The following is a 57,671-nucleotide window of genomic DNA, read 5'->3' as shown; positions in this document are numbered from 1 at the left end:
CTGTGGCAACAATGGCAGGTAGACTATGGTCCCAAAATGGTTGAACCCACATCCGTAGCAGCAACTGACACTCAGACGAATGCGGTTCCAAGCGCCATTAATTCTTCAATTAATGATGCAGCTGTGCCCACTGATATTGCGCAAGAAAGTTTAAGTGAGGTTCCTGCTAATACTGCCGCAGCAAATACGAGCAATTCAACTCGCTTTATCGAAGTTTCCACGGACAGTATACATGCAACTATCGATCTAGTCGGAGGTGATGTAGTTATAGCTGACCTGAGAAAATTCCCCATTGCTCAGGATTCGAATCAACCCTATAGCTTGTTGCGTGCCGAAAGTGCTAGTTTATACGTCGCACAAAGTGGTCTTATTGGACCCAATGGCCCCGATGGAAATAGCCAAGGTCGCCCACTGTACACGACCAGCCAATCCTCATATGAATTAACAGAAGACACATTGCAGGTTCCCCTAACTTGGCAAAACCAAGACGGCTTAACTGTTACTAAAATTTTTACTTTTAAGCGTGACTCTCACATTGTTGATGTCACTTACGACATTCAAAACAACACCGCAAATGCTGCTCAAGTACAGCAATATGCTCAATTAAAGCAAACCATGTCGCAACCAGAAGGCAACATGTTTATGCCTACCTACCGCGGCGCGGCCTACTCAACGCAAGACACCCGCTACGAGAAGTTTAAGTTTGGTGATTTTGAAGACGATAACCTGCGTCTTGCGACGATTGGTGGATGGGTTGGTATGTTGGAACATTACTTCGTTTCCGCATGGGTACCGCCGCAAGAGCAAACGAATACTATTTACTCTCGCTTAATCAATAACCAATTTGCCATTATTGGTTACACCACCCCCGCAATATTAATTAATGTAGGCGAAAGTGCATCGCTTACGAGTACGTTATACCTAGGTCCGAAAGATCAGGAAACATTGGCCGGTATTGCGCGTGGACTCGATCTGACCGTCGATTACGGTCCATTATGGTGGATTTCACAGCCATTATTTAGCTTGTTGAAGATGCTATTTGATTGGGTCGGTAATTGGGGTGTTGCGATTATTTTGATCACCATCATTGTAAAAGGTGTGATGTATCCGTTAACGAAGAAGCAGTATGAATCGTTCGCTAAACTGCGTGTTTTAGCACCTAAAATGCAACAATTAAAAGACCGTTACGGCGATGACAGACAAAAGATGTCACAAGCTATGATGGAGCTTTATCGCAAAGAAAAAGTAAACCCAATGGGCGGCTGCTTCCCATTATTATTACAAATGCCAATATTCTTAGCCTTATACTGGGTTCTGTTGGAAAGCGTTGAATTACGCCACGCTGATTTCTTTCTATGGATTACCGACTTATCAGTGATGGACCCCTATTTTGTCTTACCTGTACTAACCGGCGCGAGCATGTACTTGCTGCAAAAGTTGAATCCGACCACAGTACAAGATCCAATGCAGCAAAAAATTATGCAATGGATGCCTGTTGCCATGAGTATTTTCTTTATCTGGTTCCCAGCAGGCTTGGTTTTATATTGGTTGATTTCTAACGTCATCACCATCGTACAAGCGAAGATGATTTATAAATCAATGGAAAAACGTGGCATCAAGACCCACTAGTTACGAGCGAGGAAAACGACAATGCCTTCATTTGATATCGTCTCAGAAATAGACATGGTTGATGTGAAAAACGCGACTGATAATGCGAATCGAGAACTTGCTACTCGTTTTGATTTTAGGGGTGTGGAAGCGTCCTTCGAATCCACTGAAGACGGAGTTTTAATGATTGCTGAAGCGGAATTTCAATTGCAGCAAATGGACTCAATGTTACGTAATGCATGTTCCAAGCGTGGCGTTGATACTGCTTGTATGGAAGCAAAAAATGTTGATCATCGCGGCAAACAATATCGCCAACTGATGAGTTTCAAGCAAGGTATTGACCAAGCCACCGCGAAAAAAATAGTAAAACTAGTTAAAGACGCCAAACTGAAAGTACAAACGGCAATTCAAGGTGACCAATTACGTGTAACAGGAAAGAAACGCGATGATTTACAAGAAGTTATCGCTTTGGTTAAGGGTGCTAACTTAGGTCAACCTTTCCAATACAATAATTTCCGCGACTGATTGTTACGGCAATTGATCAATGAATTTTGGTTCTAGCGATACCATCGTTGCGCAAGCAACCGCAAGTGGCAAAGGCAGCGTTGGTATCGTACGTGTCTCTGGTCCGCAAGCCGCTACCATTGCTGAAGCAATATTGGGCTGTTGTCCCCCGCCAAGAGAAGCTCGATACCTCCCATTCAGAGCCCATAATGGAGACGCCATCGATCAAGGCCTCGGTTTATTTTTTCAATCTCCTAATTCCTTTACTGGCGAAGATGTACTTGAACTACAAGGTCATGGTGGGCAGGTTGTCATGGATATGTTGCTCAGCGAAATACTGCAACATGACAATGTTCGCATGGCGCGCCCAGGAGAATTCAGTGAGCGCGCATTCCTCAATGATAAAATGGACCTTGCCCAAGCAGAAGCTATTGCTGACTTAATCGACGCTAGCTCTCAACAAGCTGCGCGCAGCGCAATGCGCAGTTTGCAGGGAGATTTTTCTAAGCAAATCCACGCACTAGTAGAAGCCGTTATTCAACTTCGTATGTATGTCGAAGCGGCGATTGATTTTCCCGAAGAAGAAATCGATTTTCTAAGTGACGGTAAAGTTGCGAACGACATTGCCGCCATTCGTTCACACTTAGCCGAGATACTCGCCAAAGCTCAGCAAGGCTCTATTTTGAGAGAAGGCATGCATGTCGTGATAGCAGGTAAACCTAATGCAGGTAAATCGAGCTTAATGAATGCATTGGCCGGTCGTGAAGCAGCGATCGTTACCGATATTGCTGGTACCACTCGGGATGTATTGAAAGAACATATTCATCTGGACGGGATGCCGCTACATATTATTGATACCGCTGGGCTGCGCGAAAGTGACGACAAAGTAGAACAAATTGGTATTCAGCGCGCGTGGGAAGAGATCAATAAGGCTGATCGTGTACTTATGGTTGTCGACGCGACAACCACCACAGATATCAACCCGGAAACGCTGTGGCCAGAATTTGTTGCGCAGTTACCCAGTAACGTAGGCATAACACTACTTAGAAATAAAGTTGATTTAACTGGTGAGGACATAAGTCCCACGTCCGTAATCACCGAGCGCGGTACCGTTCCCGTTTTTAAAATCGCTGCGCATACCCAGCTTGGAATGCATGAACTAACAGAACATCTTAAACAATGTATGGGTTACTCTAGTCAAAGCGATGGTCAGTTTATTGCGCGGCGACGTCATTTAAATGCATTGAACCAAGCCGCCGAGCACATTGCTATTGGCGAGCAACAATTACTCCAAAATGCCGCCGGTGAAATACTCGCCGAGGAGCTGCGCATTGCGCAACAACAATTAAATGAAATTACCGGCGAATTTTCTTCCGACGATTTACTCGGTAGAATATTTTCATCATTTTGTATTGGGAAATAATCAGGTGAAGCAAATTCAGATTATCGTTGGGTCTGTGCTTGGCGCTAGCGAATATGTAGCCGAAGCATTGGCAGACAAACTGCAAACCCTCGGCTTTGCAACAGAACTCCATCTGCAGCCAAGATTTGATCAAATCCCTCTGCAAGACATATGGCTAATATGTTCCTCCACGCATGGTGCCGGCGATTTACCTGACAATATCCAAGACTTTGCTGAGTCACTACAAGAACAACAACTAGATGCTCTACCCTATGCTGTTATAAGCCTCGGTGACAGCAGCTATGATACCTTTTGCGCAGGTGGTGCAACCTTGCATCGCTTAATGCATCAGGCCAACGCGAAGCCCTTATGTGAGCCTTTTGAAATTGATGTATTACAGCACCCCATCCCTGAAGATATTGCTATTGAGTGGGTAGAGGATAACAGTGCACTATTTACACAAGCGTAAAAAAGCCGATGAATGATGCCGAACGGGATGCCCTCCTTCAGCCCATAAGTAATCTTGCCCGAGTACTTTATATTCTAGGGTTAAGACCTACTGCAAATATTCATACCGGCGCTACATCACCTTTGGTTTACAAAGCACTGATGCAACTATTAAACAGTACTGAAGAGACTATCACTCGCGGCAGACAAATTAATTCACTCGTCAAAGAACTCATACAGTTTGGCTTAGTTGCGATTAATGATGAACAAGACGTGGAACGTAGTCTTAACTACCAACGTGTGATGTTACCCTTGGTCCCAATGAAAGAATCGGATATTCAACGCCTACATCATATGCGCAATGCAATGATACCCGATTGGCAACCTAACATGACGGTATTTGAACAATTAGCGCAATTGGTCGGATTGATTGATAAACAATGCAGCACTGAGGAAATTGGTGAATTTGTCGCCTATTGGTTAGGCCGACCGACAACCACACTTAGCGAGTTTCAGTGGACGCAAAAGTTTGTCAGCTATTTAAAACAAAAACGTCAGGCACGTTATGCCGGGAATCATAAACAAATCGGGTCGCAAGTTGTGCAATCCAAAGCGGGCTTAGAAGTTGATGAGAATGCACGTAAGTTGGTAGCAAAGTATGCTACAAAGCAGTAATCTACGTACCCTAACAGCGAAAGATTGAAGTAACCGTGAAAACACTGAATGACAAAATCGCTAATTTAGCAAAGTTAATGGGGCGATCGCTCAATCACGTGCCAGAGCAAACAAATGCTGATTTTCACACCATCAAACAAGAGTATGAAGAACTTGCTAACCGCGAGGTCAAACATCTTCAGCAACAAGCACGACAGCAGCGCATAGAACAACTGCATGGGCGTTCAGATCTCAATCCAAAGTGGACGTTTGCCAATTTAGTTCAAGACAGTGACGATGTAATAGAGGCGATTAATATCGCACAATCATTTATCGCTGCCCATGCCGATCCAAATTGGCGCAATAATAGCTCGCACATGATGATCTTTTATGGTGATTATGGTCGCGGTAAATCGCATATTGCCGGTGCTATTGCTCACGAACTCATCGCGCAATATGAAACCACAGTTTTATACCGTCAGCTTTCAAGTCTGCTAGAAATGCGGTTTTTCTCTTATGATTACTCGTCCACCGATAACATTGCTCAGCAATTCAGGGAAATTCAACAAGAATTGCTTAACGTAGACTTATTAATCCTTGATGAGGTTTGCGTAAATGAAACCATGCTGAAAAAAAACACCCAGAGTTGGCTCGGCAATTTGTTACGCCAACGTTTAGCGGATAATAAAAATTGTATTCTGATTACCAACCATAATTTACAAGAGCTAGAGATCGCTTTGGGTCGTTATTGCTTCGAATCAATCAAGGAATACGATACTTATAAAGTAAAATTCAGCGGTCCTAGTCGACGCAAAACCATCACTCCAACCTTGCCTGAAGCAGAAAACACACCAGGCTATCAACCTAATCAATTATAATTTTCTTACATTTAAACCTTTGCAGTTTTACTCACGACTCACTGTAATAAGATCGTAAACTGCTAAGGAAAAAATGATGAAATCACTCGTTAAATCAACCCTGGTGGCATTGCTTGGAGCAACCGTATTCAGTACCTCAGCAAATGCTGAAACCTACTCACAAACGTATACAGTTGATTCTGGCAAGCTGTTATATATCAAAACCGATGTGGGTAGCATTGATATTCGCACACAAACTTCAGATAAGGTAGAAATTGAAGTCGACGTTGATGGTCGCAATGCTGATGAATTTAATGTTCGCTTTGAAGAAACTAATGATGGTATTGCTATTTATGGTGATAAAACCAATGATGGCTGGGGCTGGAATGGTTCACAAATTCGCGCGAAGTTCTACATAACAGTACCTCAAACCTTCAATATTGATGTTAATACAGCCGGTGGATCAATTAAAGTTGAAGATCTCACAGGTAATGTAGATGCACAAACGTCGGGGGGTTCCATATCATTGGGTGATATTGATGGCGATGTCGATGTGCACACGTCAGGCGGTTCGATTCGCGTTGATAGTGTTAATGGTAATATTGATGCAAATACCTCTGGAGGCAGTATTCACGTAGAGTTTAAACAACAGATCACTGAAGATGCCAAACTAACGACATCAGGTGGTTCGATTACGGCGTACCTACCGGCAGACATCCAACTAGATATTGATGCTTCCACCTCTGGTGGATCCGTGCGCAGTGAGTTTGATGTTGATGGAAAAGTGAAAAAACGCTCAATTCGCGGCACTATTAATGGTGGTGGTCCAGAACTGACATTACGCACTAGCGGCGGTAGCGTTAAAATTAATAAAGATTAATCCACAGGAACTGCGGTGATCTGTGTGATCACCGCGATCGCTGATTATTCCTAACATTTAGCAATGTTATCCTTTTTTACACACAACCTACCAACAAGATCTCAATACTTGTGGATAAGATCGATATAAAACTGTGATCTTAATAGCATATACCTGTTAATCAAATTGATTGAAATTTAACCTGTGGATAAAGTAACTGGTTATACACAGATTATAGTATGTAAACGATCGCATAGATCACAACAATCAATAGTGTATAACCCACTGTTATTTATAGATAAAAAAGGGTTTTCAACAGAATTGTCGATGCTTAATAATAATAAAAATAAACTAACTAAGGATCTGATCATATTTATAAAGTCATGATCGCTGCTACATTTAAACTACATTGAAGTACGCTTAATCAAATAAGCGATTACCCATTGATTGTGTATTCTTTGTACAATAAAGATGTTTTTCAACGCATTATTCATATAGAATATGCGCCCGCATTTTTGCGCGTAGTTTTGATGAGGTCGACCCTGTGTTTTATGAGCAAAGCTTTGATGTGATTGTAGTTGGTGGTGGGCATGCTGGTTCTGAGGCAGCTATGGCCTCCGCTCGCATGGGTGCTAATACACTACTTTTGACGCACAATATTGAAACATTAGGGCAAATGTCTTGTAACCCAGCCATCGGAGGGATCGGCAAAGGACATCTTGTTAAAGAAATTGATGCTTTAGGCGGTGCTATGGCGATCGCAGCAGATAAAGCCGGTATTCAATTTCGCACTCTAAACAGCAGTAAAGGACCAGCTGTTCGGGCTACTCGGGCACAAGCCGATCGCTCCTTGTATCGCAGTGCAATGCGATCAATGTTAGAGCATCAAGCAAATTTAACGATTTTTCAGCAATCTTGTGACGACTTAATTGTTGAAAATGATCAGGTTTGCGGCGTAGTCACGCAAATGGGTCTTAAATTTCGCGCGAAAGCTGTTATTTTGACGGTAGGCACATTTTTGGGTGGAACGATCCATATTGGTTTAGAAAATTTTCAAGGCGGTCGAGCGGGTGATCCGCCTGCCAATGCACTCGCTCAGCGTTTACGCGCCTTACCATTTAGAGTTGATCGCTTAAAAACGGGAACACCTGCTCGTCTTGATGCGCGTACACTGGATTTCTCTGTAATGCAGGAACAACCCGGTGATGATCCATTACCGGTGTTCTCATTTATGGGTAGTCAGGCCGATCACCCAAGGCAGATCCCTTGCTACATCACTCATACCAATGAACGTACGCATGACATTATCCGTGGTGGCCTGGATCGGTCTCCAATGTACACGGGTATTATTGAAGGTGTCGGGCCGCGTTATTGCCCTTCAATTGAAGATAAGATCATGCGTTTTGCTGATAAAGCTTCACATCAGATTTTTGTTGAGCCAGAAGGTCTCAATAGTATCGAAGTTTACCCTAACGGGATTTCTACAAGCCTACCATTTGATGTACAAATGGCGTTAGTGCGCTCAATTAGAGGCTTTGAAAATGCGCATATTGTGCGCCCTGGTTATGCCATCGAGTATGATTTTTTCGATCCACGAGACTTAAAACAAACGCTGGAAACTAAATTCATACAACAGCTGTATTTTGCCGGTCAGATCAATGGTACTACGGGTTATGAAGAGGCTGGTGCTCAGGGCTTAGTTGCCGGGGCTAACGCGGCGCTAGCGGTTATGCAAAAAGATCCGCTCATTTTGCGTCGCGACCAAGCTTATATGGGTGTGCTTATTGATGACCTAGCGACAATGGGAACGAAAGAACCTTACCGTATGTTTACTAGTCGTGCAGAATATCGTTTGCTGTTACGCGAAGATAACGCTGATATCCGTTTGACTGAACTTGGGCGTAACATCGGACTGGTTGATGATCTGCGTTGGCGAGCATTCAACCAAAAAATTGAATTGATCGAACAGGAGGTCCAACGCCTGCGTGGACAATGGGTGCACCCTGATCACATTGCCGTACCAGACCTTAACCAATTGGTTAAAAATCCAATCTCGCGTGAACATTCGTTAGAAGAATTGGTACGACGCCCAGAGCTGACGTATCAACAACTGATGCAGATACCGTCCCTGGGTCCAGCGCTTGAACATCAACAAGCAGCAGAGCAAGTTGAGATCCAAATTAAATACGCGGGCTATATTTCGCGTCAGCAAGAAGAAATAGAAAAAACTCGACGTCATGAGAATACCTTGATCCCGCATGATTTTGATTTCTCTTCAGTGTCTGGATTAAGTAATGAAGTTGTGGCGAAGTTGTCTGACGCGCGGCCAGAGACGATCGGTAAAGCCTCACGAATTTCAGGTATTACGCCTGCAGCAATTAGCCTACTCTTAGTTTATCTGAAAAAACAAGGTTCATTGCGCAAACAACAGCGTGAGTCAGCCTAATGCTGGAGGCTTTATTAGCCCGATTAATATCTGGCGCACAGGAGCTTGGGTTAGCGTTAAGTGATACACAACTTAACGCATTGGTTCGTTACGTTGAACTGATGGATAAATGGAATAAAGCCTATAACCTGACGTCAGTGCGTGATCCTAGTGAAATGCTCACAAAACACATTTTGGATTCCCTTGCGGTGGTGCCGTATATCCATGAAAAACGCTACATTGATGTTGGGACGGGGCCAGGATTACCGGGTATTCCACTGGCCATCGCATGCCCGCACTCTCATTTTACTTGCTTGGATAGTTTGGGAAAACGCGTGCGTTTTATGAAACAAGTGGTTCACGAACTCAAGTTACACAATGTTGAACCTGTGCAAAGTCGTGTTGAAGATCATCAACCTGAGAAGTTATACGATGGCGTTCTAAGCCGGGCATTCGCATCGCTGCATGATATGTTGCATTGGTGCCAACATTTGGTAGATTCTTCGGGTGAATTTCTTGCATTAAAAGGGCAATACCCTCAAGATGAGTTAGCTGATATCCCTGAAAATATATCAGTTGTAAGTACTCACAAACTACAAGTTCCCTACTTGATAGGTGAGAGAAACATTATCTTGCTTAAAAAACAGTAATAGGATCGTCAGTGGCTAAGGTCATCGCAATTGCTAATCAAAAAGGTGGTGTTGGAAAAACAACCACCGCTGTCAATGTTGCAGCTTCAATGGCTGCGACCAAGCGTAAAGTGTTACTGATTGATTTGGATCCCCAAGGCAATGCGACCATGGGGAGTGGAGTCGACAAGTATGATGTTGACGCAACCTGCTATGAATTGTTGATTGAAGAAAAACCCATTGATGAAGTTGTGATCAAGAATACCTCTGGTAAATATGATTTGATCGCCGGTAATGGTGACGTCACTGCAGCAGAAATCAAATTGATGGAAGTGTTTGCTCGAGAAGTGCGCTTGCGCAACGCACTCAAGCCAGTGCAAGGGTATTATGATTTTATCTTTATTGATTGCCCGCCATCACTGAACCAATTAACCGTTAACGCACTGGCAGCAGCAGACTCAGTGTTGGTTCCGATGCAATGCGAATACTACGCCTTAGAAGGTTTAACGGCACTGATGGATACAATCCAAAAGTTGGCATCGGTAGTCAACCCTAACTTAAAAATCGAAGGTGTACTGCGGACGATGTATGATCCGCGTAATCGCCTTGCTAACGATGTATCAGAACAATTGAAACGCCACTTTGGTGAACAAGTTTACCGTACGGTGATCCCGCGCAATGTGCGCTTGGCAGAGGCGCCGAGTTTTGGAGCTCCTGCAATGTATTATGATAAATCATCCACTGGAGCAAAGGCTTACCTAGCTCTTGCGGGAGAGATATTGCGTCGTCGTGACAAAGTACCAGCTTCATCGACCGCGCAAGCAAGTTAACGAGTATTGAGGAACGCATGTCAGCAAAGAAGCGAGGATTAGGCAGGGGTTTAGATGCGCTACTAGCAACCAGCCATTCGAATAAATCGGATACATCTATCGATAGCCAATCCAGTGAATTAACTAAGTTACCGATTGAATGGTTGCAACCTGGTAAATATCAGCCGCGCAAAGACATGTCACCTGAAGCGTTGGAGGACTTAGCGTCTTCCATTCGTTCACAGGGTGTTATTCAACCGGTTGTGGTGCGTCAAATTGATACCGAAAAATACGAAATTATTGCTGGAGAGCGACGCTGGCGTGCTTCGCAACTAGCTGGATTAGATGTAATTCCCTGTTTAGTCAAAGATGTCCCAGATGAATCAGCGGTCGCGATAGCACTCATCGAAAACATTCAGCGCGAAGACTTAAATGCCATGGAAGAGGCACAAGCATTAGACCGTTTGATGGTTGAGTTTGCGTTAACCCACCAAGAAGTTGCCGATGCTGTTGGTAAATCGCGCACCACCGTTACCAATCTTCTGCGTTTGAATAATCTAAACGAAGACGTTAAAAAAATGGTTGAGTATGGTGATATTGAAATGGGCCATGCACGCGCACTGTTAGCGCTAGAAGGTAATACTCAATCAGAAGCTGCGCAACATGTATCAGGTAAAGGGCTAACCGTCCGAGACACAGAAAAACTTGTGCGTAAATATCTTGAACCAGCCCCAGAAAAAGCCCCCAAGCGTATTGATCCTGACGTAGCGCGGCTAGCAACGCGATTATCTGAAAGTGTTGGAGCGCCGGTTTCAATTGATCATAATGCCAAGGGGAAAGGCAAAATGGTGATCAATTTTTCTAGCTTAGATGAGCTCGATGGGATTTTGGCAAAATTACAACTTTCAGACGAATAATTTAAAATTTTACATCGAAAAATACGATGTAAAGAATCGCGAAAATTTGGCCTAATCCAAACCTAACTGATATTCGTTTGGTAAATTTTCACAATCGCTTTCAAAAAGGCGGTAACGGTTGAAATTACTGCTGATCCAAGTATACTTCAGTCGCTTTTATTTTGGGCGTTGATAACTGTAAAAATTATGCCATCAAATGACTTAGTCGAGAGCGGCAAAAAACTAGCCAAATTAGCTTTTTGTACACAACTCGCAATTGCATTTAGTATGGTTTGTGTTGCGGTCTTGATTTGGTCAACACACGCAGCAGTATCCGTAGCGTTAGGTAGCGCTGCAAGTATCATCCCCAATGGAATATTTGCGTTTTTTGCATTTCGATTTTCCGGCGCACAACAATCACGCGCCGTGGCTCAGAGCCTAATGCAAGGCGCAAGATACAAATTAGGGTTAGCCGCAATCATTTTTGGTATCGCGTTTATCGCCTTCAAAGCACAACCTGTTCTTCTTTTTTGTGCCTTTGCGATTACCACATTGATTTATTGGTTAACCATATTGCGCTTCAGCAAACCTGCTTAAGAACGCGTAATGAACAGTTTTACAATTACACTACTTGGGTTTAACAATGGCTTCTGAATACACAACATCAGAATATATTAAGCACCATTTAACCAACGCCAGAATGTGCTCTACCGATGACGGTATCGTGTTCAATAAGGCGTGTGAAGATGCCGGCTTTTGGGTTTGGCATGTTGACACTTTAGGTTGGTCGATTGGTCTTGGTATTCTTTTCCTTTGGCTTTTCCGTAGCGTTGCTAAAAAAGCAACCACTGGCGTACCATCAAAAACACAAGCGTTTGTAGAAATGGTTGTGGATTTTGTCAACGATAATGTAACCAGTACATTCCATGGCAAGAGTGCGCTAATTGCACCGTTATCATTAACAATATTTGTTTGGGTATTGTTGATGAACTTAATGGATCTGGTACCCGTTGACGTATTACCTATGATTGCAGGTGCGATTGGTGAGTATGGCTTTGGTATGGATCCTCATGATGTTTACATGAAGGCCGTGCCAACCACAGATTTGAACTTAACCTTTGCATTAGCTATCGGTGTGTTCTTTTTAATTATTTATTACTCACTAAAAATGAAGGGTATTGGTGGTTTTGCAAAAGAACTAACCATGCAACCGTTTGGCCATTGGGCATTCATTCCAGTGAACTTTATTCTTGAAACCGTAACCTTACTCGCTCGTCCATTATCACTGGCATTGCGTTTGTTTGGTAACTTGTACGCCAGTGAGCTTATCTTTATTTTGATAGCGACAATCGGTTTCTTCCAGCTTCCACTGCACTTCATGTGGGCTGTGTTCCATATTTTGGTACTCCCTTTACAAGCATTTATTTTCATGATGTTAACCATCGTGTATTTGAGCTTGGCGAGTGAAGACCACTAATAACGTTTTACTTTTAACTTTAAATTTAACTACACATCGGAGATTTACATGTTATACATCGCAGTTGCTCTACTAATCGGTATGGGTGCCCTAGGTACTGCTATTGGTTTTGGTCTTCTAGGCGGTAAGTTCCTAGAATCTGCTGCTCGTCAACCTGAGCTTGCTCCTCAATTACAGGTGAAAATGTTCATCGTAGCCGGTCTTATCGACGCGATCGCAATGATCGGTGTTGGTATCGCGCTATACCTATTGTTCGCGGTTGGTGCTTAATTTTACTTAAACCTACGACTAGCGAATTTACAGAGGAGGAGCGGACGTGAACATTAACGCCACTCTTATTGGTCAACTTATAGCGTTTGCTGTGTTTGTGGTTTTCTGCATGAAGTATGTGTGGCCACCACTATTAGCAGCAATTGAAGCGCGTCAAAAGACTATCGCTGATGGTCTTGCTGATGCTGAGCGTGCCGGTAAAGACCTTGAACTTGCGCAAGAAAAAGCCACTGAGCAACTTCGTGAAGCGAAGCAGCAAGCAGCGGAAATTATTGAGCAAGCGAAAAAGCGCGCTAACCAATTAGTTGACGAAGAAACGCAGCGCGGCCACGCCGAGCGCGAAAAAATCATTAATCAAGGTTATGCAGAAATTGAAGCTGAACGTAACCGTGCTAAAGAAGACTTACGTAAGCAAGTTGCTGCCCTGGCGGTAGTAGGTGCTGAACGTATTCTTCAACGCGAGATTGATGCTGCGGCACAAGACGACATTGTTGAAAAACTTGTCGCTGAACTATAAGGGTATTGAGCTATGGCTGAATTAACAACCGTTGCTCGCCCTTATGCTACTGCTGCATTTAATTTTGCCGTTGAGCAAAAAGCCGTTGCCGAATGGCAAGAAATGTTGGTATTTGCTAGCGAAGTGTCACGCAATGAAACCATGAAAGAGTTACTTTCTGGTGCCACTGCTGCTGAACAACTCGCTGAGGTTTTTATCAGTGTTTGCGGCGAACAGCTCAACTCAAATGGTCAGAATTTTATTAAAGTTTTGGCTGAGAATAAGCGCCTAACCGCGTTGCCTGAAATTGCCGCTTTGTACGCTGAATTAAAGTCAGAATATGAGAAGGAAGTAGATGTTGATGTAACCTCTGCAACCGAACTGACTGCAGCACAACAAGCCAAAATTAGTGCATCGTTGGAACAGCGTTTGGCACGTAAAGTGAAGCTTAATTGTAACGTGGATCCTGCACTGGTTGCTGGCGTAGTCATAAAGGCTGGCGACACTGTCATTGATGGTTCCGTAAAATCTAAATTGAACCGTCTCGCAGACGCGTTGCAAGCATAACGGGGATAAAGAGCATGCAACTTAACTCCACAGAAATTGCAGAACTGATCAAGAAAAGAATTGAACAGTTCGATATCGCGAGTGAAGCGCGAAATGAAGGTACGATCGTTGGTGTAACTGACGGTATTATTCGTATCCATGGCCTTGCTGATGTAATGCAAGGTGAAATGATTGAACTACCGGGTGGTCGTTATGCGATTGCACTAAACCTTGAGCGCGACTCTGTTGGTGCGGTAGTTATGGGTCCTTACGCAGACTTGCAAGAAGGCGTAAAAGTTAAATCAACAGGTCGTATCTTAGAAGTACCGGTAGGTCGTAAACTATTGGGCCGTGTTGTTAACACGCTAGGTGAGCCAATTGACGGTAAAGGCGCAATCGAAGCTGACGGTTTTGAGCCGGTAGAAAAAATTGCACCAGGCGTTATCGAGCGTCAATCAGTTGATCAACCAGTACAAACTGGTTACAAGTCTGTTGACTCAATGATCCCAATCGGTCGTGGTCAGCGTGAGTTGATTATCGGTGACCGTCAAACGGGTAAAACTGCTTTAGCAATCGATGCAATCATTAACCAACGTGACACAGGCGTTCCTTGTGTATACGTAGCGATTGGTCAGAAAGCCTCTACTATTGCTAATGTTGTACGTAAGCTAGAAGAACACGGTGCGTTGCAAAACACTATCGTTGTTGCTGCTTCTGCATCTGAGTCTGCTGCTTTGCAATACTTAGCGCCTTACTCAGGTTGTACAATGGGTGAATACTTCCGTGACCGCGGTGAAGATGCACTGATCGTATATGATGATTTGTCTAAGCAAGCTGTTGCTTACCGTCAAATTTCATTGCTGTTAAAGCGTCCTCCAGGTCGTGAAGCATACCCAGGTGATGTTTTTTATCTTCACTCACGTTTGCTAGAGCGCGCGGCACGCGTTAACGAAATGTATGTTGAGCGTTACACCAATGGTGAAGTGAAGGGCAAAACGGGTTCATTGACCGCACTGCCAATCATTGAAACACAAGCCGGTGACGTATCTGCATTCGTACCAACCAACGTAATTTCGATTACTGACGGTCAGATCTTCTTAGAAACTGATTTGTTTAACTCAGGTATCCGTCCTGCTGTTAACGCTGGTATCTCAGTATCGCGTGTAGGTGGTGCTGCACAGACTAAGATCGTTAAGAAATTAGGTGGTGGTATCCGTCTTGCACTTGCTCAGTATCGTGAATTGGCGGCGTTCTCGCAGTTTGCATCTGACCTTGATGATGCAACCCGTGCGCAACTTGAGCATGGTGAGCGCGTAATGGAGCTAATGAAGCAGAAACAATACGCTCCTTTGAGTGTTGCGGATACTGCAGTTTCATTGTTTGCAGTTGAGAAAGGCTACTTGAAAGACATTGAATTAAACAAAATTCTAGACTTTGAAGCGGCACTTCACTCATACATGAACAGTGAAAAAGCTGAGCTAATGAAAACGATTAATGAAACAGGTAACTACAACGACGACATCGAGTCACAGTTAGCTGACGCTTTAACTAATTTTAAAGCGACACAAACGTGGTAATCGACCGGTGCTTATTCGTAAGCACCTCGTCTGTTAAGTAACTGGAGAATAATCATGGCCAGCGGTAAAGAAATTAAAGGTAAAATTGGGAGTATTAAAAACACCCAAAAAATTACCAGTGCGATGGAAATGGTTGCAGCGTCAAAAATGAAAAAGGCGCAAGACCGAATGGCTTCTGGCCGCCCATACGCACAAAACATGCTAAAAGTGATTGGTCATATCGCAAACGGCGCGCTTGAGTATCGCCATCCTTATTTAGAGGAGCGTGAGGTTAAACGCGTTGGTTACATCGTAATATCTACTGACCGTGGATTGTGCGGTGGCTTAAACACCAACGAGTTTAAAAAAGTCACGCAAGATGCTAAAGCCTGGCAGGAAAAAGGGGCTGAAATTGCCTTTGCTGCACTAGGTTCAAAAGCGTGTGCGTTTTTCAATCGATTTGGTGGCGATGTTATGGCTGCTGAATCGGGTATTGGTGATGCACCTAAAGTAAGCGATGTTGTGGGTATCGTGCGCGTAATGATTAATGCGTTCGATAAAGGTGAATTGGATAAAGTTTATCTGGTTTTCAACAACTTCGTAAATACTATGGCGCAGGAGCCAGTGATCAATCAATTATTGCCTTTGCCGAAATCGGAAGATGAAGCATTGCAGCATCGTTGGGACTACATATACGAACCAGATCCTAAACCGATCTTGGAAGCGTTAATGACACGCTACATTGAGTCTCAGGTTTACCAAGGCGTTGTTGAAAACGCAGCGTCAGAACAAGCTGCACGTATGGTTGCAATGAAAGCTGCAACCGATAATGCGGGTAACTTAATCGATGAATTGCAATTGGTATATAACAAAGCCCGTCAGGCAGCGATTACACAAGAAATCAGTGAGATCGTTGGCGGCGCAGCTGCGGTGTAGGCAACAGGTTTAAAGATAACGAGGACTAATTATGAGTCAAGGTAAGGTCGTCCAAATCATTGGTGCCGTTGTGGATATCGAGTTTCCACAATCAGCAGTACCAAGAGTGTATGACGCACTGAAAGTGACCGAAGGTGACTTAGAGGGTTTGACCCTTGAAGTGCAACAGCAATTAGGTGGCGGTGTTGTCCGTGGTATCGCACTAGGTACTACTGACGGTTTACGTCGTGGTTTGAAAGTTGAAAATACGGGTGCGCCAATCATGGTTCCTGTCGGTACCAAAACATTGGGCCGTATCATGGACGTATTGGGTAACCCAATCGACGAAGCTGGCCCTATCGGTGAAGAAGAGCGTATGTCTATTCACCGCGAAGCGCCTACTTATGAAGAGCAATCAAGCTCAGTTGAACTACTCGAGACTGGAATCAAAGTAATTGACTTGGTTTGCCCATTCGCTAAGGGTGGTAAAGTTGGTTTGTTCGGTGGTGCGGGTGTTGGTAAAACCGTAAACATGATGGAGCTTATCCGTAACATCGCTATCGAGCACAGTGGTTACTCAGTATTCGCTGGTGTTGGTGAGCGTACGCGTGAAGGTAACGATTTCTATCATGAAATGAACGAATCTAACGTACTTGATAAAGTATCGTTGGTTTACGGTCAGATGAATGAACCACCAGGTAACCGTCTACGGGTTGCTCTTACTGGTTTGACAATGGCTGAGAAGTTCCGTGACGAAGGTCGTGACGTACTTTTCTTCGTAGATAATATCTACCGTTATACATTGGCCGGTACAGAGGTATCAGCACTTCTTGGTCGTATGCCTTCAGCGGTAGGTTATCAGCCTACACTAGCTGAAGAAATGGGTGTTCTACAGGAGCGTATCGCGTCGACTAAGACGGGTTCAATTACCTCAATCCAAGCGGTATACGTACCTGCGGATGACTTGACTGACCCATCACCGGCAACCACCTTTGCTCACTTGGATGCAACAGTTGTATTGTCTCGTGATATCGCATCTTTGGGCATTTACCCAGCGGTTGACCCATTAGATTCAACCTCGCGTCAGCTAGATCCATTAGTTGTTGGTCAAGAGCACTATGACACTGCACAAGGCGTTCAAACAACGTTGCAGCGTTATAAAGAGCTTAAAGATATTATCGCAATCTTGGGTATGGATGAATTGTCTGATGAAGACAAGCAGGTTGTAACACGTGCTCGTAAGATCCAACGTTTCTTGTCACAGCCGTTCTTCGTAGCTGAAGTATTTACTGGGTCGCCTGGTAAGTATGTATCGCTTAAAGATACGATCGCTGGCTTCAAGGGTATCTTGGCAGGTGATTACGATAACCTTCCAGAGCAAGCCTTCTACATGGTTGGCTCAATTGACGAAGCGATTGAGAAAGCCAACAAGAAATAAGTCCGAGCGCGCAAGCGCTCAACTTTAGGAGGTGCCCATGGCAGCAATGACAGTACATCTTGATGTGGTAAGCGCTGAAGAACAAGTTTTTTCAGGCCGCGTTGAGACGATACAGGTAACCGGTAGCGAAGGTGAATTGGGTATCCACCCAGGGCACGCGCCACTGATCACCGCATTAAAGCCTGGCATGGTGCGATTGGTTAAGCAGCATGGCGAAGAAGAGATGATTTACATTGCAGGCGGTATTCTTGAAGTACAGCCAGGTAATGTAACGGTTTTGGCAGATACTGCGGTACGCGCCGAAGATCTCGATGAACAAGCCGCTGAAGAAGCTAAGCGTCGCGCTGAAGAGCATATTGCTAATCCAGGCACAGACTTTAACTATGCAGAAGCTGCTGTTGAGCTAGCTGAAGCGATTGCGCAATTACGATTGATACAGAAGTTGCGTAAATAAGTAGTTATAGAATGATAAAAAAGAGCCGGCACTTGCCGGCTTTTTTGTTAGTGGATTTTAGTCTTTGTCTATTTTATTTACTGGTTGCACTACGGGTAATCTAGGAATTGATTGTTCTAACCGAGAAGGATTTCAGAAGTTGAATAAAATCATACTACTACTCATTGTCAGTGTTCTCGCCCTACCAGCAGTTGCTATACCCAACGCTCCAGAGTGTGCTCAGGAAGATTGTTCATTAGCAAAATTAAATACGTTACGTGCAGTTGCATCCAGAGGGAATATGGAAGCGAGCTTTTCTCTTGGTCATATCTTTATGAACAATGACTCGGGCATTAAGACGGATTTTGAAAATGCATTTTATTATTTTTCAAAAGCAATGCGTCAAGGCTATTGGCCTGCTTATCGTCAAGTAGCAGGTATGCTTTCAAAGGGTTTGGGTACGGAAAAAAATATTGCTGAAGCGAAATCGGTGATGCGTAAAGCGGCCGAACGAGGAGTCCACAAGACAGCGGAAGAGTACGCTTTGTTAGTCTATCTAGATCCCAAGTCTACTCAGCAAGAGCTCCAGCACGCATTAGACTTGTTGAACGTAAAAGTAGCCGAAGGTAATAGTTATTTGGCTAATTATTTACTCGCAGTGATTTACCTAGACGGTGTCCATGTTAGACAAGATATTGAAAAGGCAAAGCAATTGTTAGCATTTCCAGCGCAGGGGAATTATGCAAATTCAGAAAAGTTGTTGCATAAACTGTCAACAGAAAATGCAAAACACAATCGCTCAGGCAATGCCCAGATACCGCAGAACTCGAATTTTGATCCTGATATTGAAATCATTCAGGTGAGAGGTTTGAGCATGCAACTTAACGCTGTAAAGGATTTAGTAATCGATCCGTTTTGGAACACGGGGCGACAAACTGGCAGCAGAATTATAGGCAATGGATGCACTGCAGAAATGCCGGGGTGTGAAATATATGGTGGTCGAGACGACTTAAATCGGTCTTTGAATTTACGCTAATTTTGCTGTTGCGTTCCTATTTTTAATCTCGTCTGTTCAAACTGACAATAGTCGTTTAATAGAAAGGTAATAGCTCGTCGAAACGCTTAACCTCAGTACGTTTACTGTGGGCAGTTAATACTTGCTTAATCAATCCGTGTTTATCTGAGTTTGTTGATACAGCGTAATGTGTCGGTAATTTCATCAGGCTTTTGATTGTTACCTTGTCAGGCATTTCAAAACCATTATGTTCAAGGTAAAACTTATACGGAGCCTTGTACGTGATAAGGTGTCGAGTTCGTCCTCTCACAAACATTTTAATAGCATCGATACTGCCGGGCGTATCTTGAAAAATAAAACCCTGCTGCTCCAACACTTGGCGTTGGCCATTATAGTCAAAGCCACGTATGCCACTAACCATTTCAGCGAAGCCTTCTTTGTGGTGGCTTAAAAAAATTAATTCCAGTTCACCGAAAGGCGGCTCTATAAACTCAACATTTTGTTGGATCAAGCGAGTTGATTTTATATTAACAGTTAAGTCTACCTCGCCTGCCTTTATCATGCGGTAAACGCGGATTGCGGGAGCACAAATAGCGTTTAACTTGTGACCCTGTCGTACGAAAATCAGCTCAGTTAGCTCGACAATATATCCTATGCATTCACTAGAACCACTTTCTGTATAGGCGTATGGCGGAAATTCTAGTGCGGCGAGGGTTATGGTCTGTGAATTTAGCTGATTTTCGTCCGCACTGGATTGCTCAGCCCGAAGGACAGAGCTATAGGCAGCAACCAAGAATATCAGCAAGCTTAGCTTCATGAAGACTCCTTTTCTCTTACCTAAAGATAGACAGAAAAAACCAGAAAAGCGAAAAGTTTTAGCGGTTCAGAATCACTGCGCCGGGCCCTTGTTCAGCCAAATTGTCATCCGGATTGTAGAGTGGGCACGCATGCAACGATAGACAACCACAACCTATACAGCTTGATAATGAGTCACGGAGTTTTTCGAGTGCATAAATGCGTTGGTTAAGCGCTTCCTGCCAATGACTCGATAGGGTTACCCAGTCGTTTTTAGTTGGGGTTCTTTGGTGTGGTAGCTTATCCAGCGCAAGTTTTATTTCTTCTAGACTTATTCCTAGTCGTTGCGCGGCTTTTATGACCGCGATTCGACGTAATACATCCGAGCGATAACGCCGTTGATTGCCAGTATTGCGTTGGCTCGATATTAGGCCCTTATGTTCATAAAAATGCAGGGTTGAGACCGCTACCCCTGAACGCTTCGCGACCGCACCGACCGTCAACGCTTGTTGTTCCATACTGTATTCCGAAAAATAAATAAAAAAGTACTTTACCTCAAGTTAGCTTGAGGTTTTACAGTGATTGTGAACTTAACAGAGGAATAGTCAAATGAATATCACTGTAGTTACAGCAAGAGACAGCGAGAATGAAACGGCGAAGTTGTTAAAGAAAGCGTCTTTATCCCAGTGGATAAAGCAATGGATGAGCAATTATATTGCGCTAGTAAATGCAACTATGGCGCTAAAATAGTATGCGGATCAACATGGTTGATGATGCACGGAATATGGGTCGCAAGAATTAATTTTACAGTAAATGCATCCGCACCTTCGGCGCGGATGCAGAAAGCTTAGAGCGCTTTAATACCCATATTAAACAGAGTAAAACCGTAGATATCAGCGTATTGCTCAATGGTTTTGCTTACCGGAGTACCTGCGCCATGACCAGCGTCAGTTTCAATTCTGATTAACGTCGGGTTAGAGCCACTTTGATGCTCTTGCAACGTCGCTGCAAATTTAAATGAGTGGGCAGGTACAACACGATCATCATGATCTGCGGTAGTCACCAAGGTGGCTGGATACGCGACACCTGCTTTTACATTGTGTACTGGAGAATAACCCAATAAGTATTCAAACATTTCCGGACTTTGCTCAGAAGTACCGTAATCATAGGCCCATCCCGCTCCAGCAGTAAAGGTGTGATAACGCAGCATATCCAATACCCCAACCGCAGGTAATACGACTTGCGCAAGCTCAGGGCGCTGGGTCATTACTGCACCAACGAGTAATCCACCGTTTGATCCGCCGCGCAGCGCCAAGTATTGACTGCTGGTATACTTATTTTCAATCAGGTATTCCGCAGCTGCAATAAAGTCATCAAAGACATTCTGTTTTTGTAGCTGTGTACCTGCTTGATGCCAGGCTTTGCCGTACTCACCACCTCCACGGATGTTTGGTACTGCGTATACACCACCCAGCTCTAACCAAGCGGCAACCGTTGAACTGTAACGCGGGGTTAAACTTACATTGAAACCACCGTAGCCATATAGCATGGTTGGGTTTTTACCGTTTAGTTCGGTGTCTTTATGATGCGTGATGATCATAGGTACTTTAGTACCATCTTTAGAGGTATAGAACACCTGCTTAGACACAAAATTATCGCCGACAAATGCTGTTTCTGGTTGGTTAAAAACGGTAGTTGCACCACTGTCGATGTCGAAATTGTAGACCGTGGTTGGTGTGCTGTAATTCGTAAAGGTGTAATACGCTGAAGTATCTTCTCGCTTACCTGAAAAGGCTCCTGCTGAGCCAAGACCCGGTAATTCTACCGTTCGTACTAATTCACCGGTGAGGTCGTATTGTTTCACCTGTGAAATCGCGTCAACCATATACTCTGCGAAGATAAAGCCCCCTGCTGTGCTTGGGGTTAGCACGTTGTCGGTTTCAGCAATTAAGTCTTGCCAGTTTTCCACATCTGGATTGGCAATGTCAGCAACCACAATCTTCGTATTCGGTGCATTATGGTTGGTAACTAGGATCAGTTTATCGCCGTTGGTAGTGAGTGGGTAAACGTCGGAGGTAATGTCTTCCTTAACCGTGACCCATGCGGGTTCAGGTTGTGACAAATCTTTAACATACATGCGATTGCCAGACGTGGCATTGGCAGCACTAACAAACAAGAAGCGATTGTCATCACTAACACCTGCACCAACATAGCGGTGTTTCTCTGCATCTACATGACCAAAGATTTTTTGATCATCGGCTTGGCTGGTACCAATTTTGTGATAATAGACTTTATGCTGATCAGTCTTTTCACTTAACTCGGAGCCTTCGGGCTTGTCATAGCTAGAGTAGTAAAAACCTTCATTTTTGAACCATGACAGGCCACTAAATTTAACATTGACTAATTTGTCACTCAGAAGCTCTTTGGTTGCGGTATCGATAACATAAACTTCACGCCAATCGCTACCGCCGGTGGATGTTTGATACGCAGCTAGCGAACCATCTTCGGAAAACTCAAGGGCAGCCAGTGACACCGTGCCATCATCGCTGAATTGATTGGGATCGATAAAAACCTCTGGCTCGCCATCGCCTTTTTGACGATAAACTACGCTCTGGTTTTGTAAGCCATCATTTTTGTAAAAATAGGTATATTCGCCTTCTTTGAAGGGTGCTGACACGCGTTCATAATTAATCAGGTTCTTAACCACTTCAGCAATTTTGTCGCGATAAGGGATTTGCGCAAGGTAGCCTTGAGTCACAGTATTCTGCGTTTTAACCCAAGCTTCGGTTTCTGCGCTGCGATCATCTTCAAGCCAGCGGTAAGGGTCTGCGACGGTAGTCCCAAAATAGGTATCAACAACTTCACCTTTTGCGGTGGCGGGATAGTTTATGGTCACGGGATTTACTTCTTCACTGGCGGCTACTGCTGAGTGGCTTCTTCTTGTACTTGTGGTTGGCACGCACTTAGCACGCCCACTACGCCCAGCGCAACGAGTGTTCGGGTTGTTGTTTTCATGAATGATTACCTGTTTAGCTCTTGTTATTCTGTGATTAAGGTAAATATGTTACGCAAATAATTGCGGTAACGTTCAATCCTCATCGTAAACTAAAATGCGATGGTTTTGTGGGATTAATTGTTAGGTTTTTGTTTTTTCACAGGCTCGCAATCAATATTGGCAACTTCCTTATGTAATCATGAGCTTGTTGGCGATTAAGCTTCTTCTAATTAGCGCAAATAAAGATTAGTAGTACCCCAGTGACAACAAGGATAAAAGCTAGGCGTTGTATTATCGATTTTTTATTACGCCTAAACATTGTCAATGGTGAACGGTTGGTTATTTTATAACTTATCGATGGTTTTTGGGTTCTTGGCGACCCAAAAGTAGAAAGCTGCAACAATCAGCCCAAACAACGAGGTGATCAGTATTATTCCGCCGAAGGTCAGTGAAGTTAAATCCAGTTTTTGATGAATAAATAAGAAATAGAATATAGCGAACAGAAGGGTGGCTATTTGGAATGCTAATTTTTGTTTTTGCGACATCTGTGCTCCCTCGTTAAAAGCGTGCTAAGCACCCTACTTTATTGACCGGATTAGTTTAGTTTGTTGTAAAACTAATTCTCTAGTTTCTTGCTTAAACTATCGGCTCCTAATGTAGTAATTTGCATGAGTAGTTCGACGGGATAGCGGCTGAGTGGTATCCCTGTCGATTGGTAATCTTCCAATAAATCCTCAATGATGAAAACAGTGCCTGCGATCAGTTTCTTTCTTAAAAACGCTTACTTAGACTTAAGTCACTATCAATATTGATAGTGACCTATATAGAAGGATCTTACTTATGAAAAATCAAATTGTAGAGCTATCACTGGATGACGTTCATATGGTCAGTGGCGGAGTTAGTAACGATGCAGCATGGGGTGCCAGTATTGGTTCAGCAGTTGCTTTTGTTGGTATGGCAATTGCCATTTCTAATCCTGTTGGTGCTGGTGTTTTTGCTGCTGCATCATTAATTTCAAGTGGTATTTCAGTTATTTACGTTTAATCACAGAGCAATCACATTATTGGTATTTAATAATGTGATTGCATTCGTTAGGAAATAAGAAATGTTTGAATCTGTCACTAAGTCAAAGCGAAGATTTCTACTCGCATTAGTGCTCGCAGAGAGCGGGTTTTTATTTATTATGTTGCATGTTGTTATGCAATTGGCGGATTGGCTAGTTGTAATGGTGCTGATTGTTAATGCTATTACTGTCTGGCTTGCTGGTCTGTTTGTGTTGGTACAAAAAGCAAAAGTAACTCCTCGCGAAATAATCAATAAAAATGACGTGCGTTGAGATCCAGCTCGCTGAGTAGGTGGCTGAGGTCGGTCAAGCGTCCGGCAATGATATGAATGACATCGGCATCACCGCGTTCCAGAATGCCATTAACTTGTAAAATGGTTGACTTTAGATAAGCTTGTTTTTGCGCGCGGGCTGACGCCTGCCATACGATCACATTAATATTTCCAGTCGGGTCTTCTAAAGTAATAAAGGTAACGCCTGACGCTGTACCGGGAGCCTGTCTGCCGGTGACACAACCAATTACCGTCACCACCGATTTATGCGTTAGCTTGTTTAAGTCACGTGCCAGAGTGAATTTAGGCAGTTTCTGAGCTTGTATGAGTAGCTCGACGGGATGGCGGCTGAGCGACATTCCTGTCGATTGGTAATCTTCCAATAAATTATCAATTTCGCTCGGCACTAAGCTGAGCTGATGAGGATCGGGTTGATCAGTCATTAAGGGTAATTGTGAAGTGGTTTCCATGATTTGCCAGCGGGCTTGATAGCGATTACCAGCAATCGCATTGAAGGCATCGGCACTGGCGAGTGCTTGTAGCTCTAGTGCATTGATGCCTAACTGACGGATTTGAGCAATTGATACAAAACCTGTGGTCGGGCGCTGCCGCAGTAAGCGTTCTGCGGTCGCTTGTGATAAGCCTTTAACAATCCGTAAACCTAAGCGGATGGCAAAACGTCCGTGCTGGGGTTGTAAGTAATGCTGGTATTGTGAGGTGTTAATACACACAGGCTTTACTTCGATATTGTGACGTTTCGCATCTTGTACCAACTGTGAAGCAGTATAAAATCCCATGGGTAAACTATTCATTAGGCTGGCATAGAACGCCTCTGGATAGTAATACTTTAACCACGAAGAAACATAGGCCAAGACGGCAAATGAAGCAGAATGCGACTCGGGAAATCCATATTCTCCAAAGCCGCAAATTTGTTCAAAAAGGCGCTCAGCAAAGGCCTCTTCATAACCTTTCTTGAGCATGCCTGTAACCAGCTTTTGTCTAAATTGCAGCAGTTTTCCATTCTTCTTCCAGCTGGCCATAGCGCGACGCAATTGATCGGCTTCTCCACCACTAAAGCCAGCGGCAACCATGGCGAGCTGGATCACTTGTTCTTGGAATATCGGGACTCCCATAGTGCGACTCAGCACGGACTCTACCGCCTTGGAAGGGTAGTCAATCGACTCTTTTCCATTTCTACGGCGTAGGTATGGATGTACCATGTCACCTTGAATAGGGCCCGGTCGGACAATCGCAATTTGCACCACTAAATCGTAATAACCGGCGGGTTTTAACCGCGGTAGCATGGACATTTGCGCGCGTGACTCTATTTGGAATACGCCTACGGTGTCAGCTTGTTGGATCATCTTGTAAACTTGTGGGTCGTCGCCCCAGCGCGTGATATCAGCAATGCAGGTGGAGTGTTGGTAATACTTTTGTAGCATCTCGAAGGTCTTGCGGATAGCGGTCAGCATGCCCAGAGCTAATACGTCTACTTTGAGTAAGCCGAGACTTTCCAGATCGTCTTTATCCCATTGAATAACCGTACGTTCCGGCATGCTGGCATTTTCCACAGGTACTAGCTCATAGAGCGGACCTGAGGAAATCACAAAACCACCGACATGTTGAGATAAGTGGCGGGGAAAACCCATTAATTCGTGGACTAAATTAACCAGTTGCTGGCTAATACGGCTAGCAGGGTCGAGACCTAAATCGCCTAGTTGTGACTGCCAGCTGACATTGCGGTCACGGCGATTCACGTTGGCGATGAAAAAGTCCAGTTGCGAGGCATTGATCCCCAGTGCCTTGCCGACTTCTCGCAGTGCACTTTTAAAGCGATAACAGACCACAGTCGCGGCCAACGCCGTTCGTTCTCGCCCGTACTTACGATAAATATACTGAATAACCTCTTCACGTCGTTCGTGCTCAAAGTCGACATCAATATCTGGGGGCTCATTGCGCTCTTTGGAAATAAAGCGTTCAAATAGAACATTGATTTGGCGCGGATCAACCGCCGTGATTTCAAGGCAATAACACACGACAGAGTTGGCAGCCGATCCCCTGCCCTGATATAGAATACCTTGTTGTTTGGCAAACTGTACGATGTCAAAAATGGTTAAGAAAAAGTATTCATAGCGCTGTTCGGCAATTAAGCGGAGTTCTTTTTCGATGATGGCACGGATATCTTTACTGAGGCCGGATGGAAAGCGTTTTTTGATCCCGCGTTCAACACATAAACGCAAGTAACTCTTAGCATCAAAGCCAGTAGGAATAAGTTCAGCAGGATACTGGTAGCGTAAGCGGGATAAACAAAAAGTGCAGCGCTGTGCGATACTCTGAGTTTCGGCTAACCAGCTGGCGGGATAAAGCTTACTCAGTTTAGTTTGATCGCGTAAACAGCGTTCCGCGTTACTCAGTCCGGCTTTACCTAATTGTTGTACTGATGTACCGACGCGAGTTGCATGCAGAACATGCTGCAGGGGCAATCGTTCTGGTTCATGCATAAGTACACCACTGCAGGCGCAGATCGGTAGGTTAGCTGTAGTTGCCAGGGTTTGTAATTGGTTTAAGTAGGCTTCTTCATTGGCAACTAGCCAGCGCTGCGCGCCGATCCATGTGCGGGTAGGATGATAACGCAGAAGCCAGTCAGCCCATACTTGTTGGCTACTAGGGTCAGGTTTGGGCAACCAGATTAACAGGCAGTGCTGAACGCGCTTTAAATCCCACTCCTCCAACTGGTACTGCCCTTTGGTTGCACGGCGACGGGCATTGGTGATGATCCGGCATAGCTCGGCATAAGCCTTTTGGTTAGGGCATAATAAAACACATTCAAAGTCATCGTTTAATTTAAAGTAGCTACCTACAATCAGTTTGATGGCCAGTTGCTTTTGTTGTTTTTCGGTAAAGGCTCTCACCACCCCTGCGACGGAGCACTCGTCGGTGAGCGCTAAGGCGGAATAGCCTAAAAAATCAGCGCGTGCAATCAGCTCTTCAGGGTGTGAAGCGCCGGTTAAAAATGAAAAGTTAGACTGGCAAAACAGTTCGGCGTACATCAGACAAAATACCCATGTACAAACCAGCGTTTGTGTTGATCGCGAAATACCCACAAGTATTGCCCCTGATCATTTTGCGCGATGAAGTAATCTCGCTCTAAGGGTTGCGCGCTCCACCAACCGGTACACAAGCGCTCAGGGGCTGTTAGGATCCGGCTTTTCCCACCCAGTGGTTGCGGTTTGGGTAATAGTAAGGATGGGCGATCATGGAATGATTGGGTAACACTCATTGGTTTAGCGTGTTGCTGGTCAGTAAAGTACAAGCGCTGACTGATATGATCGGGACGATGATCATTGCCTAGCGCTAACTGATACACGCAACGCTCTCCTAAGCGAGCTTGCAAACGGGTGATTAATTGCAATGGGGTGAGTTCAGATTGACGAGCGGTAAATAGATCATCATTTGCAGCAAGCATCGGGGTGAGCTCGTGAGCATTTAGGCTCATGGCTTGCACTGGCGCTGTAAGCTCTAGACGCTCGACGGCAACACGAGCAATTGATAGCCAAGCTTTACTGCGATTCTCACCTTGTGCGCTATGTAAGCGCCATTGCTGTTGTTGCTTATCACGCAAGATTAATGTGATATTCAGATCAAAGGTTACGAGTGCACGTTGAATAAGATAACGTTCAAGTGACATCAGCAATGATTCTAGCGGTTTTAATAAGCGTTCGCTGAGGGTAATTTCATACAAAAATTCTGAGTGTTTATGAAACTGACGGGCTGGTCTAAACAGCGGAAGCCGTTCAAAACGTTCACCTTTGAGCTCGCTAAGGTAGCGTAGTAAGGGGCCGTCAAAGCGGGCCGCGAGAGCGCTAACCGGTTGCTTAAACAGATCATCAAATGAGGTAATGCCCACTCGCTTGAGGGTTTGGAGTTGTTTATCAGTGAGATTACTGTGCCTTAAAGAACAACGCCTTAGAGCTTGCTTCCATTCCTGCGGAGCATCGCTTATATGGTTATATTGAGCGTAGGCGAGTACTTTTGCTGCACTCATTGAGTGGGCGCTGGCGTAGTTATAAGCATAGTTGCTGAGCAATGACTGAATGGTTTGCCAATAGCAGCTCAAACTGTCATAGAGCTTAAGCATATTATCGGCGCGTAAAAACAAGCCATCGGGGTTATCTAATGCGATGTCTGCGGTAATGCCGTATAAATGCTCTGCGATTTCGCTCAGACGCTGGCTTTCACATTTGCTGTCATACTCGATAATGCAGAGTTCTGCGCAAAGAGCACTGGCTGACGCAAGGCCTTGTCCACGACTTAAGCCTTGCTGTTGTGCGGCTGTATTTAGCTGACAGAGTTGATTATTTTGCGCATCATAAATCGCGATGGGTTGTTGGGCATCGAGTGCTGGTAAGCCGTCATGATCAACAACGCTACTTAACTGTAGCGCATTGAAGTGCACATATAACCACAACCCCTGCATATACTTTACTGTTGTGCATATAAATGAACAACATTATCCATACTGTTGGCGGTTATAGCTTGATAGCGTTGTTGCACACTACCGAGCGTATGTTCGACTTGTAATCCGGATACTGGCCAGCCACCGCGTTGTTTATCAATGTCTATGTGCAGATATTGCTTAGCCCGACTAACACGCATAGATAAACTGATGGGTAAAGGTTGTATTTGCTGATTGTATTGCAATAACAACAGCAAACTCTGACTTTGCTCAGCTGCTACCTGTAAGCGCTTCGCTTGGCTAATTGAAAGCTGGTTACACCACAACACTGCCGTATGGCAAACACCACTTTTCAAACATTGCTCACAGGCCCACAATACATCCGCGGGTTCAGCCGGTGAGATAAAGAATGTCCGCGCTAAATCAATTCCATATTCGGCTAACATTTCAGCATTGACCGCGGCTGGTGGAGAAATAAAAAAGAGTTGGCGTAAATCTTCTTGCTGAGCCTGAAGGACCGGCATGCATAGGCGTAATTCACCAATGCTCATAGTGCTGTTGATGCGTACTACACCGTGCTTCGGAAAGCCGCCGTGCAGCGCATTATCTAAGGTGCTGATACCAGTAGATAACTTAGCGGCAGCTGTTTGGCTGGCATGTGATGCTTGCCATAACAGTTGCTTGTTTTTTAGATGAGTAATTAAAGCAGACATAAATACAAAACAAATACTGTATGTTTGTACAGTATAGTGGGTAAATGTTTTTGCGCAAGTAAATATTGTGACAAGCAAGGTGAAGTCGCGGATTGCCAGTTGTGTCACAACAAACATACGACAATGTCATATTTGTCATGAGAACGTTTAAATACACGTTATTTGGACTAAATACTCCCCTTTTTCTTGGCATTCTTTCTGCAAAGTCATAAGTGCACGTGATCAATTTGAACGTGTTTTATAGACTCGGAGAATGTTATGAATTTACTCAAAGCCGGTTGTGCAGCTGCATCCTTTATTTTTCTACTCTCAGCATGCAATGGTGATACAGACTATCAAGGTCCGAATGTAGCAGAAAACGGTGCGACACCTTTTGATATTCCTCAGCTCAATACGGAATTGAATAAATACCCTGTCGGCGATTTAAGTGCAATTGAAATTGAAGGTTTACTCATGATGCGAGAAGAAGAAAAGCTTGCGCATGATGTATATGCCACACTTTATGATGTTCATGGCGTGGATATCTTTACCAATATAGCCGTAAGCGAACAAACTCACACCGATGCAGTTAAATTGCTGCTCGATCGTTACAGCCTAGTTGATCCCGTAATAGATAGCACCGTCGGCGTGTTTGCGAATGCAGAATTTAGCTATTTATATGACACCTTAACCGAGAGAGGTGAGGTGTCATATTTGGAGGGCTTGTACGTGGGCGCGCTTATTGAAGAATTGGATATTTACGATATCGAACGGCTGAGCCAAGATGTGGTAGACAACGCCGATATCATATTGGTGTATGACAACCTGCAAAAAGGATCGCGTAATCATTTGCGCTCTTTCTACAAACAAATTCAAGCCAATGTTGGGAGTTATACGCCGGTTTATCTGAGTCAGGCTGAATTTGATCAAATCGTGAATTCGCCAATTGAACGGGGTTAATCAGTGCATCTTGTATTTCGCCCGATGTGATTTAGTGATGTAGGAGCAAATCAATGAGATTTTTTATACTAATATTCCTGATATTTTCGCACGTAAATTTGGCTGAAGAACAACCTCAATCGCAAGTATTGGATACGCGGATAACGATAGAGCTCAGTGCAGAGCAAAAGGCTTTTGTATTAGAGCGTATGCGTAGAATGCTGGAAACGCTAACGGCTATTCAAGTCGCAGATATGAATGATGAGCCTGAGGCAGCGGATGATTTGGTTAAGACGCTGATTGAGTACACCCATAAAAATCATCCGCAAGGGCTAGGCAAACAATTTCCTGTAGCGTTTAAACAGATTAGTCAAACAATGGATCTACATTGGCGAGTATTGTCAGAAGAGCAAACCGATAGCAAATTGATTCAAAAAGAAGTAGTGGCGATTATGTCGACGTGTAATGCGTGTCACCGTACATTCAGAATAGAGTGACACGCTGTTTTAATTCGCCAGTTAGAAGGGATAGATAAACGCAAGTCCTGCTACAACCGCTGTTTCGCTGTCAATCCGGTCAAGGCTGAGCACAGGAGCAATTTCAAAATCTCCAACTTGAAAATCATAAGCGACAGTCGCTCGGTAAAGCGTTTCATTGTGTGGATGCGCACCGCCTATTTGCTCTTCTCCGACGCCAAAACCCAACCGGAAATAATCAAATGGGTGCTACATGGCTTGTGCAACCAGAATAGTTACGCCATCGCCGTGATGAGCGTCTTGAATGCGTTCGTAGACAAACTCAACTCCCCACTTGGGTTGAAAGCGATATTCATATTCCAATCCTAAAGTTAAGTTACTTTCATCATCAAAGTTCGTTGTGCCTACAAAAACGCCTGGGAAGTGTTTTTTGCCCGCAGCAGCAAAGGCGCTAGACGGAATTAGCAGTAAAGTGATGAATAACAAACCAACAGTTTTCATAGTAATTCTCTTAGAATATTTATACTTATAAAATAGCACATTTAATTAAATTATAAGTGTTGGTCGTTAACTTGTGTTGGAGCAGCTGTACTTAACTGGCTGCAGCCGCCTCTTCACTGTCGGCTGCTTGTGTTTTCAGCGCACCACTACTGATTCCACGACATGCGGCGATAAAGCCATCGACTGTGTTCTGGCACCATGCCATACGGATTTCACTGGGTTGCTTCTTGATCAGTTCATTGACTTTTTCAATGGTGATGGTTTGGTTTTCCACCGCACGATTAACCGCTTCTTCAACGGTACGACCATGCTCAGTACAGTTCATTACGATAAATTCGAAGCGACTCATAATAAAGCTGGCAACTTGATAGTCTTCTTGATTGATCAGGGCTCGCTTATTCAGCGCTTCTAAGCGATTAACAAAGATCTGTTGCAGTTCGTGAGCCATAAATGCCAACTGCTTCTGCCCTATCCGTAGTGCATAGGCTTTAGCCTTGGCATTGTTATTTGCTATTTTCAATTCACGCTGCAATCCCTGCCCACGCACGACAAAATAAATCAAAATAATAAGCATAATGGCAATAATGCCGGCAGAAATCATAGTGCTGAAAAACCTCGTTTATAGCGCCTTTTGTTGTTCGATAAAGGCATTAATGTTTTGCTCGAGCACGAACAATGGTACCGATCCTTGCGCTAACACGGCATCATGGAAGGCGCGCAAATCAAATTTATCGCCCAACTCAGTTTCCGCCATGGAGCGTAATTCCTTAATTTTTATTTCACCAATTTTATAGGATAGCGCCTGCGCAGGCCACGAAATATAGCGGTCAATTTCGGTTTTTACGTTATGCTCTGAGAGTGCAGTGTTTTCAAGCATATACGCAAGCGCTTTTGCACGTGACCAACCCATCATATGCATGCCCGTATCAACCACTAAACGGCATGCCCGCCACATTTCATAACTTAAACGGCCAAAATCGTCATAGGGGTCAGAATAAATACCAACCTCTTTACCTAAGTATTCTGAGTACAAACCCCAACCTTCGCCAAAGGCGGAAATATAGGTTTGGCGTCGCACAGGAGGTAAACCCGACATTTCGTTGGCGAGCGAAATTTGTAAATGATGACCCGGCACAGCTTCGTGTAAAGTCAGCGCTGGAATAGCGTATAGCGGACGTTTGTCTAGAGCATAAGTATTAACCCAATAGTAACCGGGTTGGTCATCGCGTGCCGGAGATACATAGCGACCAGTGGTATATTTTGGCGCAATTGCAGCTGGAACTGGCGCAACTCCATAGGGAGTGCGTGGTAATTTTTTGAAAAGCTGTGGTAGCTTAGCATCCATCTGTTTGGCGACATAAGAAGCGTAAATCAGCAATTCTTCTGCACTTTTGGCGTAAAACTGTGGATCGGTACGTAAAAACTGGATAAACGCATTGATATCGCCAGCAAATTCCAATTTATCGACGATGGCTTGCATCTCAGCGCGGATCCGTGCAACTTCGGCTAAGCCAATCTGATGGATTTCCTCAGCGGTCATGGTAGTGGTGGTGTAATATTCAATCCGATTCTGATAGTACTTTGTACCATCGGGCCACCCTTTGGCCGCTATTTCGTTGCGCGCATTGGGCTTATAGACTTGCGTAAAAAAGTCATAAAAGCGCTGTAATGCAGGGGTAATTTGCGCGGCAATTATTTCTTGCCCAGAGCTTTGCCAAGTGGCGATCTGTTCGGCGCTATATTTAGTTCCATCAAGCTTGGCCAGTGGTTGATAAAACACACTCTCTTGACTGTCTGTTATGAGCGAACTGATGGTATCTTCATAACCTTCCAATACTGCTTTAGGTTGTGTTTTCCCGACAGCTAAACCTTTTTCCATCCATGCAATATGGGTGTCTATGATGGCACCAATTTGTTTGAGCTGAGCCAAGTAACTTTCCACTGACTCCGAATCTATGATGCGAATTTGATTGGGGAGCTGAGCGAGGCTACTATGAAATCCGTATTCCGAGGTGATTGGTACATAGTGCTCATTAAAACGATATTCATCCACATAGTTCTGAATGCGATAACGTTGCATTAATAAGGTAATTCGTTCTTGCTGCGATAATTCTGCGGCATCGATAAGGGCAAGTTGGTCTAAATATGTTTGAAACTGTTCGGCACGCGATTGCAGTGCTTCAGGTGTGACATCGGTTAGTTTATCTGCAAACTCTCGCAATCCCTGACGCCGAGCCAAACCAGGAAAGCTGCGTAACTCATATTGCCAAATTTCCTCAGTCAAACGTTCCAACTGTAGGGAAGCGGCAGAATTCCCATATGCGACACCACATAAACTCCACATGAAAATAACAAGGGCGGCTATAAGGGTTACTTTCATAATGCTTACTCCTAACAGTTTGTGGCAACGCGATTATTTCTTCGGTGTATAAATTGGAGTTGGTAACGCTGTTACTTTATCCGACAGTGCAGTAATTTTTGCACTGCCTTGCTTTTTGACTTCATCAATCCGCAATACATTGTGCATAGGAATATAGGTATGCGTCACATCAGCAAACTCATCTTTGAGCTTTTCGTGACTGGGATCAAGAACTAAGCTGGTGTGGGTATCCCAGACAAAATCGCCAATTTCTACAAAACCAAAAAGCCCACCCTGACTTACTTCGCGAACATACAGTTCATAGCGTTCACCGTTGCTGACAAACTGAATTCTAAATAACGATTTAGACATGATACCTGCTAACTTAAACCAAACCGCGCTGATTTTAGCGGTTTCACCTCGCTTTATCCACGACTACGTAGCTTTCGCCAAGTTCCAAGGTTTGAAAATCAGTCTCATTACTGTGGCGACTTTGCATAATTGTATCAAGCCGCTGTTGTGGCTCAATAGGAGGCTCTGCTGTTAAAGGAAAGGTGCCCCAATGCATGCCGATCGACAGCTTAGCACCAATATCATCATGGATCTGCACGGCCTCCTCAGGGTTTACGTGATAATCCCGCATAAACCAGCGTGGTGCGTAGGCTCCAATAGGGATCAGGGCGAGGTCAATAGACCCGAGCTGCTTTCCAATTGGCTTGAATAACTTTGGATGATACCCAGTATCTCCAGCGAACCATAGGGTAAAATCATTAAACTGCAGTCCCCAACTCGCCCATAGGGTGGTAAACCTATCGCCCAAAGAGCGTGCAGACCAGTGTTGTGAGGGTAAGGCAACAATGTTCAAGCGTTCACCAAAGGTAGCGGATTGCTGCCAGTCTAGTTCGGCAACTTGCGTCTTACTTACGCCGTGTTCAACCAACCAAGGTTTTAGTCCTAGCGGCACATAATACTGAGGTTGGTTGCCTAGCTGCTCAATGGTTGCTTGATCTAAGTGGTCATAATGACTGTGGCTTATGATGACAACATCAATCGGCGGTAACTTTGTGTAGTCAATAACGTGAGGCACATAACGTTTCGGCCCCATAAAGGACAATGGCGATGCGCGGTCGGAAAAAATCGGGTCGGTGAGAATACTAATTCCTTGGTATTGGATCAGAAACGTGGAATGTCCAAGCCAGGTAATTTGCGGGCTATTGGGTGGCTGTTGAATCCCTGCCACATCCACTTGTTGTATCGGCACCGTATGTCCGAGGTCGCTATGCTCAGCCCATGCTTCATCCCCGAAGTAACGCATCTCAAGAAAATCAAAAAAGTTCTTATCCTTATCTTTAAGATACAGGTTTCGAAAACGAATGTTGCCATCGGCATCGACTTGATGGTGAGCTTTTGTTGCATCAAACCACTCAGGCTGCTGCTTAGTTGAACAGGCTTGTAAGCTAATTATTAGCGCCAGGAATAAAGCCCAGTGCATTCGTCTAAACAACATAAGCCGAGATACTTCGAGGTAAAAATTGTGCATGCTGATGCATACGTGGAGAAACACCGAAAAGATTGACGGCGGCGGTTCCTAATGCTGTACGCTACCTAACAACCGATGCGTTGCCATTTTTAGCTCTTGATTGTCTTCTACAAGGATAGCGTTGACCGCAAAACCTTGTACGTAACTCGTTAATTGTAATGCGACAGATTCGACCGGCGTGTCAGGTGAAATCTCATGATTATTCACGGCTCGTTCTAAACAACCAATAAAGTCAATTTGCAACCGATCAAGATAGTGTCGGCCGATGTCTTTGATCGTTGGATCGTCATGACCCAGTTCGGTAATACTATTTACCAATAAGCATCCGCGACCACTGACTAATGCTAAGTAACGATCAAAATATTCATGTATCGCTTGGATCCCTTGGGGTTGCTCCAAGGCAACTAAGACCTGCTTCATTTGGGTGGAAAGGTAAAAATCGATGACTCGATAGAGAAATTTTTGTTTGCTACCAAACTCGCGATAGAAACCACGCCGATTAAAATCGGTACGCGCAATGATTTCATCCATAACAGCACCATGAAAACCATGCTCTAAGAATACATCAATCGCTTGTTCCATGACTTCTTCTAAGTTGTAAAGAGGAGCACGAGGCATTTGGGCACCTTTTCGAGAATCTTTATTCTCTAGCCTAGTCACTGATTATGTTTAGTCAAGCGCTTTCGCCTTTCTGAGCCAAATACTTTCGACCAGTGGTGGGTTATGGCGGTTTGCTGAACGGGATCCATGTATTTATCTTCCACCCAGTACGATAAACTATGCGTTTAATTTGTTGCAATATCGAGAGTTAGAATCATGAGACGCAAAACCCGAACGATTGTTTTGACAGCGATCACGAGTCTGTCAATGCTGGTCATTGGTTTCAGCGCGAACGCCGAGCCAATTAAACCTGACGCAGAGCGCATTAAAGCGCATATGCAGTTTTTAGCCGATGATTTGTTAGAAGGTAGAGAAACTGGCAGCCAAGGGCATGAAATCGCATCATTATATATTGCGACAGAATTTGCCAAATATGGACTTAAGCCCGCGGGCACCGATACCGCTTCACCTTATATGCAGCGTGTTAACTTTCGCTATGCGACTCTCGATCAAGACTCTCCGGTAATGGTCTTAACCGGTGCGGACGGACAAAGTCAGACTTTTGATTACCCAAAAGACTTTATCATGGGGCCAGATACCGTGCGGACTGAATCGCAGGTGCAAGCAGAATTGGTTTTTGTGGGCTATGGGATCACGGCCCCCTTATTAAATCATGATGATTACGCAGGTTTAGATGTAGAAGGTAAAATCGTTGTGATTTTATCCGGTAAGCCAAAGGATTTTCCTACTGAAGAAGGTGCGCACTTTGCGTCGGGCAGTCAAAAACAGGCATATGCTGCCGCGAATGGCGCCATTGGTATCATTTCTATTGTCACGCCACAGTCTGAGAAGACCCGTCCATATCAACGCTCACTCAGTTACTTACATACACCGTCTATGCGCTGGCTTAACGCTGCTGGTGAGCCTGAAAATGTGCAGCCGAGCCTAATCGGAAGCGCGTATTTACCCATGCATACAGCCAAGCAATTGTTTGAAGGTGCAGATAAATCCCTCGATGATATTTATCAGCAGCTTGAGAATGACGAAGTACCGCGCGGCTTTGCGTTAGCAACATCAGTGGAGTTAAGTCGCAAGAGTGAACATAAAACCATAACCAGTCCGAATGTTGCTGGCATTATTGAAGGTAGTGACCCTGATTTAAAAAATGAATATGTGGTTTATTCTGCGCATTCCGATCATATTGGTTTTTCAAAAACCGTTAAACAGGACAAAATTAATAATGGCGCCATGGACAACGCATCAGGCACAGCCGTGATGCTGGAAACCGCGCGTTTATTTAGTCAGCTATCCGAAAAACCAAAGCGTTCGATTTTATTTGTCGCGGTGACCGGTGAAGAAAAAGGCTTACTTGGTGCGGATTATTTCGCGCGTAATCCAACCGTGCCACAGCAGAGCATGGTCGCTAATGTCAATTTAGATATGCCATTACTGACGTTCGAGTTTGCTGATGTCATCGCGTTTGGTGCAAGCCATAGTGATCTGAAGGCTTCAGTTGAGGATGCAGCGAAGAATGTTGGCCTAACCTTGAGCCCCGATCCTTGGCCGGAACAAGCGCTGTTTACGCGCTCGGATCATTATAGCTTTGTTAAGCAAGGTATCCCTGCGGTCTTCTTAGTACCAGGTATCAAAGCTGTTGACCCTGAAATAGATGGCAGTCAAGTATTAAACAACTTTTTGTCCACTAATTATCATAAACCTTCCGATGATATGAACCAGTCATTCGATTGGAATGCAGCCACCAAGTTCACGGCGGTGAATGCCCAGATTGGGTTAACCTTGGCGAACCAAGCGCAGCGTCCAGCATGGAATGAGGGTGACTTTTTCGGAGATACCTTTGGAAAAGCAAAATAGCTCATGCCAAAGCTAGCTCTGCAATTTTTTAGTCTTTTGCAGAATGGTGTAGCATAAAACAGGCCGCTTATATGCGGCCTTATTTGTATCCAGAACCATTGCAGCTATGTATCAGCCGGGTTGTATTTTATTGTTTAACTTGTGACGTACTATGACCATGCGACAGCGACTGTAACGTAAGCGGACTCGCATACGTTTAAAGCGGCATTAAACACTAGGGGCTAATAGCAACTAAAGTTGCGGTTACTGATTGAATCAAAAGAAGCGGTTTTTAATAAAAACCCATTGCGCGGCAAAGTCTTCGGTCGGTTTACGACTAAATTCACTACGAATAAAAAGATTGATCCGTCCATCAGCGTAGCATACCAGCATGTTGGCTATAATGCCTTCATCAGCAGGCAGTTCCTTACCTTCCCGTAGCTTGCGCTCGCGTAAGACTTGCTTCAACTGCGTTTCTAAACGCTCGTAAAGCTTTGCAATCCGAGCGCGCAAACGCTCCTGCTCACCCAATAATGCATCACCATTGAGAATACGCGTAATACCTGGATTTTTTTCCGCAAAACCTAATAGCAAATGCAAAATCATTTGGCAGCGTGCGGCTGCGTCTTTCTCTTCATTTACGATTTTATTGATTCGCGTAAACAAAGCTTCTTCGATGAACTCAATCAATCCTTCAAACATTCGTGCTTTGCTAGGGAAATGGCGGTACAACGCAGCTTCAGAAACACCAACTTTCTCAGCAAGCTTGGCGGTTGTTATACGTTGGCCTGGATTAGTTTCGAGCATTCCAGCAAGGCATTGCAGGATTTGAGCACGACGATTGGGTTTTTTAGTCGCTGGCATTAATCGGTTCCGTGAGTTTCTTGTTTTAATTTATATTGGCTTGCCAGTAATGCTAACAATTGATGAGCAACTACGTGCTTTGGTGCAGTTGTCAGCTTCTGGTCACCGTCGGACCAAAATACGTGTAATGCATTTTGGTCACTATTAAAGCCTATATCGGCATTCGATACATCGTTTGCAGCTATCATATCAAGCTTTTTATTACGCAATTTACTTTGCGCGTAATGTTCTAGCTCATGGGTTTCTGCAGCGAAACCAAGTGTAAACGGTGGTGTCGGTAATGACGCAACGTCACCTAGAATATCAGGGTTTTTAACAAAAGTAAGTGTTAACTCATCTGAGTTCTTTTTAATCTTTTGTTCAGCAATTGTTGCGCAACGATAATCAGCTACTGCTGCAGTTGCGATAAAGATGTCACATTGAGTCGCGACCTGCATAACCGCAGCGTGCATCTGCAGAGCGCTGTCTACTCGGATCAGGTTAACGCCTGCGGGTGGCGGCAAAGCAGTTGGGCCGCTGACCAAAGTCACCTTCGCGCCTGCCTGAGCAGCCGCTGCTGCTATCGCATAGCCCATCTTGCCACTGCTGTGATTGCTCAGATAACGCACTGGGTCAAGGGCTTCGCGCGTGGGACCGGCGGTAATAACAATATCCACATCAGCCAGTAAGTTCGCATTAATCGTTGTGGCATGTTGGCATAATTGTGCAGTAATGCTTTCGGGTTCAGTCATTCGACCTGCACCAACATCACCGCACGCTTGTTCACCATTAGCGGGTCCAATAATCGCAATTTGTCGAGTGTGTAATGTTGCCAGGTTAGCCTGTGTTGCCGGATGTGACCACATCGCTTGATTCATCGCTGGCGCAATGACGACCTTGGCAGATGTTGCAAGATAGAGCGTACTCAACAGATCATCAGCAATGCCGTGCGCCAACTTGGCCATACAATTAGCGGTAGCAGGCGCAATTAATAAAATGTCGGCCCATTTGGCAAGTTCAATATGCCCCATACCGGCTTCAGCGTCTTCATCCAACAAATGTTGATGGACCGGATTTCCTGACACTGCCTGTAACGACAATGGACTCACAAATTCAGCTGCTGAAGCTGTTAAAACCACCCGTACGATCGCACCCTCAGCGGTTAACTTGCGCACTAAGTCGGGCGTTTTATAAGCGGCAATACCACCGGTTACACCAAGAAGAATATGTTTATCTTTCAATTGCATCGGATACAGACTGACCTTGTGGACGGCGACTTTGTGCACGCAATACGCTTTATTGAACTAAATAGTAGCAAGGGAAAGCACAGATGAGAATAACTGATTGGTCGGTAGCTGAAAGACCCAGAGAAAAGTTGTTAATACACGGCGTCGATAGGCTGAGCGATGTTGAGCTGTTGGCAATTCTGATTAATACCGGGATTGCTGGTCAGAATTCGCTGGCATTAGCACAGACGTTGTTACAGCGCTTTGGTGATGTTGCAGGGTTATTTGCCGCTACTGAGCATGAACTGCGTCAAGTCACGGGTATCGGCAGTGCTAAGATAGCCTTGTTAAGGGCCGCTCGCGCACTCGTGAGTCGCAGCGTACAAAAACGACTTACAGACCGCCCGACGTTCAATGATGCGGCTGCGGTGAGTGATTTTCTGTTACTCGAGATGGCGCATTTAGCACAAGAGGTATTCGCTTTGCTAACGCTGAATAGTCAGTATCAACTCCTGCACTTTCGAAAGATGTTTTTTGGCTCGATCAATTGTGCTGCTGTGTATCCACGCGAATTGATACGTCAAACGATCGCTGACAATGCGGCGGCGGTGATATTGGCGCACAATCATCCATCGGGAAATGCAGAGCCGAGCCAAGCTGATTGTGATATTACTCAACGTATTGTTGCCGCTATGGAGTTAATAGACGTTAGCGTTCTTGATCATTTTGTGGTTGGGAGCACAAATACGGTATCATTCGCGCAACGAGGCTTAATCTAGGGACTCCCAGACTTGAATACAGCATTTGATGATATCGCCAAGAGCAGCGGTAAACGTATTGCTTTATTGATTGATTCATTAGCTGGTGGTGGTGCCGAGAAGGTCGTGATCACGTTGGCTAACGCTTTTGTTGAGCTAGGCCACCGAGCTGAGATTATTAGTCTGCAAAAGCGCCAAGAATACACTATCCCTAGCCACATCCCTATTCACTTCTTATACACCCAAAGGCGCGCTAAATTGGCGCATCCATGGCGCCGCAAACGGCATGCAGAAAGGTTAAGTGATTTGATCGCCGCGCTTGAGCATAACGACGCAGCATTTGATTTTTTTTTAGCGAATTTAGACGAGACTAATTACATTGTTACAGTGTGCCAGTTTAAGCCGTGTTATTACGTTGTACACAATGCCATCATGCCTACGCTAAGGCGTGCAATGCAGATGGGACCACTTAAGTATTTGCGTCAACGGCGCTTATTTAAAGCGTTACATAAACAAAATATTATTGCTGTATCCAACGCATTAGCACGTGAAGTTGAACAACAGCATCTGTTTGTCGCGAATTCTATCACCACAATTTATAATCCATTCGATCTACAATCGATCCGCGCGGCCAGTCAAGTAACCTGCAAAGAACTACCTGACTTCCCTTATCTATTGCATATTGGCCGGTTTGCCAAGCAGAAACGCCACGATGTGCTTTTCAACGCAGTAAAACAGCTACCAGACAAATCATTGAAATTGATCTGCTTGGTTTCCAATAAAACCGGTTTGCAAGCGTTAGCAAAGCGCCTGGGAGTAGCGGAAAGAGTGGTGGTTGTTGAGTTTCAGCAAAATCCTTATGTTTGGATCAAACGGGCAAAGTGTTTAATACTGAGTTCGGATTATGAGGGCTTTGGGAATGTGCTGGTGGAGTCTCTTGCCTGTGGTACACCGGTGGTTGCTACTGACTGTCCGTATGGTCCAAATGAAATATTGGTGGGTGAGCATAAACCATTTCTGGTACCGCCGAATGAGCCCGAGCAATTAGCCCAAGCAATTACACAGCGACTTGAGAGCCCGATGAGTGATAACATTGTCAGACTTACTGCGACATTTGATCACTTGCAAGTTGCCAAACAATATTTAGCGCTCATACCGTCGTCACCCATGCCAAGGAGGCAAGATTAGCTGTGTCAGAAATGCCTTGTTTCGTTATTAATTTGGCGCGTTCAAAAGATCGAATGGCCAACATAAGCCAACAATTAACGGCATTACGAATTCCTTTTGAACGGATTGATGCGGTTGATGGAAGTAATTTGTCATCCGAGCATATGCAAGAGGTGTATGCACCCAATCATCCAGAGGCCTATTACAAGTCCCTGAACAAAGGTGAAATTGCCTGTTATTTAAGTCATCGCTTAGTATGGCAGCGCATGGTTGATGAAAATATTCAGCGTGCGCTAGTACTCGAAGATGACGTGCAACTGGATAAGACTCTCACCGACGCCATGATGGTTATTCAAGACATGCCCAAAGATTGGGACTATATAAAACTGGCGCAACATGCGCGTAAGCGCCCGATTTTGCATCAAACCGTGTTTAACCAATTCAATCGTGTCACCTATGCTAAAGTGCCAGCCAGAACCTGTGCACAAGCGATTAGCTTGGCGGGAGCTAAAAAATTACTTGGGCGCAGTTTGCCGATCATTCGCCCTATTGATATTGATTTACAGTATTGGTGGGAAAAGGAGTTGCGTTTATTTGGACTAATGCCCTATCCGGCGAGTCCCAATGCTGAGGACAGCAGTGATATTGAGAATGTGGCGAAGCGCAAGCGCGCGCGACAGAGCAAGGTGCAAAAGTTGCGCAATATGTGGCGTTTCTATTGGCAAAATCGATTTTATAATAAGCGTCGCTTAGCGACGTTAGCACAGCTTCAAAAGAGGTAAATCGCATGCAAATGTCGGTCATTTTTTCAACCTATAACTCGCCTGATTGGATGTTGAAGACCTTATGGAGTTTGCATTATCAATCCTTCCAAGACTTTGAAATTATAATTGCTGACGATGGTTCTGATGCGCTGACCGCAGAGACCATCGCGCAGTTTGAAAATGAGTCCGGACGCAAGGTAAAGCATGTGTGGCAACCGGACGATGGCTTTCAAAAAACACGGATATTGAATAAGGCTCTGATTGCCAGTGAGGGTGAATATATCTTATTCACAGATGGTGATTGTGTCTTGCGTAGCGACTTCTTGGCGGTGCACATGCAACGACGTGAGCCCGGCTATTTTCTCTCGGGAGGCTATTTTAAATTACCGCTGCAAACGAGTAAGGCGATCACCCGAGAAGATATTGAAACCGGGCGAGCATTCGATCTGGAGTGGTTGTTAGCCCATGGTTTGCGGAAAACCCACAAGACAATGAAACTCACCGCTTCAGGTTTCAAAGAGAAACTCCTGAATTCATTAACGCCAACCAAAGCAACTTGGAATGGTCACAACGCTTCGGGTTGGCGCAGTGATATATTTGCGGCCAATGGCTTTGACGAGCGCATGCAGTATGGTGGTGAAGATCGCGAGTTAGGAGAGCGGCTGTTTAATGCTGGGATAAAGTCAAAGCAAATCCGCTATTCCGCCATCTGCCTGCACCTAGATCATGCGCGTGGGTATGTTAAACAAGAGATGCGTGACAAAAATGCTGCAATTCGAGCGGTCACCAAACGTGAACGAAAGACTGAGACAGAATTTGGAATTAAACAGGCGATCGCGCGATCGGAACAAGATCCTGGTTAAATTTTGTTGATCATTGTTGGCGTTTGCTGTATAACATGCGCCCTCTTAATTGTAGGTTGGATGCCTGTGTTGCTCCCCGGCTATTGATTAGTCATTAAGGGAAGTAGCCACTAGTGGCAACACCATTGTAAACGTTGTTCTGGAGACAAAAAATGTCTAGAGTATGTCAAGTGACAGGAAAGCGTCCAGCGGTTGGTAATAACCGTTCGCACGCGCGCAACGCGACTCGTCGTCGCTTTTTGCCAAACTTACAAACCCACCGTTTTTGGGTTGAAAGCGAAAATCGTTTCGTAAAATTACGCCTTACTCCAAAGGGTATGCGTATCATCGATAAAAAGGGTATTGATACAGTACTAGCTGATATCCGTGCTCGTGGTGAGAAAGTTTAAGGAGCCTAAACCATGCGTGATAAAATTAAATTAGTATCAACAGCGGGTACCGGTTTTTACTACACCACTGATAAAAACAAGCGTAATATGCCTGGCAAAATGGAGATCAAAAAATTCGATCCTAAAATTCGCCAGCACGTGATGTTCAAGGAAGCTAAGATTAAGTAATTCTTACTTTTTGTCTCCTTTTAAAAACCCGGCTTAGCCCGGGTTTTTTGCGTTTTTAACTCGGTTCCTAATCAGGTAAGCTTAGGTCACGTTTTGTTTGGGTATAGTGTTCTTTGAAACTATCAGCACGCGCGTTAAACAACGTCATTATTTTTGCCATGTTAGTGATGATCGCATTGTTTAATCTTGATCAGTGGTTACCGCAGCCAAAGGCAACGCCTCAGTTACAGTTGATTGGCGAAAATGATATGGTGCTGCGGATTGATATTGGCTCTGCCCGTTTAGAGCGAGCTGGCACGCAATGGCGGCTAATTGATCCAGATAAACATCAGCGTAGCTCAGGTGATGCTTTGATTACCCATTGGCTGGAAGCCCGTTTACAGCCGGCAGATTCAGTGCCAACACCAAACTCGCAAGTGGTTGCTAAGGTTTGGTTGGCGCGGCAGTCTGCGCCCGCTGAAGTTGTACTTTATATGAGCGAAGACGGTGATTTTGTGCAGATTGGTGAGTACACGTACACACTCGAAAATACCACTTTTACTGAGTTAGTATTTAACCAAGATTAAGGAAGTTTGCGTGCCTGAATTACCAGAGGTTGAGGTCAGTCGGTTAGGTATATCCCCGCATATCGAGGGGACAACAATTACAGCAATTCGAGTGCATAATCCTGCATTGCGATGGCCCGTACCAGAAACGGTGCAAACTGCTGTCGGCGAGCAAGTGCTTTCTGTTACGCGTCGGGCGAAGTATTTATTTATCAATACAGCGCCAGGCAGCATCGTCTTGCATCTGGGAATGTCTGGTCGTTTGCGCGTGGTGGACCAGCGTTTGCCGTTGGTAAAACATGATCACATTGAACTACAGTTATCGAATGGGCAGTGCTTGCGTTTAAATGATCCGCGCCGCTTCGGTGCTTGTCTATGGCAAGCTCAAGGTGCTGAACCTTTGGCTATTTTGTCAGGCTTAGGTCCTGAACCATTGACCGACGAATTTGATTGGCAGCGGCTGTATGATTTATCGCGCGGTAAATCAACTGCGGTAAAAGTTTTCATAATGACCAATCAGGTGGTCGTTGGGGTGGGGAATATTTATGCGAATGAAGCGCTATTCCTCAGTGGAATTGATCCGCGCCGTGCTGCAGGGCGAGTCGCTAGAGCGCGCTATCAAGTGCTTACGGAGAATATCAAGCAAGTACTCGCTGCGGCGATACAGCAAGGTGGAACTACGCTAAAAGACTTTACTCAGGCGGATGGTAACCCGGGTTATTTCAAACAACACTTACGCGTTTACGGGCGTGCTGGCGAATCATGTGAGGTGTGCAAAACAACCATCAAAAGCCAGGTGATCGGACAACGCAATACCTTCTTCTGTCCACAGTGTCAGCGTTAACTGCCACTTTTTTCATGCAAACGTTTTTGTAAGGCCGCTTGCACGACTGGATGGCAAAACTCACTGACGTTACCGCGGTGCAGAGCCACTTCCTTGACCAAGGTGGAAGAAATAAAGGAGTTTTCCTCCGCGGGGGTCAAAAATACGCTTTCTAATTTAGGGTTTAAGCGGCGATTCATATTAGCCAATTGGAATTCGTACTCGAAGTCAGATACCGCGCGCAATCCTCGGATCAAAACGGTGGCATTTTGCGAGTCAGCAAAGTCAGCTAAAAGTCCAGTAAATCCAAGTACCTCGACATTGTCTAGATGTGCGGTAATTTCCTTGATCATGGCAACACGCTCAGCCAAGCTAAATAGTGGCTTTTTGCTCGGATTGGCCGCAATGCCGACCAGTACACTGGAAAACATTTGTGCTGCTCGTTCGATAAGGTCAGCGTGACCATTAGTAATAGGATCGAATGTGCCTGGGTAAATTGCTCGTGTATGCATACACCAATGACTCTCGTTTCTAGACTGGCGAAACACTACATGGAATCCGAATTTGATGCAATTTATTCGCTGAATTGCCTATATATTCTAAGGCTTATCCGCTAGGATCAGAGCGAGTTAAAGTCTTACGAGAGTCAAGGTTTGCGTTTCTTTGTCGCGTTATTGTTGTGTTTTGGCATAAGTAGTAAAACTGCTGCTACTCCTTGGGTGGGGACTTTAGACCCACAGTTGCATCACGACTTAGTGAAACTGGCGGAATACTCGCTTCTGGATGTGGCAGTGACGACTTATCCGGTCCCATGGAAAGGCATTGCGCAGCAACTAGAAAAAATCGAGCTCTCGAACCATCCAACGCATGTGCAATTGTCAGTGCTGCGCTTGCAACATTATTTGGCCATTCAACAACGCCGCACGTGGCAAACAACGCTCGATGCATATGCAGCTAGTGAAGAGGCACAATTTACTGCTTTTGACGCTGAACAACGAGTGTCTGGTCGCCTGACCCAAAGCACCGAATACACCAAAGGTCGTTGGTCAGCACAACTGTCTGTAAACCTAGAACCGAGTGGTGAAAGACATTTTGATCAAAGTTATTTGGCTGTGCAACTTGCGGATTGGAATATAGCCGTAAGTGCTATGGATCAGTGGTGGGGCCCCGGCCAGATGAGTAGTCTAATGTTAACCGATAATGCCCGACCTGTGCCGGTGCTTTCCCTTTCTCGTGCGACGACAGAACAATCGGAGTCGCCTTGGGTGAGCTGGTTGGGCCCATGGTTTTTTACTGCGCAGCTAGGCGAGTTAGAGGCAAAACGAGAAGTCTCTGGCATTAAGCTATGGCGTGCACGCGCCACAGCGAAGCCGCTGGCTGGTCTTGAGATTGGTGCCTCATGGGCCGCCATGTGGGGCGGTGAAGGGCAAAATAACGGCTTGTCCGGTTTTTTCGACGTCCTTACCTTTCAAAAGGAATGTGCCAATGGTGCCGTAAGCTGTGAGTCTGAGCTAAATACTACGGTTGGGAATCATATTGCTGGCTTTGATGTTAAATATACGTTTTCGTTATTTGATTCGCCGGTTTCACTGTACGCTCAACGTGTTGGCGAAGATGCTGTTGATGGCTACCGAATTACAGACAACGCAAATTTATTCGGGATATCAACGTATTTTGGGCGCGTATATACCTTCTTGGAAACCAGTGATACCAACATCGCGTGTGCGGGTGATGGCAGTACAGTGACTAATTGTTATTATGAAAGTGGTACTTATCCGGACGGTTATCGTCGTTATGGTCGCGCAATTGGGAGCACGTTTGACAGCGATGCTAAGTATTTAACGTTGGGCAGTCGCTGGCATGTGGGGGAAGCTGACTCTGTCCAGCTGCAACTCAGTCGCATTGAGCTAAATCCTGATGGCCAAAGGCCTTCTCCAGTTTTGCGCGACGCTGTTCAGGAAGATATCTGGTATATCAGCGGAGCTTACCAAACCGCAATTGGTGATTGGCAAATAAAATTAGGTGCAAATCTCGCCTATCGCGAGTTTGCCATTCAAGCGCGTGATGCCGAAACGGATATTAATGGCTACCTGCACATCCGTTATGCGGTATTGGATTAAAGTGAGAGCAACCATGTCAGAAGCAAGCAATAAGCTACCCGTCAGTGTTTTTATTGTGGCGCAGGATGAAGCTCAGCATATGCCAAGGCTGATGCAGAGCCTGTCAGCATTTGCAGAAATTATCGTGGTCGATTCTGGCAGTACGGATAACACCCGCGAAATCGCTCGTGAATTTGGCGCTAAGGTCTACGACCAAGCCTGGTTGGGCTATGCAGGACAAAAGCAGTTTGCATTGGAGAAATGCACTCAAGAGTGGGTTTTGAACTTAGACGCTGATGAACAAGTCACTACCGCAATGCTAACCGCAATCCGGGATTTCATTGCGACTACCGATAAAGACGCGCTGCGCTTCGACCGCAACGATATGTTCATTGGTCAGATGCCGCCTGCAGCCATCAGTAGACCGAACAATGTACGTCTTTATCGCCGTTTGAAAGCGCACTTTGACACTCAACAGCAGGTGCATGAAAGCGCCTTGGTCGAGGGAGCAATCGGTGCTACGTCGGCAAGCTTTGATCATTTTGGCTACGACGATATCCACACCTTAGTCAGTAAGCAAAATCAATATTCAACGTTGAAAGCGCGCGAAAAATTCAGCCGCAATAAACGTGGATCGATCCTTAAGTTAATATTGATTTTGCCGTTAGAGTTTATACGCCAGTACGTGTTTAAACGCCTATTTGCCTTTGGACTTCGCGGCCTTATCCTCGCGAGTTTGAATGCTAATTATGCATTTTTAAAAGAAGCGAAGCTAATCGAACAAGGTTTACGCAAATCCTAGATAGGTTAGCGGGTAGTGAGAGTATTTTAATGAAGCGGGTCATAACATTTGGTACCTTTGATGTGTTTCACATTGGTCATGTTCGAATACTAAAGAATGCTAAGGCCTTGGGGGACTGGCTGATTGTCGGCGTTTCATCAGATGCCCTAAATGCGGACAAAAAGGGGCGATTACCAATTTATCGTTTAGACAATCGTATAGAAATAATTCGCTCACTGGCGTTTGTTGACGAAGTCTTTGTTGAAGAGTCGCTAGCTAAGAAATCCGAGTATATTCGTGATCATCAGGCCGATATTTTAGTCATGGGTGACGACTGGAAAGGTAAATTTGACCATCTTTCCGATATATGTGAAGTACGCTATTTACCGCGAACACCCTCGATTTCCACTACTGAGATTATTGAAATCATTAAGGATTCTCCGGAATAGTTCCCTAAAGAAGCGTTATGTAAAACCGCGATAGCCCTCCATCAGGGCATCCCAATCACCTTCTGCAAATTGATAGCCTGAAACCTTATCTCGTTCTTTGCATAGTGAGCGGTGCAAGCGCTCAAGGTTGCTGACTTTCCAACGCTGTCCACGGCGAATAGCACACTTGTCAAAGTCGATTAACCATGCCTGCCCTTCGTCGTCGAGCATAATGTTATGGATATTTAAATCGTGGTGGTACACCTGATGCTTGTGAAAGCGTGCGATTGTAGCGCCAATGTGGCGCCATTCGATGCCACTTAATGTAGAGTCTACGATCAGCGCATGAACATCCTTTGCGTTAGGGATCCGTGTAGTAATGAGATCGCCTCGCCACACTAACCCGGTGCGCGAAACTTTTCCTGCAATAGGGGTTGGACAAGGCAAGTGCCAACTGCGCATGCGAATTAACAGATCTAACTCCCGCACCGGCCGGGTCCAATTCTTATGTAAAAAAAGAAACTGATCATCTAATACTTTGCCGACCAAACCGCCACGCTTGTAGTGTCGCAATACTAAATCACAATCATGATAGCGCAAAAAATGGGTAGTCCCGCGACCCGGTGCACTGCCGATAAGATTAAAATCTGTGGCTACCGGTGAACTAGCAAACCAGTCTGAATGTGGCGTGGGCAAGTGATTCTGTTGGCAATTGGCAGGCACCCAATAAACCGTGTTTTGGTTTGCTGAATGACTTGCTAATAATGGGTTCACAGTTTAAATCCACGATAACACTTGAGAATTATGCGCAATTGTAATCAAATTGCGGTTATCCGTCCGCTACTTATCCCATTTCTTTGGTTTTCTTTCGCAAACAATTACAGTTAACAGCCCTACCTCAGGACGCTAACATTTGCCTGATGCGACTTTCCGCAATCGGTGATGTTTGTCATGCAGTGGCAATGGTACAAGCGATACAACGGCAGCGTCCGGACGTAAGGATTACTTGGATCATTGGCAAAATTGAATATCAGTTGTTGCATGGACTCGAGAATATTGAGTTTATCGTGTTTGATAAAAAACGGGGCAAAGTTGCTATCGCAGAGCTTAAAGCAACGATGCAAGGGCGTAACTTCGCTGTTCTGTTAATGATGCAAGTCGCTTTAAGAGCAAATTGGGTGTCGCGCGTAATTCCTGCGCAAGTGCGTCTTGGTTTTGACTCCGCGCGCAGCAAAGAGCTGCACGCTTGGTTCACTACGCATACCATTGCGCCGCAACGACATGCGCATGTTCTCGACGGATTTATGGGCTTTGCAGCTGCGTTGGGTATCACTATTAGTCCACCGCAATGGGACATGCCGTTGGCTGCTGGGGATACACACTTTGCCAAACAAACCTCAGCCACTTGGGGCGACTATGTGGTTATTTGCCCCGCAGCCTCCAAAGCTGAGCGCTGTTGGCTGCCTGAGCGCTACGCACAGTTAGCCGATGCGTTATCGAGTGCGGGTAAGCGGGTGGTCCTATGTGGTTCGCCTGCCGAGCTTGATATGCGTCTGGCAAGCACGATTGAGGCAAGCGTGAGCCACAGTGTTGTGAATATGGTGGGTAAAACCACGCTTAAACAGTTACTGGCTCTGTTAGCCAACGCTCAACTCGTAGTCGCGCCAGACACAGGGCCTGCGCATATGGCAACCACAGTCGGAACCCCAGTCATTGGGTTGTATGCTCACAGCAACCCGCGTCGCACTGGACCATACAATAATTTAAATCATGTGGTTTCGGTTTATGATTCTGTCATTCAGCAGCAAACAGGCAAGAATTGGCAACGTTTGACGTGGGGGAAACGTGCGAAGGGCGCTTCTTTGATGGAACTCATTAGTGTTGAAGAGGTGCTGCAGCAAGTGCGCGCATTACTAGCCATCGAGTAGTTGGTTGATCAGTGTAAGGTTATTCTCGATGGCGCCTCGGTTTGCTTTTATCACCTGCAAGCCTTGTTTCCCTGCGTCTTTTCGAGCCTTAGCATCCGCTAACCAATGCAGTGTCTGAGCGACCAACTCTTGCTCATTTGAAACCGTCTTCAAGGCCCCGGCGGACGTCAAGCTTGCGGTAATTGCTGGATTGTTATATTGGCTGGGTCCCATAACCACGGGCACTTCATAAAGCGCAGGCTCTAGCGCATTGTGGCCACCTTTCTCGGCAAAACTTCCGCCCACAAACGCAATATCCGCGATGGCATACAAATCATGTAAAACGCCCATCGCGTCAATCAAGACAATGGAAGCACTTGGATCAATCGTGCCGTTACTATAACTGGTAAATTGCATTTGGCGGCTGGTCAATATTTCCTTAACCTCAGCGAACCGCTGTGGATGACGCGGCACGATGCATGTTATTAGTGCTGGATTCGTCTGGCATAACTGCTGATGGGCTTCGAGGAGCATGAGTTCCTCGGGAGCATGGGTACTGCCGGCCACTAACACGATCGCTTGCTTTTCTTGCTTTAACGCCGCGAGCGAATCGACCCAAGGGTCTTGATGCCGTTGCGATTGAATTTCAAATTTAATGTTACCTGAATTTTGCGTGGTATCAGCATGTGCACCCAAAGCCACATAGCGTTGCTGGTCAGCGGCACTTTGTGCATTAATGTATCCCAGCTGTTGCAATGTTTGGGCGAAGAACTGGCCCAGATGAGCATAACGTTTTGCCGAGCGTTCAGTCATGCGCGCATTCAGTAAGAGGCTTGGGATCCCGCTTTTGTTGCAAATAGACAAAAGGCTAGGCCAGATTTCTACTTCCGTGACAATGAGCAATTGCGGCTGAAGTTTGGCTATCAGGCGTTGCATCAATCCATAATGGTCATAGGGTAAAAAACAATGCTGTACCTGACTTCCTAATGCCCGCTGCACTTGCTCAGCGCCGGTTGGTGTGGTGGTTGTAATCGTAATCTTCAGATCAGGTCGTTGCTTCAGTAACGTGTTAATTAAAGGTGTTACCGCAGTCACTTCTCCGACTGACACACAATGCCACAAAACATCACAGGTGGTTAACTTTGGTGAGAAAATCGCGAAGCGCGATAGTCTGAGTTTTGAATAACCTGGGCGTCTAAGTAGCCATTTGAGTAGAAATAATACCAATAGCAATGGCAGCAGAATTGTCCATAACACGTTGTATAAAAATAGCTGGATCCCATACTGCAATGAGACTTTAGCTTCTTCGTTATTTGGGGCTGAATGTCGCAACACATCTCCGCAATATTTTGCTTGTCATCGTAATATACCTGCAAAGCCCTCCAGCGTCTGGTTCGCCATCAAGAAGCTTGTACACGTTACCTGCCGCTGTAGCATATCGCAAAACTCAAAAGATGCACTACACTGAAAGTGGATGGTAAAAACTTAAACCAAAACACGCGGAGATAAATTGACACGATTATCGCTGCTCTTGATGATTTCACTTTTGTTTTCATCAGGGCTTTTAGCTGAAAATGGAGCGTCAGTTGTGATTGTGCATCCACAGGTTGCTCAAAGCGCGATCGATCGGCAACAATTAAGGCGAATCTTTCTGTTGAAGCAGCGCACATGGGATGACGGAGCGCCAATATCCCTCGTTGTCTTTGCTAGCGATGATGACAAGCATCGAGCGTTTCTGCGTCAACGTTTGAACATGTTCCCCTACCAGCTTGAACGTGAATGGAACAAGCTAATTTATTCCGGGCAGTCGGCGCCGCCCGCCATCGCAACAGATACAGAAAATATGTTACGACTTGTCGCATCTACGTCTGGTGCGATTGGTTATGTATTGGCTCCGCAGGCTATTGAAAGCAGTGCAAACCAGGTAAAAGTTATTGAGGTAATTGAGCAATGAGAAAAAGGATTTGGCTTGTCTATGCACTGATTAATTCATTTTTATTATCTATACAGTTAGCAACTGCTAACGCACAAGAAAACTGGAGTATCAACGGCTTCGTTGCGCAGGGTATGCAACAAGCAAGTAAAACCAACTTTGTAAATCACGACGGTGACCTGTCGTTTGCGTTGACTGAAGTGGGTGTTAATGGTCGCTATGCCATCAATGAGGATCTAAGTTTAAATGCGCAAGCCGTCTACTTGAATGCTGGACGGCGCTACCCAGAAGGTGGGCGGATTGATTACCTATTTTTGGATTGGCGAGTCATTGATGCCAACAATTTTAATCTTAATGTGCATTTGGGTCGCTACAAGAACTACCATTGGTTATATTCTGCGACGCGCGATGTTCCGCACACTCGGCCGAGTAATTTATTACCGCAATCGGTCTATTTTGACAGCTTCCGCGACGTCGCCTTAGGGAGTGATGGTATTGCTATTCGAGCCAACACTACCAATCGGTATGGCGATTGGGAATTCAACTGGAGTTATGGTGAGTCACCGGTCTCACGAAAATCGACGGTGCAGTTACTGGGGCATGGTTCTAGCGGTAATATAACTCAAGAGCATGATCACCAAGCAAGTATTTACTGGCGTTCGTTTGCCTCTGGTCTGTTATTTGGCGTGAGTTGGTTAGATGCAGATTTTACCTATCACCCAGGGATCAATGATGGGTTTGTCAACGGCAGCGTGAATGTGCAGCGCATTGCACTTGCGGCACAGTGGCAAAGTCAATATATCGAAGTAACCTCAGAGTTGGTGCGCGAGAGCAGTGCCTATAAAAACTTATTGGCCCCCGATTTCTTTAGTGACTCCACTGCCGAAGGTGGGTACGTGCAATTCAGTATCATGCCATTGGCAACGGTCACCGGCTTGTTTAGACTCGATCTCTATGATCAAAATCGAGACGATCGCAAAGGTGTAAACTTACAGCAGTCAATGAATGGTGATATCCCTAACTATTTTGCCTACATGGATACCGCTACGCTTGGCTTACGCTATTCGTTCGCGGATAACATGGCTGTGCAAGCTGAGTTTAATCGAGTTAAGGGGGCAGGGCGTTTGACTCCTGTGCTTGTGCGCACAACAGACACCGCAGACTCAGAATACTGGGATCTATGGTCATTGCAATTTATGTATTGGTTTTAATATGCCTAGACGGGTCAGCATTGCACAAAAATTCATTATTGTTTTGGTTTTCCTGCTGACGACTTTTAGTGTCTTGCTCGCCGGTTTTTTGCTTAATCGCGCCAACCAATCGTTAGCAACTCAACAGAGTCAATTACAGCAACAGTATTTCAAGCAGTTTTCTCAGTTGAGCAACATGGTTACTGAGCGGAATGTTAGATTTGTTGAGAACTTCATCAATGATTTAGAAACCCGTGGGTTTGCCACCATGGATGATGCCTTGGATTATATGCAGTCGCAAAAAGACGATCTGTTGGTGCGCTGGCAAGTCGAAGAAATATGGATACACAGAGAACAAAAATCAGCCCTAGCCACAGGTGCACAAGGCAGCGAACCTGATGAATTAGCACACTTAATCGCTACGGTAACGCAAAAGCAAAGTCCCGAAATCGTCGTTTCATGTCGCGCGACTTGTTTGGCAATTTTGGCTGTGCCGGCATTAATCGAAGAGCAATTTGCTGTAGTGTCTATCCAATATTCGCTAGCGGAGGCGTTAGCCGCCTTTGTACGCGCTTCATCTACTGAAATTGCTCTCGTTAACTGGCAGGCGCAGAAAAAGGCGCTGGTGACTATTGGTGAACAAACCATAGTCCATCAACAACGTTTCAACCAATTGATTGAGGCTCTTCCTGCACCCTTGGATTACGCGCATTTTTATCAATTCGGCGAGGTTATTGATGCGTTCGAGAAAACCTTCTTACTGAACATCATTCCGCTCGAGCAAGATACCTCGAGCGGCGCTTATTTGTTGACCGTGACTGATTTTACCGAGCGTTCGAGTGCGCTTAAAAATCAGCAGACGGTTATTGTTACCTTGGCTTTGCTCTTGAGTTTAGTCTTTATTACTTTGGTCGCTTTCTTGCTGCGACACTACCGTAATAAGCTGACTAATTTGTCGCTTCGTTTGCCCTTGTTGGCGGAAAATCGTTTCGATGAATTTAACGAGTTACGACTGAAACGGCGGGGGTGGTTTCAGGACGAATTGGACCAATTGGAAAATTCCGCCACACAGTTGGCGCAAAACCTTGAACAACTCAATCGACAATCGCTTGCCGACCAGATGCAACTAGAAAAGATGGCGATGTTTGACAGCCTGACCGGACTTCCGAATCGCAGCATGCTGATGTTTCAACTAGAAAAACATATTGGCGCGCTAAAACGCACCAATAAGTCCGTTGCGCTAATGTTGCTCGATTTAGATGATTTCAAGCGTATCAATGATTCTCACGGACATGGTGTGGGTGACAAGTTATTAGAAAAGGTTGCCAAGCGCATTGGTAAGCAACTACGGATTGCCGATATCGCAGCCCGCTTCGGCGGCGATGAGTTTGCTATTTTATTAACTGATGTAGAGTCTATGCAGGATGCTGAAAGCGTCGCGCAAAAACTTGTTCAGGCCTTTAAACAACCAATTGAAGTGCGGGAGCATCGTTTTTTTAATGCAGTCAGTATTGGTATTGCTGTAACCCATGAGGATGATGTGACTTCTACGGAATTGTTACGCCATGCAGATATTGCCATGTATGAGGCTAAAACGATTTCTGGCTCAGCCTATCGCTGTTATGACGCGGCGATGAATCGAAAATTAATGCGCCGTGTTGAATTAGAAAACGAAGCCCGTCAAGCGATTCAAAGTGATCAATTTTATTTAGCGTTACAACCGAAAGTCGCGCTGACGGATGGGAAATTGATAGGCTTTGAAGCGTTAATACGCTGGCAACATCCACAAAAAGGGCAAATTTCTCCGGCTGAATTCATCCCCATACTAGAGAAAACAGCATTGATGGGGACATTAGATTATTGGGTTATCGCTCGTTCAATGCAACTATTGGCTGAGTTAAGGTTAAACGGCTACCAGGACCTGAGCATGGCCATCAATGTCTCAGCGCAGCAGTTCTTGGACTGTAATTTGACCGACTATCTACGCCAACAGCTGCGTCACCATGATATTCCAGCGAACCGCATTGAGCTTGAATTGACCGAAACAGCTCTCGTCGACGATTTAACGCGGGCTTGTAGTGTCATGGAAGACGTGCGTCAGCTGGGCTGTAAGATTGCCATCGACGATTTTGGTACGGGTTATTCCTCGCTGAGTTATTTGAAAGCACTACCCGTTGATGTGGTGAAAATAGATCGCTCTTTTGTGAGTGGAATGTTGGAAGACCACAGTGATCGCAATATAGTATTTTCAACCATTGCTATGGTTAAGGGGCTAGATATTGAGGTTGTGGCGGAAGGAATAGAAACCGTCGAACAGTATGAACTACTGTGTGAATATGAATGCAACGTTGGGCAAGGGTATTACATCTCAAAACCTATCGAAGAGAGTTTGCTTTGGGATACGCTCAGTGTTCATTGTCAAGCCGGCGTGTGGCAACTCCGCTTGCCGGCGGCTAATGCATAATAATCGGGTTTTTCTGTACCGGCGTAGTTAGGTTTATTAAGATACCGCGTCATTATTCGGAGGGTGATATGTCTGAAGCATTTTTGGCGCACTTAAACGCGCAAATTGAAACGGTAAAAAGTGAAGGCCTGTATAAACAAGAGCGGGTAATCGAGTCGCAACAACAAGCCGACATAAGTGTTGCCGGTGGCGAGCACGTAATTAATTTTTGCGCTAATAATTACTTGGGTTTAGCCAATCACCCCGATCTCATTGCGGCAGCGAAAGCGGGCTTAGAAAGCCATGGCTTTGGTGTCGCTTCTGTGCGGTTTATTTGCGGAACGCAAGACATCCACAAACAACTAGAAGCTAAAATTAGTCAATTCCTCGGTACCGAAGACACCATTTTGTACCCTTCCTGCTTTGATGCTAATGGTGGTTTATTTGAAACAATTCTAGAGCCAGAAGACGCAATTATCTCTGACTCGCTGAACCATGCCAGTATCATTGATGGAGTCAGGCTCAGTAAGGCCAAACGCTACCGTTACGCAAATAATGATATGCAAGCCTTAGAAGAGCAATTGCAGCAGGCTGTCGCCGATGGAGCACGCTATAAACTAATCGCAACTGACGGCGTATTTTCGATGGATGGCATCATTGCTAACTTAAAAGGTATTTGTGACCTGGCCGAAAAGTACGATGCCATGGTCATGGTCGATGACTGCCATGCTACCGGCTTTGTTGGTGAAAATGGGCGAGGTAGTCACGAATACTGTGATGTAATGGGGCGCGTAGATATCATTACCGGTACCTTAGGTAAGGCTTTAGGGGGAGCTTCTGGCGGTTATACCTCAGGGAAGAAGCCAGTAATCGAATGGTTACGTCAACGTTCCCGCCCGTATTTGTTCTCTAATTCTGTCGCGCCGCCGATTGTTGCCGCTTCTATCAAAGTGTTTGAAATGATGGAAAACGGCCAAGCTTTGCGTCAAGCAGTTATGCGCAACGCGGAACATTTCAGACGTCGGATGTCGGAAGCTGGATTTACCTTGGCAGGCAAAGATCATGCGATTATTCCGGTGATGTTAGGCGATGCAAAGCTGGCTAGTGAAATGGCAGATCGTCTTTTAGCCAAAGGAATTTATGTTATTGGCTTTTCATATCCAGTCGTACCTAAAGGACAGGCACGGATCCGCACACAAATGTCTGCAGCACATTCCATCGAGCACGTAGATAAGGCCGTTGATGCGTTTATCGAGGTTGGTCGCTCATTAGGGGTTATCGCATGAAGTCGTTAGCTAAATTGCATCGTGAGCCTGGGATTTGGATGCATGAAAGTCCGATGCCGGAGGTCGGCCATAATGACTTATTAATCAAAATCCGTAAAACCGCAATTTGTGGTACCGACATGCACATTTTTCACTGGGATGAATGGTCACAAAAAACCATTCCAGTGCCGATGATTGTTGGTCATGAGTATGTGGGTGAAGTTGTTGATATGGGCAGTGAGGTCCAAGGTTTTCGTAAGGGCGATCGGGTTTCTGGTGAGGGCCATATAACCTGTGGTCATTG

Annotated in this window: 63 protein-coding genes (2 of these 63 cut by a window edge); 44 read left to right on the top strand and 19 right to left on the bottom strand. The window is 45.1% G+C overall.

Annotation, left to right across the window (positions count from 1 at the left end):
* From yidC to AC121Z_RS17360, 21 genes are all read left to right on the top strand, one after another.
* Positions 1-1,629 carry the 3' portion of a membrane protein insertase YidC gene (yidC, locus tag AC121Z_RS17460; RefSeq protein ID WP_498125602.1) on the top strand. The gene continues 54 nt to the left of window position 1, outside the view, so the window shows 1,629 of its 1,683 coding nt (coding positions 55-1,683); its start codon lies off the left edge, out of view; it ends in the stop codon at positions 1,627-1,629.
* Between the two features lie 21 nt (positions 1,630-1,650).
* A complete protein-coding gene (locus AC121Z_RS17455) occupies positions 1,651-2,133 on the top strand; it encodes a YajQ family cyclic di-GMP-binding protein (RefSeq protein ID WP_498125601.1) in 483 nt (160 codons plus the stop codon).
* 19 nt (positions 2,134-2,152) lie between these two features.
* The gene (gene mnmE, locus AC121Z_RS17450; RefSeq protein ID WP_498125600.1) at positions 2,153-3,535 is read left to right on the top strand and encodes a tRNA uridine-5-carboxymethylaminomethyl(34) synthesis GTPase MnmE; all 1,383 of its coding nucleotides are present in this window, start codon (positions 2,153-2,155) and stop codon (positions 3,533-3,535) included.
* Between the two features lie 4 nt (positions 3,536-3,539).
* A complete protein-coding gene (mioC, locus tag AC121Z_RS17445; protein ID WP_498125599.1) occupies positions 3,540-3,983 on the top strand; it encodes an FMN-binding protein MioC in 444 nt (147 codons plus the stop codon).
* Positions 3,984-3,991: 8 nt separating this feature from the next.
* Positions 3,992-4,636: a DnaT-like ssDNA-binding domain-containing protein gene (locus AC121Z_RS17440; RefSeq protein ID WP_498125598.1), complete on the top strand. Its 645-nt coding sequence runs from the start codon at positions 3,992-3,994 to the stop codon at positions 4,634-4,636.
* Positions 4,637-4,671: 35 nt separating this feature from the next.
* The gene (locus AC121Z_RS17435) at positions 4,672-5,493 is read left to right on the top strand and encodes a DnaA ATPase domain-containing protein (RefSeq protein WP_498125597.1); all 822 of its coding nucleotides are present in this window, start codon (positions 4,672-4,674) and stop codon (positions 5,491-5,493) included.
* A 73-nt stretch (positions 5,494-5,566) separates the two neighbouring features.
* Complete coding sequence (locus AC121Z_RS17430) at positions 5,567-6,352, top strand: DUF4097 family beta strand repeat-containing protein (RefSeq protein WP_498125596.1); 786 nt, start codon at positions 5,567-5,569, stop codon at positions 6,350-6,352.
* 523 nt (positions 6,353-6,875) lie between these two features.
* Positions 6,876-8,777 carry a tRNA uridine-5-carboxymethylaminomethyl(34) synthesis enzyme MnmG gene (gene mnmG / locus AC121Z_RS17425; RefSeq protein ID WP_498125595.1) on the top strand — a complete coding sequence of 634 codons (1,902 nt, stop codon included), beginning with the start codon at positions 6,876-6,878 and terminating at the stop codon, positions 8,775-8,777.
* Complete coding sequence (rsmG, locus tag AC121Z_RS17420; RefSeq protein ID WP_498125594.1) at positions 8,777-9,406, top strand: 16S rRNA (guanine(527)-N(7))-methyltransferase RsmG; 630 nt, start codon at positions 8,777-8,779, stop codon at positions 9,404-9,406. Before mnmG ends, rsmG begins: the two co-directional genes overlap by 1 nt.
* An 11-nt stretch (positions 9,407-9,417) precedes the next feature.
* Positions 9,418-10,215 (top strand): ParA family protein, encoded by a 798-nt coding sequence (locus tag AC121Z_RS17415; RefSeq protein ID WP_498125593.1) that lies wholly within the window; start codon positions 9,418-9,420, stop codon positions 10,213-10,215.
* Between the two features lie 17 nt (positions 10,216-10,232).
* Positions 10,233-11,111 carry a ParB/RepB/Spo0J family partition protein gene (locus AC121Z_RS17410; protein WP_498125592.1) on the top strand — a complete coding sequence of 293 codons (879 nt, stop codon included), beginning with the start codon at positions 10,233-10,235 and terminating at the stop codon, positions 11,109-11,111.
* Positions 11,112-11,297: 186 nt separating this feature from the next.
* Positions 11,298-11,687: an ATP synthase subunit I gene (locus AC121Z_RS17405; protein ID WP_498125591.1), complete on the top strand. Its 390-nt coding sequence runs from the start codon at positions 11,298-11,300 to the stop codon at positions 11,685-11,687.
* Between the two features lie 46 nt (positions 11,688-11,733).
* On the top strand, positions 11,734-12,567 hold the full coding sequence (gene atpB, locus AC121Z_RS17400) for a F0F1 ATP synthase subunit A (protein WP_498125590.1): 834 nt from the start codon (positions 11,734-11,736) through the stop codon (positions 12,565-12,567).
* A gap of 48 nt (positions 12,568-12,615) precedes the next feature.
* A complete protein-coding gene (atpE, locus tag AC121Z_RS17395; RefSeq protein WP_026376053.1) occupies positions 12,616-12,837 on the top strand; it encodes a F0F1 ATP synthase subunit C in 222 nt (73 codons plus the stop codon).
* A gap of 46 nt (positions 12,838-12,883) precedes the next feature.
* A complete protein-coding gene (gene atpF, locus AC121Z_RS17390; protein WP_498125589.1) occupies positions 12,884-13,354 on the top strand; it encodes a F0F1 ATP synthase subunit B in 471 nt (156 codons plus the stop codon).
* Between the two features lie 12 nt (positions 13,355-13,366).
* Positions 13,367-13,900: a F0F1 ATP synthase subunit delta gene (gene atpH / locus AC121Z_RS17385; protein WP_498125588.1), complete on the top strand. Its 534-nt coding sequence runs from the start codon at positions 13,367-13,369 to the stop codon at positions 13,898-13,900.
* Positions 13,901-13,914: 14 nt separating this feature from the next.
* A complete protein-coding gene (gene atpA / locus AC121Z_RS17380; RefSeq protein ID WP_498125587.1) occupies positions 13,915-15,456 on the top strand; it encodes a F0F1 ATP synthase subunit alpha in 1,542 nt (513 codons plus the stop codon).
* A gap of 54 nt (positions 15,457-15,510) precedes the next feature.
* Positions 15,511-16,371: a F0F1 ATP synthase subunit gamma gene (gene atpG, locus AC121Z_RS17375; protein WP_498125586.1), complete on the top strand. Its 861-nt coding sequence runs from the start codon at positions 15,511-15,513 to the stop codon at positions 16,369-16,371.
* Between the two features lie 31 nt (positions 16,372-16,402).
* Entirely contained in the window at positions 16,403-17,788 is a 1,386-nt protein-coding gene (atpD, locus tag AC121Z_RS17370; protein WP_498125585.1) for a F0F1 ATP synthase subunit beta, read from the top strand.
* A gap of 37 nt (positions 17,789-17,825) precedes the next feature.
* Positions 17,826-18,242, top strand: a complete 417-nt coding sequence (locus AC121Z_RS17365) for a F0F1 ATP synthase subunit epsilon (RefSeq protein ID WP_100657563.1) — start codon at positions 17,826-17,828, stop codon at positions 18,240-18,242.
* 64 nt (positions 18,243-18,306) lie between these two features.
* Entirely contained in the window at positions 18,307-19,257 is a 951-nt protein-coding gene (locus AC121Z_RS17360) for a tetratricopeptide repeat protein (protein WP_498125584.1), read from the top strand.
* Between the two features lie 55 nt (positions 19,258-19,312).
* Here the strand turns inward: AC121Z_RS17360 and AC121Z_RS17355 are convergent, their stop codons facing one another.
* Entirely contained in the window at positions 19,313-20,053 is a 741-nt protein-coding gene (locus tag AC121Z_RS17355; protein WP_498125583.1) for a type 2 periplasmic-binding domain-containing protein, read from the bottom strand.
* Positions 20,054-20,111: 58 nt separating this feature from the next.
* Positions 20,112-20,549: a redox-sensitive transcriptional activator SoxR gene (gene soxR, locus AC121Z_RS17350; RefSeq protein WP_498125582.1), complete on the bottom strand. Its 438-nt coding sequence runs from the start codon at positions 20,547-20,549 to the stop codon at positions 20,112-20,114.
* A gap of 91 nt (positions 20,550-20,640) precedes the next feature.
* Between soxR and AC121Z_RS17345 the strand changes: the two genes are divergently transcribed.
* Entirely contained in the window at positions 20,641-20,781 is a 141-nt protein-coding gene (locus tag AC121Z_RS17345) for a hypothetical protein (RefSeq protein WP_498125581.1), read from the top strand.
* Positions 20,782-20,878: 97 nt separating this feature from the next.
* Here AC121Z_RS17345 and AC121Z_RS17340 read toward each other — a convergent pair whose 3' ends face one another.
* Both AC121Z_RS17340 and AC121Z_RS17335 read right to left on the bottom strand, forming a co-directional pair.
* Positions 20,879-22,990, bottom strand: coding sequence for a prolyl oligopeptidase family serine peptidase (locus AC121Z_RS17340; RefSeq protein ID WP_498125580.1), 2,112 nt, complete (start codon positions 22,988-22,990; stop codon positions 20,879-20,881).
* 380 nt (positions 22,991-23,370) lie between these two features.
* The gene (locus AC121Z_RS17335; RefSeq protein WP_498125579.1) at positions 23,371-23,571 is read right to left on the bottom strand and encodes a hypothetical protein; all 201 of its coding nucleotides are present in this window, start codon (positions 23,569-23,571) and stop codon (positions 23,371-23,373) included.
* A gap of 295 nt (positions 23,572-23,866) precedes the next feature.
* Here AC121Z_RS17335 and AC121Z_RS17330 point away from each other — a divergent pair, with 295 nt between their 5' ends.
* Both AC121Z_RS17330 and AC121Z_RS17325 read left to right on the top strand, forming a co-directional pair.
* Positions 23,867-24,070, top strand: coding sequence for a hypothetical protein (locus AC121Z_RS17330; protein WP_498125578.1), 204 nt, complete (start codon positions 23,867-23,869; stop codon positions 24,068-24,070).
* Positions 24,071-24,131: 61 nt separating this feature from the next.
* Positions 24,132-24,362: a hypothetical protein gene (locus AC121Z_RS17325; RefSeq protein ID WP_498125577.1), complete on the top strand. Its 231-nt coding sequence runs from the start codon at positions 24,132-24,134 to the stop codon at positions 24,360-24,362.
* Here the strand turns inward: AC121Z_RS17325 and AC121Z_RS17320 are convergent.
* The 3 genes from AC121Z_RS17320 to imuA are packed head-to-tail and all read right to left on the bottom strand — an operon-like array spanning position 24,340 to position 29,530.
* Positions 24,340-27,411, bottom strand: coding sequence for an error-prone DNA polymerase (locus AC121Z_RS17320; RefSeq protein ID WP_498125576.1), 3,072 nt, complete (start codon positions 27,409-27,411; stop codon positions 24,340-24,342). The genes AC121Z_RS17325 and AC121Z_RS17320 overlap by 23 nt on opposite strands.
* Positions 27,411-28,838, bottom strand: coding sequence for a Y-family DNA polymerase (locus tag AC121Z_RS17315; protein WP_498125575.1), 1,428 nt, complete (start codon positions 28,836-28,838; stop codon positions 27,411-27,413). The genes AC121Z_RS17320 and AC121Z_RS17315 overlap by 1 nt, the downstream gene beginning before the upstream one ends.
* A gap of 5 nt (positions 28,839-28,843) precedes the next feature.
* Positions 28,844-29,530: a translesion DNA synthesis-associated protein ImuA gene (gene imuA / locus AC121Z_RS17310; protein ID WP_498125574.1), complete on the bottom strand. Its 687-nt coding sequence runs from the start codon at positions 29,528-29,530 to the stop codon at positions 28,844-28,846.
* A gap of 258 nt (positions 29,531-29,788) precedes the next feature.
* Between imuA and AC121Z_RS17305 the strand changes: the two genes are divergently transcribed.
* Together AC121Z_RS17305 and AC121Z_RS17300 are read left to right on the top strand one after the other, a co-directional pair.
* The gene (locus AC121Z_RS17305) at positions 29,789-30,469 is read left to right on the top strand and encodes a DUF2202 domain-containing protein (RefSeq protein ID WP_498125573.1); all 681 of its coding nucleotides are present in this window, start codon (positions 29,789-29,791) and stop codon (positions 30,467-30,469) included.
* A gap of 53 nt (positions 30,470-30,522) precedes the next feature.
* Positions 30,523-30,945, top strand: a complete 423-nt coding sequence (locus tag AC121Z_RS17300; RefSeq protein ID WP_498125572.1) for a hypothetical protein — start codon at positions 30,523-30,525, stop codon at positions 30,943-30,945.
* A 21-nt stretch (positions 30,946-30,966) separates the two neighbouring features.
* Here AC121Z_RS17300 and AC121Z_RS17295 read toward each other — a convergent pair whose 3' ends face one another.
* The 7 genes from AC121Z_RS17295 to AC121Z_RS17265 all read right to left on the bottom strand — a co-directional run bounded on the left by AC121Z_RS17295 (position 30,967) and on the right by AC121Z_RS17265 (position 35,942).
* Positions 30,967-31,152: a hypothetical protein gene (locus AC121Z_RS17295; RefSeq protein ID WP_498125571.1), complete on the bottom strand. Its 186-nt coding sequence runs from the start codon at positions 31,150-31,152 to the stop codon at positions 30,967-30,969.
* Positions 31,153-31,173: 21 nt separating this feature from the next.
* Positions 31,174-31,425, bottom strand: coding sequence for a hypothetical protein (locus tag AC121Z_RS17290; protein WP_498125570.1), 252 nt, complete (start codon positions 31,423-31,425; stop codon positions 31,174-31,176).
* A 91-nt stretch (positions 31,426-31,516) separates the two neighbouring features.
* Entirely contained in the window at positions 31,517-32,026 is a 510-nt protein-coding gene (locus tag AC121Z_RS17285; RefSeq protein ID WP_498125569.1) for a hypothetical protein, read from the bottom strand.
* An 18-nt stretch (positions 32,027-32,044) separates the two neighbouring features.
* Positions 32,045-33,805, bottom strand: a complete 1,761-nt coding sequence (locus AC121Z_RS17280; RefSeq protein WP_498125568.1) for a DUF885 domain-containing protein — start codon at positions 33,803-33,805, stop codon at positions 32,045-32,047.
* A gap of 33 nt (positions 33,806-33,838) precedes the next feature.
* Positions 33,839-34,156, bottom strand: a complete 318-nt coding sequence (locus AC121Z_RS17275) for a DUF1820 family protein (RefSeq protein ID WP_498125567.1) — start codon at positions 34,154-34,156, stop codon at positions 33,839-33,841.
* 43 nt (positions 34,157-34,199) lie between these two features.
* Complete coding sequence (locus AC121Z_RS17270; RefSeq protein ID WP_498125566.1) at positions 34,200-35,291, bottom strand: MBL fold metallo-hydrolase; 1,092 nt, start codon at positions 35,289-35,291, stop codon at positions 34,200-34,202.
* 81 nt (positions 35,292-35,372) lie between these two features.
* Positions 35,373-35,942 (bottom strand): TetR/AcrR family transcriptional regulator, encoded by a 570-nt coding sequence (locus tag AC121Z_RS17265; RefSeq protein WP_498125565.1) that lies wholly within the window; start codon positions 35,940-35,942, stop codon positions 35,373-35,375.
* Positions 35,943-36,140: 198 nt separating this feature from the next.
* Here AC121Z_RS17265 and AC121Z_RS17260 point away from each other — a divergent pair, with 198 nt between their 5' ends.
* Positions 36,141-37,796, top strand: coding sequence for a M28 family metallopeptidase (locus AC121Z_RS17260; protein WP_498125564.1), 1,656 nt, complete (start codon positions 36,141-36,143; stop codon positions 37,794-37,796).
* Positions 37,797-38,051: 255 nt separating this feature from the next.
* Here the strand turns inward: AC121Z_RS17260 and slmA are convergent, their stop codons facing one another.
* Both slmA and coaBC read right to left on the bottom strand, forming a co-directional pair.
* Positions 38,052-38,639 (bottom strand): nucleoid occlusion factor SlmA, encoded by a 588-nt coding sequence (gene slmA / locus AC121Z_RS17255; protein WP_498125563.1) that lies wholly within the window; start codon positions 38,637-38,639, stop codon positions 38,052-38,054.
* Complete coding sequence (coaBC, locus tag AC121Z_RS17250) at positions 38,639-39,865, bottom strand: bifunctional phosphopantothenoylcysteine decarboxylase/phosphopantothenate--cysteine ligase CoaBC (protein ID WP_498128296.1); 1,227 nt, start codon at positions 39,863-39,865, stop codon at positions 38,639-38,641. Before coaBC ends, slmA begins: the two co-directional genes overlap by 1 nt.
* 83 nt (positions 39,866-39,948) lie before the next feature.
* Here coaBC and radC point away from each other — a divergent pair, with 83 nt between their 5' ends.
* From radC to mutM, 8 genes are all read left to right on the top strand, one after another.
* Complete coding sequence (gene radC / locus AC121Z_RS17245) at positions 39,949-40,623, top strand: RadC family protein (protein WP_498125562.1); 675 nt, start codon at positions 39,949-39,951, stop codon at positions 40,621-40,623.
* Between the two features lie 12 nt (positions 40,624-40,635).
* Positions 40,636-41,790, top strand: a complete 1,155-nt coding sequence (locus tag AC121Z_RS17240; RefSeq protein WP_498125561.1) for a glycosyltransferase — start codon at positions 40,636-40,638, stop codon at positions 41,788-41,790.
* Positions 41,791-41,801: 11 nt separating this feature from the next.
* Complete coding sequence (locus tag AC121Z_RS17235; protein ID WP_498128295.1) at positions 41,802-42,551, top strand: glycosyltransferase family 25 protein; 750 nt, start codon at positions 41,802-41,804, stop codon at positions 42,549-42,551.
* 5 nt (positions 42,552-42,556) lie between these two features.
* On the top strand, positions 42,557-43,396 hold the full coding sequence (locus AC121Z_RS17230) for a glycosyltransferase family 2 protein (RefSeq protein ID WP_498125560.1): 840 nt from the start codon (positions 42,557-42,559) through the stop codon (positions 43,394-43,396).
* 152 nt (positions 43,397-43,548) lie between these two features.
* Positions 43,549-43,785: a 50S ribosomal protein L28 gene (gene rpmB / locus AC121Z_RS17225; RefSeq protein ID WP_100644102.1), complete on the top strand. Its 237-nt coding sequence runs from the start codon at positions 43,549-43,551 to the stop codon at positions 43,783-43,785.
* Between the two features lie 12 nt (positions 43,786-43,797).
* Positions 43,798-43,953 (top strand): 50S ribosomal protein L33, encoded by a 156-nt coding sequence (rpmG, locus tag AC121Z_RS17220; protein WP_010179093.1) that lies wholly within the window; start codon positions 43,798-43,800, stop codon positions 43,951-43,953.
* 113 nt (positions 43,954-44,066) lie between these two features.
* Positions 44,067-44,519 (top strand): hypothetical protein, encoded by a 453-nt coding sequence (locus tag AC121Z_RS17215; protein ID WP_498125559.1) that lies wholly within the window; start codon positions 44,067-44,069, stop codon positions 44,517-44,519.
* Between the two features lie 10 nt (positions 44,520-44,529).
* Complete coding sequence (mutM, locus tag AC121Z_RS17210; RefSeq protein ID WP_498125558.1) at positions 44,530-45,342, top strand: bifunctional DNA-formamidopyrimidine glycosylase/DNA-(apurinic or apyrimidinic site) lyase; 813 nt, start codon at positions 44,530-44,532, stop codon at positions 45,340-45,342.
* Here mutM and coaD read toward each other — a convergent pair.
* The gene (coaD, locus tag AC121Z_RS17205) at positions 45,339-45,833 is read right to left on the bottom strand and encodes a pantetheine-phosphate adenylyltransferase (RefSeq protein ID WP_498125557.1); all 495 of its coding nucleotides are present in this window, start codon (positions 45,831-45,833) and stop codon (positions 45,339-45,341) included. The two genes, mutM and coaD, sit on opposite strands and share 4 nt — an antisense overlap.
* A 141-nt stretch (positions 45,834-45,974) precedes the next feature.
* On the opposite strand from coaD, the gene AC121Z_RS17200 reads away from it, so the two are divergent.
* From AC121Z_RS17200 to AC121Z_RS17190, 3 genes are read left to right on the top strand one after another with little or no spacing between them, the layout of a single operon-like run.
* Entirely contained in the window at positions 45,975-47,441 is a 1,467-nt protein-coding gene (locus AC121Z_RS17200; RefSeq protein WP_498125556.1) for a capsule assembly Wzi family protein, read from the top strand.
* A gap of 13 nt (positions 47,442-47,454) precedes the next feature.
* Positions 47,455-48,222 (top strand): glycosyltransferase family 2 protein, encoded by a 768-nt coding sequence (locus AC121Z_RS17195; protein WP_498125555.1) that lies wholly within the window; start codon positions 47,455-47,457, stop codon positions 48,220-48,222.
* Between the two features lie 29 nt (positions 48,223-48,251).
* A complete protein-coding gene (locus AC121Z_RS17190; protein WP_498125554.1) occupies positions 48,252-48,650 on the top strand; it encodes an FAD synthase family protein in 399 nt (132 codons plus the stop codon).
* Between the two features lie 15 nt (positions 48,651-48,665).
* Here the strand turns inward: AC121Z_RS17190 and AC121Z_RS17185 are convergent, their stop codons facing one another.
* Positions 48,666-49,403 carry a 3-deoxy-D-manno-octulosonic acid kinase gene (locus AC121Z_RS17185; protein WP_498125553.1) on the bottom strand — a complete coding sequence of 246 codons (738 nt, stop codon included), beginning with the start codon at positions 49,401-49,403 and terminating at the stop codon, positions 48,666-48,668.
* Positions 49,404-49,591: 188 nt separating this feature from the next.
* Between AC121Z_RS17185 and AC121Z_RS17180 the strand changes: the two genes are divergently transcribed.
* On the top strand, positions 49,592-50,557 hold the full coding sequence (locus tag AC121Z_RS17180; RefSeq protein WP_498125552.1) for a glycosyltransferase family 9 protein: 966 nt from the start codon (positions 49,592-49,594) through the stop codon (positions 50,555-50,557).
* Here AC121Z_RS17180 and AC121Z_RS17175 read toward each other — a convergent pair.
* Positions 50,543-51,868: a 3-deoxy-D-manno-octulosonic acid transferase gene (locus AC121Z_RS17175; RefSeq protein WP_498125551.1), complete on the bottom strand. Its 1,326-nt coding sequence runs from the start codon at positions 51,866-51,868 to the stop codon at positions 50,543-50,545. The genes AC121Z_RS17180 and AC121Z_RS17175 overlap by 15 nt on opposite strands.
* A gap of 178 nt (positions 51,869-52,046) precedes the next feature.
* Between AC121Z_RS17175 and AC121Z_RS17170 the strand changes: the two genes are divergently transcribed.
* From AC121Z_RS17170 to tdh, 5 genes are all read left to right on the top strand, one after another.
* Positions 52,047-52,490: a hypothetical protein gene (locus tag AC121Z_RS17170; RefSeq protein WP_498125550.1), complete on the top strand. Its 444-nt coding sequence runs from the start codon at positions 52,047-52,049 to the stop codon at positions 52,488-52,490.
* Positions 52,487-53,680: a TonB-dependent receptor gene (locus tag AC121Z_RS17165; protein ID WP_498125549.1), complete on the top strand. Its 1,194-nt coding sequence runs from the start codon at positions 52,487-52,489 to the stop codon at positions 53,678-53,680. The genes AC121Z_RS17170 and AC121Z_RS17165 overlap by 4 nt, the downstream gene beginning before the upstream one ends.
* Position 53,681: 1 nt before the next feature.
* Complete coding sequence (locus tag AC121Z_RS17160) at positions 53,682-56,123, top strand: putative bifunctional diguanylate cyclase/phosphodiesterase (RefSeq protein ID WP_498125548.1); 2,442 nt, start codon at positions 53,682-53,684, stop codon at positions 56,121-56,123.
* 68 nt (positions 56,124-56,191) lie between these two features.
* Positions 56,192-57,388 carry a glycine C-acetyltransferase gene (locus tag AC121Z_RS17155; protein ID WP_498125547.1) on the top strand — a complete coding sequence of 399 codons (1,197 nt, stop codon included), beginning with the start codon at positions 56,192-56,194 and terminating at the stop codon, positions 57,386-57,388.
* Positions 57,385-57,671: the start of an L-threonine 3-dehydrogenase gene (gene tdh, locus AC121Z_RS17150; protein ID WP_498125546.1), read on the top strand. The gene runs 739 nt beyond the window's last position; 287 of the gene's 1,026 nt are visible here — the first part of the coding sequence; it begins with the start codon at positions 57,385-57,387; its stop codon lies beyond the right edge, outside the window. Before AC121Z_RS17155 ends, tdh begins: the two co-directional genes overlap by 4 nt.

The organism is Alteromonas sp. DYW1, from assembly GCF_059752595.1.
This window is presented reverse-complemented; position numbering and strand designations above follow the sequence as displayed.

Excerpts from the sequence above, each read along its gene's own strand:
- AC121Z_RS17455 (WP_498125601.1), top strand. The coding sequence starts at position 1,651 with ATGCCTTCATTTGATATCGTCTCAGAAATAGACATGGTTGATGTGAAA.
- mnmE (WP_498125600.1), top strand. The coding sequence starts at position 2,153 with ATGAATTTTGGTTCTAGCGATACCATCGTTGCGCAAGCAACCGCAAGT.
- AC121Z_RS17440 (WP_498125598.1), top strand. The coding sequence starts at position 3,992 with ATGAATGATGCCGAACGGGATGCCCTCCTTCAGCCCATAAGTAATCTT.
- AC121Z_RS17430 (WP_498125596.1), top strand. The coding sequence starts at position 5,567 with ATGATGAAATCACTCGTTAAATCAACCCTGGTGGCATTGCTTGGAGCA.
- rsmG (WP_498125594.1), top strand. The coding sequence starts at position 8,777 with ATGCTGGAGGCTTTATTAGCCCGATTAATATCTGGCGCACAGGAGCTT.
- AC121Z_RS17410 (WP_498125592.1), top strand. The coding sequence starts at position 10,233 with ATGTCAGCAAAGAAGCGAGGATTAGGCAGGGGTTTAGATGCGCTACTA.
- AC121Z_RS17405 (WP_498125591.1), top strand. The coding sequence starts at position 11,298 with ATGCCATCAAATGACTTAGTCGAGAGCGGCAAAAAACTAGCCAAATTA.
- atpB (WP_498125590.1), top strand. The coding sequence starts at position 11,734 with ATGGCTTCTGAATACACAACATCAGAATATATTAAGCACCATTTAACC.
- atpE (WP_026376053.1), top strand. The coding sequence starts at position 12,616 with ATGTTATACATCGCAGTTGCTCTACTAATCGGTATGGGTGCCCTAGGT.
- atpH (WP_498125588.1), top strand. The coding sequence starts at position 13,367 with ATGGCTGAATTAACAACCGTTGCTCGCCCTTATGCTACTGCTGCATTT.
- atpA (WP_498125587.1), top strand. The coding sequence starts at position 13,915 with ATGCAACTTAACTCCACAGAAATTGCAGAACTGATCAAGAAAAGAATT.
- atpG (WP_498125586.1), top strand. The coding sequence starts at position 15,511 with ATGGCCAGCGGTAAAGAAATTAAAGGTAAAATTGGGAGTATTAAAAAC.
- atpD (WP_498125585.1), top strand. The coding sequence starts at position 16,403 with ATGAGTCAAGGTAAGGTCGTCCAAATCATTGGTGCCGTTGTGGATATC.
- AC121Z_RS17365 (WP_100657563.1), top strand. The coding sequence starts at position 17,826 with ATGGCAGCAATGACAGTACATCTTGATGTGGTAAGCGCTGAAGAACAA.
- AC121Z_RS17355 (WP_498125583.1), bottom strand. The coding sequence starts at position 20,053 with ATGAAGCTAAGCTTGCTGATATTCTTGGTTGCTGCCTATAGCTCTGTC.
- soxR (WP_498125582.1), bottom strand. The coding sequence starts at position 20,549 with ATGGAACAACAAGCGTTGACGGTCGGTGCGGTCGCGAAGCGTTCAGGG.
- AC121Z_RS17345 (WP_498125581.1), top strand. The coding sequence starts at position 20,641 with ATGAATATCACTGTAGTTACAGCAAGAGACAGCGAGAATGAAACGGCG.
- AC121Z_RS17335 (WP_498125579.1), bottom strand. The coding sequence starts at position 23,571 with ATGTCGCAAAAACAAAAATTAGCATTCCAAATAGCCACCCTTCTGTTC.
- AC121Z_RS17330 (WP_498125578.1), top strand. The coding sequence starts at position 23,867 with ATGAAAAATCAAATTGTAGAGCTATCACTGGATGACGTTCATATGGTC.
- AC121Z_RS17325 (WP_498125577.1), top strand. The coding sequence starts at position 24,132 with ATGTTTGAATCTGTCACTAAGTCAAAGCGAAGATTTCTACTCGCATTA.
- AC121Z_RS17320 (WP_498125576.1), bottom strand. The coding sequence starts at position 27,411 with ATGTACGCCGAACTGTTTTGCCAGTCTAACTTTTCATTTTTAACCGGC.
- AC121Z_RS17315 (WP_498125575.1), bottom strand. The coding sequence starts at position 28,838 with ATGCAGGGGTTGTGGTTATATGTGCACTTCAATGCGCTACAGTTAAGT.
- imuA (WP_498125574.1), bottom strand. The coding sequence starts at position 29,530 with ATGTCTGCTTTAATTACTCATCTAAAAAACAAGCAACTGTTATGGCAA.
- AC121Z_RS17305 (WP_498125573.1), top strand. The coding sequence starts at position 29,789 with ATGAATTTACTCAAAGCCGGTTGTGCAGCTGCATCCTTTATTTTTCTA.
- AC121Z_RS17300 (WP_498125572.1), top strand. The coding sequence starts at position 30,523 with ATGAGATTTTTTATACTAATATTCCTGATATTTTCGCACGTAAATTTG.
- AC121Z_RS17290 (WP_498125570.1), bottom strand. The coding sequence starts at position 31,425 with ATGAAAACTGTTGGTTTGTTATTCATCACTTTACTGCTAATTCCGTCT.
- AC121Z_RS17285 (WP_498125569.1), bottom strand. The coding sequence starts at position 32,026 with ATGATTTCTGCCGGCATTATTGCCATTATGCTTATTATTTTGATTTAT.
- AC121Z_RS17280 (WP_498125568.1), bottom strand. The coding sequence starts at position 33,805 with ATGAAAGTAACCCTTATAGCCGCCCTTGTTATTTTCATGTGGAGTTTA.
- AC121Z_RS17275 (WP_498125567.1), bottom strand. The coding sequence starts at position 34,156 with ATGTCTAAATCGTTATTTAGAATTCAGTTTGTCAGCAACGGTGAACGC.
- AC121Z_RS17270 (WP_498125566.1), bottom strand. The coding sequence starts at position 35,291 with ATGTTGTTTAGACGAATGCACTGGGCTTTATTCCTGGCGCTAATAATT.
- AC121Z_RS17265 (WP_498125565.1), bottom strand. The coding sequence starts at position 35,942 with ATGCCTCGTGCTCCTCTTTACAACTTAGAAGAAGTCATGGAACAAGCG.
- AC121Z_RS17260 (WP_498125564.1), top strand. The coding sequence starts at position 36,141 with ATGAGACGCAAAACCCGAACGATTGTTTTGACAGCGATCACGAGTCTG.
- slmA (WP_498125563.1), bottom strand. The coding sequence starts at position 38,639 with ATGCCAGCGACTAAAAAACCCAATCGTCGTGCTCAAATCCTGCAATGC.
- coaBC (WP_498128296.1), bottom strand. The coding sequence starts at position 39,865 with ATGCAATTGAAAGATAAACATATTCTTCTTGGTGTAACCGGTGGTATT.
- radC (WP_498125562.1), top strand. The coding sequence starts at position 39,949 with ATGAGAATAACTGATTGGTCGGTAGCTGAAAGACCCAGAGAAAAGTTG.
- AC121Z_RS17235 (WP_498128295.1), top strand. The coding sequence starts at position 41,802 with ATGCCTTGTTTCGTTATTAATTTGGCGCGTTCAAAAGATCGAATGGCC.
- AC121Z_RS17230 (WP_498125560.1), top strand. The coding sequence starts at position 42,557 with ATGCAAATGTCGGTCATTTTTTCAACCTATAACTCGCCTGATTGGATG.
- rpmB (WP_100644102.1), top strand. The coding sequence starts at position 43,549 with ATGTCTAGAGTATGTCAAGTGACAGGAAAGCGTCCAGCGGTTGGTAAT.
- rpmG (WP_010179093.1), top strand. The coding sequence starts at position 43,798 with ATGCGTGATAAAATTAAATTAGTATCAACAGCGGGTACCGGTTTTTAC.
- coaD (WP_498125557.1), bottom strand. The coding sequence starts at position 45,833 with ATGCATACACGAGCAATTTACCCAGGCACATTCGATCCTATTACTAAT.
- AC121Z_RS17195 (WP_498125555.1), top strand. The coding sequence starts at position 47,455 with ATGTCAGAAGCAAGCAATAAGCTACCCGTCAGTGTTTTTATTGTGGCG.
- AC121Z_RS17190 (WP_498125554.1), top strand. The coding sequence starts at position 48,252 with ATGAAGCGGGTCATAACATTTGGTACCTTTGATGTGTTTCACATTGGT.
- AC121Z_RS17180 (WP_498125552.1), top strand. The coding sequence starts at position 49,592 with ATGGTACAAGCGATACAACGGCAGCGTCCGGACGTAAGGATTACTTGG.
- AC121Z_RS17165 (WP_498125549.1), top strand. The coding sequence starts at position 52,487 with ATGAGAAAAAGGATTTGGCTTGTCTATGCACTGATTAATTCATTTTTA.
- AC121Z_RS17160 (WP_498125548.1), top strand. The coding sequence starts at position 53,682 with ATGCCTAGACGGGTCAGCATTGCACAAAAATTCATTATTGTTTTGGTT.
- AC121Z_RS17155 (WP_498125547.1), top strand. The coding sequence starts at position 56,192 with ATGTCTGAAGCATTTTTGGCGCACTTAAACGCGCAAATTGAAACGGTA.